The sequence below is a fragment of the Actinocrinis sp. genome, assembly GCF_035653575.1.
Taxonomy (GTDB): domain Bacteria; phylum Actinomycetota; class Actinomycetes; order Streptomycetales; family Catenulisporaceae; genus Actinocrinis.
This window is the reverse complement of sequence record NZ_DASRBQ010000180.1, coordinates 1-57,374: the sequence shown is the minus strand read 5'-3', so window position 1 is coordinate 57,374 and position 57,374 is coordinate 1. Positions and strand designations below refer to the sequence as shown.

The window sequence follows — 57,374 nt, the reverse complement described above, 5'->3', positions numbered from 1 at the left end:
AGCGGGGTGCGCAGCTCGTGCGAGGCGTCGGCGACCAGCTGCCGCTGCCGGTCGGTGGAGTCCTGCACGGCGCTGAGCATCGCGTTGAAGCTGACCGCGAGCCGGCCGAGCTCGTCGCGGTCGGCCCGGTCGCCCGGATCGATCCGGTGCGCCAGGTCGCGGGTCGCGGCCACCCGCTCGGCGGCCTCGGTCAGCTGGCCGATCGGGCGCAGCGCGGTGCGGGTGACCCACCAGCCGAGGCCGCCGGCCAGCAGGATCCCGGCGAGGCCGGCGGCGAGCAGCTCAAGGCCGAGCGAGCTGAGCTGATCCTCGGCGGCGGACAGCGGCAGCGCGACCTCGATCGCGGTGCCCTTACTGAGGGGGGCGGTGACCATGCGCACGTCGGCGCCCTGCAGGTTGATCGTGCGGCGCTGCTCGGGCGCGGTCCCGGCGGCCACGGCGCGGTCGGCGGAAGTCACCGGCAGCAGCACCGACTGGTCGCTGGTCGGCAGCGGATTACCGGTGGCGCGCACGACCTGGACGTAGTCAACTGAGTCGCCGAATCGCTTGCGTGGGGTGGTCGCGATACTCGTGGCGGTGGCCAGGGTGGAGCCGGGCGGCAGCAGCTTGAAGGGCTGTATGCCCTTCGGGTGTGGCTTGGTATCGGAGGCGAGGAACTTCATCGCGTCGACCTGCTTGTCCAGCTGCCGGTCGACGCCGCCGTAGAGTTGCGCGCGCACGGCCAGGTAGGCGAAGGTCACGCCGCCGCCTATCCCGAGCGCGACGGCGAGGGTCGCGGCCAGGGTCATGCGGGTGCGCAGCTTGAGGCGGCGGAAGCGACGCGTCAGCGCCTTGGCACGCGCGAGCGTCGCCGCCATGCTCATGTCCGGCATTCCCTGATGGTGTATCCGACGCCGCGGACGGTGTGGATGACGCGCGGGGCGTCGCCGATCTCGGTCTTGCGCCGCAGGGTGGAGACGAAGACCTCGAGCGAGTTGGACCCGGGGCCGAAGTCGTAGCCCCAGATCCGGTCGATGATCAGCTCCCTGGTGACCACCCGGCCGGCGTTGCGCAGCAGCAGTTCGAGCAGTTCGAACTCGGTCTTGGTCAGGTCGGCGCGGCGCCCTGCGCGGATCACCTGACGGGCCGCCAGGTCCAGGGCCAGGTCGCCGCACTGGAGCATCGGCGGCGGGGGCGGGGTGTGCTGGGTGGCGCGCCGCAGCAGCGCGTTGACCCGGGCCACCAGCTCGACCAGGGCGAACGGCTTGACCAGGTAGTCGTCGGCGCCCGCGTTGAGGCCGAAGACCCGGTCGGCGATCGCGTCGCGGGCGGTGAGCATCAGGATCGGGGTGCGGTCCTCGGCGGCGCGCAGCGCGCGGGCCACGGCGAGACCGTCGATGCCGGGCATGGCGACATCGAGCACGAGCGCGTCCGGCGGGGTGTCGCGCACCGCTTCCAGCGCGGCGGCGCCGTCGGCGGCCAGCGTGACCGAGAAGCCTTCCAGCTTCAGCGCCCGGCCCAGGGCCTCGCGTACCTCGCTGTCGTCGTCGACGACGAGCAGCCGCGCTCCACCGTTGACCATGGCTCACCCCTAGCAGTCTGGACGGGCTCCGCGGCTCGACCGGCACCTCGACGAGTAGGTCGCGGGCCTGGACGAGCCGCCGCCGGCGCCACTGCCGCCGACAGCAGGCCCGTAACGCAAGAGTGGATGAATTTGCTGAAAGCTGCCTTAGAGGGACGGTGACAGATCGGCAACAAAGCCGGTTCGCGGCGACAAGCGCCGCGCAGTGGTCGGATGATCAGCCGGTCGGGGAGCTGCTCGGCCTTGCCCCGGGCGTCGGCAGCAGCGGCGAGCAGATCTTCAGCGCGGCCGCCACCTTCGGGTCGTCCGGGTTCAGGCCGCCGAGGTAGCGAGCCACCCGGCCGGCGCTCGAGGTCGCGGTCGGGAAGGCGGTCGGCCGGGTCGTCGGGATCGTGACGCCCTGCTGCGTCATGCAGTTGCGGAACGCGGCCAGCTGGGTGCCGCCGCGCCCGCCGCCGAAGCCGCCGAAGCCGTTGGTCGGCCGCACCGAGGCGCAGGCCTGCACCGCGGCCTGCATCTGCGGGCTCTGGCTCTGGCCGAAGAACCCGCCGCCACCGCCTCCGAAGCCGCCCGAGGGCCGCACGCCGGAGGGCCGGTCCGTGGGCCGGTTGCGGGAGGGGAAGGCGGTGGGGATGTTGGCGCCGTGCTGCCGCAGGCAGTCGAGATAGACCGCGTTGCCCGATGTGGACGCCGCCGTGGTCGGGGTCGAGGCGGCGGCCGGGGCGGTGCCGTTGCTGCCGCCGCACGCCGCCAGTACGCCGGCTACCGCCGCGGCCACGCCTATCGCGACCGAGGTCTGGATGACGTTCTTTCGCGCGCCGCCGCTGAGGACTCTGCTGCTCATGGTCACTGCCCGCCAGTGCTGTTGGTGCCCGAAGTGGATGAGGTGCCGGCCGCCGTGATCGAGGTGGCGGTCACGTCGCCGCTGTTGTCGTTGCTGCCCGCGATGACCACGGTCTGTCCTGGCTTGAGCTGCGCGAGCGTGCCGGACTTGGTCACGTTGATCACGGTCGATCCGCTGGTGGTGACGGTGTAGACGCTGCCGTCCGCGGCCGTGACATAAAGCTTGTTGCCGCTGACCACGGTCACGGTGCCGGTGATCGCGCCGCCGCCCGCTCCTCCGGCCCCGCCGCGACCGAAGAAGCCGCCTCCCCCGCCGGTGCCTGTGCCGGTTCCGGTCCTGCCGCCCGCGAAGGCCGCGAAGTTGCCGCGCCCGGTCGAGGAGGAGCTGCCGCCGAGGTGCTTTTGCACCAGCACGCCGCCCACGAAGCCGGCGCAGACCAGCGCGGCGGCCGCGAGCGCGACGGTGACCTTGGGCAGCTTCACCCGCGGCGGCCGCGCGGCGAGGGCGGTGCCGAGGTCGTCGGCGCGCGGCGGGATCGCCAGCAGGTCGGCGTCCGCTTCGTCGATCCCGGGACCGTCGAGTCCATCCCTGTCAAGATCCGTACCGTCTAGGTCGGACTCGGCCAGCTCCGCGTCCTCGTACTGGACGAGTTCGGCCGTGCGGATCATGTCTGGATCGGGTTCGCCGGCCGCCGCCGCGGCCCGCCTGGTTTCGAGCTCACTCATGACGTAGCGCCTCAATCGGATGGAGTTTGGCGGCCCGGTTCGCCGGCAGCGAGCCGAAGACCAGGCCGATCACGGCGGACACACCGAACGCGAGCAGGATCGAGGAGGGCACGAGCACCGGCTTGATCCCGTCCACGGTGAACCGGGAGCCGACCACGCCGGCCACCACGCCGAGCGCGCCGCCGACCACCGAGAGCAGCACCGCCTCGATCAGGAACTGGCCGAGGATCGCGCCGCGCGGCGCGCCCAGCGCCTTGCGGATGCCGATCTCGCGGGTCCGCTCGGTGACCGTGACCAGCATGATGTTGGTGACCCCGATCCCGCCGACCAGCAGCGAGATCGCGGCGACCGCGGCCAGCAGCACGGTGAAGGTCTGCGTCGTGCTCGCCGCGGTGGACAGCAGCGTGGCCTCGTTGGTGACCGTGAAGTCCTCGCCGGCCGCGGTCACGTGGTGCGACTCCAGCAGCAGGCTGGTCACCTCGGCCTGGGCGGCGTTCGCCGAGCCGGAGTCCTTGGCCTGCACGGCGATCTCGCTGAGCGAGCCGAAGCCGGTGAGGCTGTCCTGGACCGTGGTCAGCGGCGCGATCGCGACGTTGTCCGGGTCGTTGAAGGTGCTCGCGCCGCCCTTGGCCGCGAGCGTGCCGACCACGGTGTACGGCACGCCGCCGAGCTGGACGGTCTTGCCGATCGGGTCGATGGTGCCGAACAGGTTCGTCACCACGGTCTGCCCGATGACCACCACCTTGCGGTGCTGGTCGACGTCCTGCGCGGTGAAGGAGGAGCCTGACGCGATCGAGTCGTTGGAGATCGGCAGGTAGGCCGGGTAGGTGCCGATGATCTGGTTGATGGTGGTGGTGGCGCCCTCGAAGGTGGCGGTGGCCGAGGTGGAGGCCACCGGCGCCACCACCGACACGTCAGGGTCCTGATCGGAGGTGGCCAGCAGCTGCGCGTCGGCGACGGTCAGGTTCGAGGTCTTGCTCTGCGTGCCGGTGCGGGTGGCGGCGGCCCGGCCGAACCCGCCGGCCTGCCTGGTGACGGTCAGCAGGTTCGAGCCGAGGCTGGAGATGCGGGCCTGCACCGCCGCGCCGCTGCCCTGGCCGACGGCGATCAGCAGGATCACCGCGCCGACGCCGATGAGGATGCCGAGCGTGGTCAGGCCGGAGCGCAGCTTGTTGGCCTTCAGCCCGCGCAGGGCGAAACGGAACACCTCGCGTACCCGCATCAGGCACCTGACCAGGGGGCGTCGAGCGTGGCGGTGGTGGCAGGCGCGCTGGGCAGGGCGGGCTGCGGTCTGGGCGCGGCGTGCCGACCCGCGTCCGCCGTGGCCAGCCGTGGGGGCAGGCCGTCGGCCGGCGCGAGCCGGACGTCTTCGACGATCAGCCCGTCGACCAGGCGGATGAACCGCTTGGCGTGCGCCGCGATGTCCTCCTCGTGGGTAATCAGCACGATGGTGCGGCCAGAGGCGTTGAGCTGGTCGAACAGGCTCATCACCTCGTAGCTTGACCGGGTGTCCAGATTGCCGGTCGGCTCGTCGGCCAGCACCAGCGAGGGCGCGGTGACCAGGGCGCGCGCTACCGCGACGCGCTGCTGCTGGCCGCCGGAGAGCTGGTTCGGGTGGTGGTCGATCCGGTCGCCGAGCCCGACCAGGTGCAGCGCGGCCAGGGCCCGGCGCCGCCGCTCAGGACCGCGCACGCCGCCGTACACCAGCGGCAGCTCCACGTTCTCGAAGGCGGTGGTGCGCGCCAGCAGGTTGAAGGACTGGAACACGAAGCCGATCTTGCGGTTGCGCACCAGCGAGAGCTGCCGCTCGTCGAGGTCGGCGATGGCGATGCCGTCCAGCCGGTACTCCCCGGCGCTGGGCACGTCGAGGCAGCCGACGATGTTCATCAGCGTGGACTTGCCGGAGCCGGACGCGCCCATGACCGCCACGTAGTCGCCGTGCGGGACGTCGAGGTCGATGCCGCGCAGCGCGTGCACCGCCGCGTCGCCCTCGCCGTACACCTTTCGCAGGCCATTGATCCAGACCGCGCTGGGCCGGGGCGGGGCGTAGACCGTGGTCTGCGCGGCGTCGTTCAGAGGCGCGGTGTGAGTCATGTGCGCGGCGTCGTTTATATGCGCGGTGTCGGCGGTATGCGCCTCGGTCATCCCCGGCCTCCGGTGACGGCCGCGCCGCCGCCTGTGCCGAGCCCGCCGCCGAGTCCGGCGCCTCCGCCGAGGCCGCCGAAGCCGCGGCCGGAGGTGGTGCCGGTGGTCGTGGACAGGGTCAGCAGCACGTTCTCGCCCTGCGTCAGACCGCTGGTGATCTGGGTGTTGGTGGTGCCGACGATCCCGGTGGTGACCGGGGTGATGGTCTCCTTGCCGTCCGAGCCGACCACGGTGACCACCGAGCGGCCGCCGGCCGTGGTGATGGCCGAGTTCGGCACGTACAGCGTGTCGCTGGCCTCGCCGGTGACGATGGAGATCGACGCGGACTGGCCGGGGCGCACGCTGGCGGGTACGGCGTCGGTGAGGTTGAGGGTGACCGCGTACTCGACCACGTTGGAGACCACGGTCGAGGTCGGCGAGATGACCTGCACCTGTGCGGGGTACGACTTGCCGGTCGCATTGAGCGTGACGGTCGCGGACTGTCCGGGTTGCACCGAGGAGACGTCGGTCTCGGAGACGTCCGCGGTGACCTGAAGCTGGCTCAGGTCGGCCATCGTGATGAAGGCCCCGGAACTGGCGGACGACGAGGAAGAAGAGGAGGACGACGAAGAGCCGGACGAGCTGCTCGCGCCGGAGCCTGTGGAACCCGTGCCGCTACCGCTCGAACCGCTGGAGGAGCTGGAACCGGTCGGTGCGCCCGTGGTGGTCGACCCGGCGCTGACCGAGGAGCCCACGAGCCCTGCGATGCTGAGGATCGTCCCGTTGCTCGGCGCGGTGATCACGGTGCCCGCGACGGCGCTCTGCGCGCTGTTCACGGCCGCCTTCGCCTGAGTGACCGCCTCCTGGTCCTGCGCGATCGTGCCCGGATCCACGTAGGCGCTGTTCGCCTGTTGCGCCTTGAGCAGCGTCAGGGCGTTCTCGGCGTTGGTGATCTGCTGCGCGTCCTGCGTGCACGTAGGCGACGTAGACGAGGAGGTGCATTTCGCGGCCGAGTAAGCATTCTGTGCGTTCGTGACGGCCTGCTCGTCCTGGGCCAGCTGCGCGTTGTTCAGCGCTACCTGCGTGGAGCTCGGGCCGTTCTGCGCCTTGGCCAGATTGTCCTGGGCGACCGTCAGCTGCTGCTGAGCCTCGGTCAGCTGGAGGTTGGCCTGAGTGGGATCGATCTTGGCGAGCGTCTGGCCGGCGGTGACCGTCTGACCGACCTTCACGTCGATCTCGCTGACCTTGCCGGCGGCGCCGAAGGCGAGCGAGGAGGTCGCGGCGAGCGCGAGGTTGCCCGAGGCGGAGACGGAGGCGATGACCGTACCGCGCTGCACGGCCGAGGTACGCGTGGTGGCGGCCCCGGCGCTGGTGGCCGGGCCGACCGTCGCGTAGGCGACACCCGCGCCGGCCAGCACGAGCGCGGCGAGCGACCCGTTGAGCACGAGTCGGCGGCGGGAGGACTTGAGCGGCGTCATGGCCCGGAGTGTTGGGCGCTAATCTGAAGCGAAGGTGAAGCGCAGAGCTTTTGTACAGGATTCTCAGAATGCGCTCAGCGAACTGTTACTTTCCCATGACACTGTGCCCAACTGGCAGTGTTCCCAATGGTTGCCGGGAGGCCGCCGCGGCCTGAATGGTCAAGGTCATTGCCAGCGGCCGTATCGCGCGAGCCAGGTGATCGCCGCGGCGAGATAGCCGAAGAGCCCGAGAATCGCGATCCCGGCTACGGCCGCGCCGGTCGCCACATCGGTGCGGGTCGCGGCGGTCCAGGCGGCGCCGCGGGCCTGATCGCCGAGAAGGAACGGCGCGGCGATCAACCAGCCGCCGAGCAGTGCGATCAGGAAAAGCCCGGTGAGCGCGGTGACGGGGGCCTTGGGCCGGGGAGCGACCGGCGGAACCGACGGCAGGTCGGCACGGCCTGGCTCGATGCGGTCGCAGCGCTGGGCCGGAACGTTCGCGGACATCGTTCACGGCTCCTGTCGTCGGCCCTGATCGCCATGCTCCTGGCTGCGTAGGTCGGCGGCGAGCGCGGCGACCAGCGGCGTGAGCAAGTCGCGCAGCGCGCTGCTCGAGTTGGGGATGGCGGTGGCAGGGGGTTCGGTGGACTTGGTCTCGGACTCGGGCTCGGGATCCGGGTCGACATCAGGTTCAGCGGATTCAGGTTCGAAAGTCCGGGCTTGTACTGACTGCTCGTCGATTTCGAATTCGGTGACGTCATCCTGCGGGCGTAGCCGGGAAAACAATGCGACGGCGAAGAGAATCGCGGACAACAGCGCGACCGCGACGATCGCCGCGCCGGTTTCCAGATCAACCGCGGCCGCGCGGGGCAGCTTGGCGGCACCGCGTCGAATGTCGAGTGCATAGGGCGCAAGGAGTAACCAGCCGCCGCCTAACGCGCAAAGCACTGAGGTAACCAGTCCGAGGTACGGTGCGAGCACCGGCGCCGGAGCCGGAGCCGGAATCGCGAACCGCGCGGGATCGGCGGCGTGCGCCATCCAGGCCCCGGTCGGCGCGGTCTCCTCCTTGGCCGCTGCGGCTGCGCCGGTCGATTCGGTCCTGGTCGATTCTGTGTCGGTCGATGGTGTGCCGGTCGATGGTGTGCCGGTCGACCCTGCGCTATTCGATCCTGTGCCGGCCGATGCAGCGCTATTCGATGCAGTGCTGGTCGCGGTCATGCGTGCGCCTGCTCGACGAGATCCCACGTGGCCGCGCGGACCAGCGTGGAGAGGGCGAGCGGACGCAGCACCTCGACGGCGGCGCGGCGCGCTCGTTCGGTCAGTCCGGTCCAGCCGCGTCGTCCGCTCGCGTCCCCCATGCCCGCCGCGTCCGGTGGCGCGGTTTCCGGGACCAGGCGGGCTGCTGCGCAGGCCAGGAGCGGATAGGCGAGCGGATCGTGCTCGATGCCCTCGGCCATCGCGGCCAGCATGACGCCGACGAGGGCGAGTTCCTCATCGGGGCGCAACAGGGAGAATTCGGCGCCGAGCCAGGAGTTGAGGGCCTCGTCGAGCGTGCCCGCCAAGGTCGCGCGGCCTGCGCCGGTGCTGGCCATCGGCTCGACGATTTCCGGGACCGCCTCGCCCGAGAGGCGGTCCTTGAGCATGAACGCGGCGATCGAGCCCACCGCGATCGCGGGGACCAACGCGAAGAGCTCCGCGTAGTCGCGGTGCACGAAGGTATCGAAGCCCGTGGCGTCCACTGTGTGAATCTTGCCGACCAGCCCAAGCGGTGTCAGCAGTCTTCATTCCCGGGGGTGACAGGCCGTCACCCGCAAGTGTGCCCTGACCAGTGATCGGACGGCCCGGTCAGTGGTCAGGTCGGCGACGGTCAGAGGAGACCCGCCACCTCGTTGAGCAGACCCGCGACCGTCGACTTGGCCTTGCCGAAGCCGCTGGACAGGTTGCCGGACACGCCGGGCGCGACCTGGTTCAACGTGTTGTCTACCGAGGAGGTGCTCAACTGATCGAGCGGAAGCTGACCAGTGGGGAGCAGGCCGGTTACCGTGCCCAGGCTCCCGCTGCCGGTTCCGCTGCTGCCGGTGTTGCCGCTGCCGCCGCTGGAAGCCGGCGACGCGGTGCTGCTCGACTGAGTCGCGTTGCTCGCGGCGCCCTGCGGCGTTTGATGCCCCGGCATCTTGCCGACGGTCACACCGTGCGCCCAGGTCGGCTCCGGCGCCGCCTGCCTCGGTCGCACCGCCGTCGCCGAACCGGGCAGCAGGCCACCGGTCACAGTGCCGGTTCCGAGCGTCGGGACGGTGCCGAGCGAGAGCGTTCCGGTGCTCAGCCCGCCACTCGGAAGCGCGACCCCGTCCAGCGAACTGACGTCCGCCACCGGCACCGGCGCGCCGAGGCCGCTGGCCGCCAGGTCGACCGGATTGCCGCCCTGTGTTCCGTCCGCCAGGTTCGCCCCGGCCGGGTCGAGCGCAGCAGCGGTCAGGCCCACTCCAGTCAGGGTCGCGCCGACGGCCAGTGTGCCCAGCGCGATGGAACGCACCCGTGTCCGGGGTTTGGCATGGGTTCCCATCAAGAATTCCCTTCTGGCCGAACGCGCGCCGCGCGCCCGGCCGCACAGCCCTCATGGAAGGCGCGGAGCTTCCATTGCATGAGGAGCCACGAAAGGGCGTAGGTCGAATAACAGACAATTCACTCAATGGGGTGAGACATGCGCAGCGGTACAGTGCAGGTAGGAACCCCAGGAGGCAACGATGGCCACCGCAGCACCGCGACAAGACCCCACCGACGAGGGTTTGACCGTCACCGAGGCGAAGGACTGGGCCGCCGGAATCCCCGGCGCCGCCCACTCGCTACGGATCGCGCAGCAGCAGATGGGGGTCAAGCGCACCGCGCTGACGCTGCTGCGGGTCAATCAGGTCGACGGCTTCGACTGTCCCGGCTGCGCCTGGCCCGAGGGCCAGGACCGCGGGCACCTGGAGTTCTGCGAGAACGGCGCGAAGGCGGTCGCCGAGGAGGCGACGCTGCGCCGGGTCACCCGCGAGTTCTTCGCCGAGCACTCCTTGGCGGACCTGGCCGGCAAGTCCGACTACTGGCTCGGCCAGCAGGGCCGGCTGACCGAACCGATGTACAAGGCCCCGGACGCCGACCACTACCGGCCGGTCGGCTGGCCCGAGGCCTTCCGGATCACCGCCGACGCGCTGCGCGTCTGCGCGCCGGACGAGGCGGTGTTCTACACCTCCGGCCGCACCTCGAACGAGGCCGCCTTCCTCTACCAGCTGATGGTGCGTCGCTACGGCACCAACAACCTGCCCGACTGCTCGAACATGTGTCACGAGTCCAGCGGCTCCGCGCTGAGCGAGACGCTCGGCGTCGGCAAAGGCTCGGTCTCGCTCGACGACCTGTACAAGGCCGACCTGATCATCGTGGTCGGCCAGAACCCGGGCACCAACCATCCGAGGATGCTCACCGCCCTGGAGCGGGCCAAGCGCGCGGGCGCGCAGATCGTCGCGGTCAACCCGCTGCCCGAGGCCGGCCTGATCCGGTTCAAGAACCCGCAGACCGTCCGGGGCCTGGTCGGCAGCGGCACGGCGCTGGCGGACGCCTTCCTCCAGATCCGACTCGGCGGCGATCTGGCACTGTTCCGCGCGCTCGGCAGGCTGCTGCTGGAGGCCGAGGACCGCGCGCCAGGGCACGTCCTCGATCAGGCGTTCATCGAGCAGCACACGCACGGCTTCGACGCATATGCGAAGGACGTCCGCGAGACGTCCTGGGACGACGTGCTTGAGGCCACCGGTCTGCCGCGCGAGCAGATCGAGGCGCTGGCCAAGCGGGTACTCGCGGCGCGCAACATCATCGTGTGCTGGGCGATGGGCCTGACGCAGCACAAGCACGCGGTGCCGACCATCCGTGAGATCGTCAACTTCCTGCTGCTGCGCGGCAACGTGGGGCGGCCGGGGGCCGGGGTGTGCCCGGTGCGCGGACACTCCAACGTGCAGGGCGACCGCACGATGGGCATCTACGAGAAGCCCCCGGCCAAGTTCCTGGACGCGCTCGCGGCCGAGTTCGGCTTTGAGCCGCCGCGCGAGCACGGCTACGACACCGTGGACGCGATCCGGGCGATGCGCGACGGCAAGGTCAAGGTGTTCTTCGCGGTCGGCGGGAACTTCGTGAACGCGACCCCGGACACGGCGGTCACCGAGGCGGCGGTGCGCAACTGCGCGCTGACTGTGCAGGTCTCCACGAAGCTCAACCGTTCGCACGCGGTCACCGGCCGCGCCGCGCTGATCCTGCCCACCCTCGGCCGCACCGAGCGGGACGTGCAAGAGGGCGGCGAGCAGTTCGTGACGGTCGAGGACTCGATGTCGATGGTGCACGCCTCGCGCGGTCGGCTTGAGCCGGCGTCGCCGCAGCTGAAGAGCGAGGTCGCCATCGTCGCCGGGCTGGCCAGGGAGCTGTTCGGCGATCGGGTGACGGACGGGGCGGAATCGATCGAGTGGAGCTGGCTTGCCGCCGACTACGACCGGATCAGGGAGCGGGTGGAGCGCGTCGTGCCCGGCTTCGCGGACTTCAACAAGCGGGTGCGCGAACCCGGCGGCTTCCAGTTGCCGCACGGCCCGCGCGACTCGCGTACCTTCCCCACCGCGACCGGCAAGGCGAACTTCACCGTCAACGCGCTCGAGGTGCTGCGCGTGCCGCAAGGGCACCTGCTGTTGCAGACCGTCCGCTCGCACGACCAGTACAACACCACTATCTACGGACTCGATGACCGGTACCGCGGCGTCAAACAAGGGCGCCGGGTGGTGTTCGTGAACCCGGTGGATCTGGCCGGCCTCGGCATCGCGGACGGCGATCGGGTCGACCTCGTCTCCGTGTGGCAGGACGGGGTGGAGCGGCGCGCCGCGGACTTCCGCGTCGTGAGCTACCCGACCGCGCGCGGCTGCGCTGCCTCGTATTTCCCGGAGACGAACGTGCTCGTGCCGCTCGACTCGACGGCGCAGGTATCGAACACGCCGACGTCTAAATCGGTGGTAGTACGCCTGGTTCCGGCCGGGGCGCCGGCCGGAGTCGCGGCCGAAGCGTCGGCAGACGGCTGACAGAACAGGGCAGCTGAGCCTACGAGAGCTGAGGGTCCACCAGATGGCGCAACCGATGCTCCGTCACAAATGCAATCTATCGAGCCATATATAAACTGACGGTATGACACAAGTACGTACCGTTGACGGGCGGATCGCCGGCCGCCGGGGTCAGGCCACCCGCACCCGGCTCCTCGAATGCCTCGGCGAGCTGATCGCGTCCACCTCGTACCGGGACGTGACCGTGATCGACGTGGCCCGGCAGGCCGGAACCTCGCCGGCCACCTTCTACCAGTACTTCCCGGACATCCAGACCGCGGTGGTCGAGCTGGCCAACGAGGTGCTCAAGGAGGCCGGGACGCTCCGGGACCTGGCCGCGGAGCAGAGCTGGAACGGGCGCTCCGGCGCCGTGGCCGCCGCGGCCCTCGTGGACGGCTTCCTGGACTTCTGGCGGCAGCACGACGCGATCCTGCGCGTGGTGGACCTGGCCGCGGCCGAGGGGGACCGGCGGTTCTCCCGGATACGCATGAAGCTGCTCAACTCGGTGGTGCAGGCGCTGACCGAGGCGATCTCGGAACTGCAGCGCGGCGGGAAGCTGGACGCCGACGTGCATCCGGCCGCGACCGCCGGAGCGCTGGTCACCATGCTGGCCGCGAGCGCGTCACACACCAGGGCCTTCGACAGCTGGTCGGTCAAGGACGGCGAGCTGCGCTCTGGCCTGACCCGGCTGGTGGCCTGGGGTGTGACCGGGCGCAAGCCGTCCTGACGCAAGCCGTCCTGACGCAAGCCGTCCTGACGTAAGCCGTCCTGACGCGGGCGGTCGCAAAAGCGGCGGCCCGAGAGCAGCGGCGCCGGACTGTCAGACTCTGAGCGCCATCAGACTCCGGGCGCCGTCAGACGCCGACCGCCGTGCGCCACTGGTTGAAGCGGCGGCGGGCCGAGCGGTCGGACAGCTCGATGCAGGCGATCACGATCACCATCACGAAGGTCGCCAGGCCCAGCGCGAGCAGCCCGAGGCCGGCCAGCGCGGGCTGGAGCGAACCGGCGAACTCCAGTGCGTCGTAGACGGCGTGCGCGAGCACGATCGGCCACAGCAGCCGCCAGCGCCGGTAGACCCAGATGTTGACCACGGTGAAGCAGATCACCGCGAGCGAGGCCCAGCCGTAGTACAGGTGGAACGGGATCCGCAGCGCGATCGCGACCAGGTAGATCACCCAGGCGCGCTTGCCGAAGCCGGCCTGTTCGAGGGCGGTGACCACCATCCCGGTGATCAGCACCTCCTCGCCGAAGCCGGCCGAGAGCGCGACCACGATGCCGACCGGGACCATCCACAGGCTGTGGCCCTGGTCCGGCGCGCCGGTGGACTTGCCGGTGACGTTGACGTAGATCACCACGGCGAGCAGGAACCCGAGCACGCCGGCCATGGACAGGAAGAACGCCCGAGCGAACTGCCAGCTCCGGCCACGCTCGGCGGGCCGGGTCGGCGCGTATGCCATCTGCGGGTAGGGCGTGTAGCCCTGGTAGCCGGGCGGCGCGGGGGCGGAGTACGGCGGCGCGTACAGCTGAGTCTGCGTCGGATACGGGTACTGATACTGCGGCACCGGGTACTGATCGGCCGAGTACTGCCCCGACGGATACGCCGCTCCCGGGTACGCAGCACCTGCGTTCGGAACACCCGGGTACGAGCCGTACGGCGCGTACAGCGCAGGAGGCTTCGGCTTGTTGAAGCGGCCGAAGATCGAGCTGAGCGTGAGACCGCGGCGCAGGCTGAAGTACGCCACACCGAACACCACGGTGCACGCCTGCATGATGTACTGCATCATCTCGCTGCCGGCCTCGATCCAGGAATGGATCTGCTGGTCGGAGCCGAGCGCCGGATCGGTGAGCAGGCCGACCGCGCTGATCACGCCGAGGCCGAACGAGACGAAGTACACCGCGCCGATCTCAGCCAGCGCGCGTAGCGGGGAGATGCGGATGGGCTGGTTCGGCACGACATCCGGCGTGGGCGGAACAGGGGGCGCCGGCGGCGTGACGGAAGACTGGAAGGGCTCAGGAGCGACCGGCTGCGCCCCGGACGACCGCAGCTCGGAAGGCGGTGCGGGAGCGTCGGACGCCCGGCCCTGTTCCTGAGTGTGGTCCACCGGCACTCCAAGTTCCGATCGTCACCGCTTGATGGATGACAAGTACCCCGATTACACGCGAGTCTGCTTTGTATCACGGGAGTCTGTGAATGGGAGCTAAGGGAGATGTGAATTTGATTCCATCCGCTCCCCTGCGCGTCGAGGGCGTTACCGCTGGCTATCGGGGCGTTCCGGTACTTCGCGAAGTGACCTTCGAGGTTGGCGAGGCCCGGGTGCTCGGACTCGTCGGGCCGAACGGCGTCGGCAAGTCGACCCTGCTCGATGTGATCTGCGGGTCGCTGCGGCCGACGGCGGGCCGGGTGTGGCTGTTCGGGCGGGACGTGACGCGGCTGCCGGTGCATCGGCGGGCCCGGCTGGGACTGGGACGCACCTTCCAGCGCCTCGAGCCGTTCAGCTCGCTCAATATCGCGGACAACCTGCTGGTCGCCGCCGAACTGTCGGGAAGAGGGCTGTCCCGCTCGACCGAACCGCGCCAGGACGAGTCGTCCGGCTCAACCGGACGGCGCGCTGACGACCCAGCCGTCATCGTGCGCGACCTGCTGCGCCGCTTCGGTCTGGTCGACTTCGCCGGGCAGCCGCTCGCCGCCGTGCCCACCGGCGTCGCCCGCATCGTGGAGATCGCCCGCGCACTGGCCGCCGGGGCTCGCGTCCTGCTCCTCGACGAGCCTTCCTCCGGCATGAGCGAGCAGCAGGTCGAGGAGTTCGCCGGGACGGTGCGCGCGCTGCGCGGGGACGGTCTCGCGATCGTCCTGGTCGAGCACGACCCCGAACTCATCGACGCGGTGAGCGACGAAGTGCTGGAGTTGGGAGTCAGCCGAGCAGTCGGATCGCGTCCAACGCCCAGTACGTCAGAATGATCGACGCCCCGGCGCGCTTGATCGAGGTCAGCGTCTCCAGGATGGCAGCGTCCCGGTCGATCCAGCCGTTCGCCGCGGCCGCCTCGACCGTCGCCATCTCACCGGAGATCTGATAGGCCGCCACGGGCACGTCCACCTCGTCCGCGACCCGGCGCACGATGTCCAGGTACGACATGGCGGGCTTGACCATCACCAGGTCCGCGCCCTCGGCCAGGTCCAGCCGAACCTCGCGCAGCGCCTCCACGGCGTTCGCCGGGTTCTGCTGGTAGGTCTTGCGGTCGCCCTTAAGCTGCGACTCCACCGCGTCGCGGAAGGGCCCGAAGAAGGCCGAGGAGTACTTCGCGGCGTAGGCCAGTATGCCCGTGTCCTGATATCCGGCCGCGTCCAGCGCCCGGCGCACGAAGCCGACCTGGCCGTCCATCATCCCGCTCGCGCCAAGCAGGTGCGCGCCCGCCTCGGCCTGGGCGACGGCCATCTCGCCGTAGATCTCGAGCGTCGCGTCGTTGTCGACCGTGCCGTCCGCGCGCAGGACACCGCAGTGCCCGTGGTCGGTGAACTCGTCCAGGCACAGGTCGCTCATGATCACGGTCGAGTCGCCGACCTCGTCGGCCACCTCGCGGATCGCCCGCTGCAGGATGCCGTTCGGATCGACCGCGGCGGAGCCGATCGCGTCCCGCTCCTCAGGCACGGCGAACAGCATCAGTCCCCCGACGCCGGCCGTCACGGCCTCGTGCGCCGCCTTGCGCAGGCTGGAGAGGGTGTGCTGGTAGACGCCCGGCATCGAGGCGATGGCCGCCGGCTCGTCCAAGCCCTCCTTCACGAACATGGGCAGCACGAAATCGGCCGGGTGCAGCCGGGTTTCGGCCACCAGCCGGCGCAGCGCGGGCGTCTGCCGCAGCCGCCTCGGCCGCACGGTCGGGAATTGGGATGCCGTCATGAAAACCAGCCTATCCGCCTGGCTCAACCCGGACTTCAGATCCGCCGGATTCGCCGCCGCTGTTCAGAATTCGGTTATGCAACCCCGTCACGCCCGGACGGCGCCTTCCGGTTCACCGCGCGCCGCCTGGCCTTGTCCTGCTACCGGTACCGCTTGTCTGTGCCGCTGCCTTACTTCAACGCCCTGCGTCACTGCTGCCTTACTTCGCGCGCCGGGCCCGCGAGGAGCGTCGCTCCGAAGGCCGCAGCACCGGCTCACCGGCCGCGATCGCGGCCTCGCGCCGGGCCTGTCCGAACGCGGCCAGTGCCTCGGCCAGCACCGCGGCGCTCGGCGACGGCGCGAGCACGTCCACGCGCAGGCCGTGCTCCTCGGCCGTCTTCGCGGTCTGCGGACCGATGCACGCGATCACCGTCGAGGCGTGCGGCTTGCCCGCGATGCCGACCAGGTTCTTGACCGTGGAGGAGGAGGTGAACAGGACCGCGTCGAAGCCGCCGCCCTTGATCGCCTCGCGCACCTCGGCGGGCGGCGGCGCGGCGCGCACCGTGCGGTACGCGGTCACGTCGTCCACCTCCCAGCCCAGCTCGACCAGACCGGCCACCAGCGTCTCGGTGGCGATGTCCGCGCGCGGCAGGAAGACCCGCTCGATGGGGTCGAAAGCCGGATCGTAGGCCGGGAAGTCCTCGAGCAGCCCGGCCGCCGACTGGTCGCCGGAGGGCACCAGGTCCGGCACGACGCCGAAGGCACGCAGCGCCTTGGCGGTCTGCTCGCCGACCGCGGCGACCTTGATCCCGGCGAAGGCACGCGCGTCGAGCCCGTACTCCTCGAACTTCTCAGCCACCGCCTTGACCGCATTGGCCGAGGTGAAGGCCACCCACTCGTACCGTCCGGTGACCAGGCCCTTGACCGCGCGCTCCATCTGCTGCGGGGTGCGCGGCGGCTCCACGGCGATGGTCGGCACCTCGTGCGGCACTGCGCCGTAGGACTGCAACTGCTCGCTGAGCGCCCCAGCCTGCTCCTTGGTGCGCGGGACCAGCACCCGCCAGCCGAACAGCGGCTTGGTCTCGTACCAGGACAGCTCGGAGCGGCGTTCCACCACCGAACCCACGACCACCACGGTATCCGCGGAGAGCGCGGCCGCGGAGGACTTGACCGGCTCGGCCTTGAGCGTGGCAGCGATCCGGTCCAGCGTGCCGGTGACGGTCCGCTGCGAGGTGAGCGAGCCGTCGATGGTCACCGCGACCGGGGTGCTGCCCGGACGGCCGGCGGCCAGCAGCTCCGCGGCCACCTCGTCGATGCGGTCGCCGATGCCGAGCAGCACCAGGGTGGAGCTGGCCGCTCCGGCCTCGCCGAGCTGCCGGTGCCAGTCGGACCAGGCGGTGAAGTCGGCGTTCCCGTCCGGACGCGGGGCGGACAGCAGCCGCACGTCGCCGATCGAGCCCTTGGTCAGCGGGATGCCCGCGAAGACCGGGACGGCGGTCGCGCGGGCGAGCCCGGGCACCACCTCGAACGGCAGGCCGGCCTTGGCGCAGGCCGCGGCCTCGGCCTCGAAGGAGCCGAAGAGGCCGGGGTCGCCGTCGAGCAGGCGGACCACCGACTTGCCCTCGCGCACCGCGGCGGCGACCTCGTCGATGCATGCCAGCGGGTGCGCGCCGGCGCCGATGCCCGGCGCGGCGGCTGCGTCGGCCGGGTCCGGCAGCTCGTCCGCCGGCGTGGCGAGCCCGAGCTCGATGACCTGGACCCGCTCGTGGCAGCGCGGCTCGAAGCGGGCGCGCAGCCGGGAGTCGACGACAAGCACGTCCGCGTCCGCGAGCAGCGCGGCCGCCCGGACCGTCAGCAGATCGGGGTCGCCGGGTCCGGCGCCGACGAAGCTGACCCGGGCGCGGGTCGCGGCGCTCGAGCGCTGCGGTTCGGCCTCGGAGTCCTGATCCACCAGCGCGTCCGCCGCCTCGCCGAGCAGGACGCCACCGACCGAGCCGTTGAGCGGTACGCCGTTCGTCGCGGCACCGGTTGAAACAGAGCCGTTCAACACAGCGAGATCGGAATCTTCGGTGCTGCGCGGTTTGGTGTGCGGTACCGCGGTCTGCGTTGCTACCGACCCGGTCGTGATAGTCACGGCTGCTTCCCCATCAGTCCTGCGGCGCCCTCAGCGAGCATCCGAGCGGCGAGCTCGCGCCCGAGCCGCTCAGCCTCCTGCGGGCTTCCGGTGGCGGACATCCTTATCGACCGTGGTACGCCCGAGGCCACTACCTCGGTCACCGTCCCGGTCAACTGCAGTTCGTGCGCCGAGGCGACGGCATAGCCGCCGACCGGTGCGGAACACCCCGCTTCGAGCGAGGCCAACAGCGCCCGCTCGGCCTTGACCGCGGCCCGGGTGGGCCGGTGGTCCAGCGCGGCGAGCTGTCCGATGAGCTCGCCGTCCGCGGCCCGGCACTCCACCGCGAGGGCTCCCTGTCCGGGAGCCGGCAGCAGCGCGGCCGGGTCGAAGTAGTCGGTCGCCTCGCCGATCCGGCCGAGGCGGTGCAGACCGGCGTAGGCGAGCACGACGGCGTCGAGCTCGCCCTTGGTCACGTAGCCGACGCGCGTGTCCACATTGCCGCGCACCGCGACGATCTCCACGTCCTGGCGCAGCAGCCGCAGCTGGGCGGCCCGGCGCGGCGAACCGGTGCCGATCCGCGCGCCAGCCGGCAGGTCCGCGAACTTGAGCTGGTCGCGGGCGACCAGCACATCCCGCACGTCCTCGCGTTCCGGCACCGCGGCCAGCGCGAGGTCGGCCGGCTCGGCGGTCGGCAGGTCCTTGAGCGAGTGCACCGCGAAGTCGACGCGGCCGTCCAGCAGCGCGTCACGCAGCGCGTTGACGAAGACCCCGGTGCCGCCGATCTGCGTCAGCGCCTCCTTGGAGACGTCGCCGTAGGTGGTGATCTCCACCAGCTCGACCTGACGCCCGGTGGCCTCGGTGACCGCGTGCGCGACCAGTCCGGATTGCGCGAGGGCGAGTTTGGAGCGCCTGGTTCCCAGCCGCAGTGTTCCCACCCGCAGTGGCTGACCGGTCATACGGTGCCTTCTTCTCTAGCCGGGTCCGCGTCGCCGGTCTTGGCCGCTTCATCGGCCAAGACCGGTTCAGCCCGGCTGACCGCGGCGGGCGCGGCCGGGTCGAGGTTGAACAGCTCTCGCAGCGCCACCGCGTACGAGGTGCCGCCGGGGTCCGAGGCCAGCTGCTTGACCCGGACCGTGGGCTCGTGCAGCAGCTTGTCCACGACGCGCCGCACCGTGTTGGCGACCTCGGCGCGCGCCTTGGCGTCGAGCTCGGGCAGCCGGCCGTCGAACCGGGCGAGCTCCGCCTCGACGACGTCGGCGGCCATGCCGCGCAGCGCGGTGACGGTCGGGCCCACGGTCGCGGCGCGCTGGGCCGCGGCGTAAGCGACGACCTCTTCGGCCACGATCCTGCGCACCGCCTCGACGCTGCCCGCCTCGACCCGCGCGGCGCCGTCGCGTTCGGCGTCGGCGATCCGCTCCAGGTCGATCAGGGTCAGTCCGGGCAGCGTGCCGACCTCGGGCGCGACGTCGCGCGGCAGGGCGAGGTCGACGACGACCCGGGGGCGGGTGCCGCCCTGCGCCGCGACCGCGTCACCGGCCGGTCCGAAATCGGCCGGCGAGATGACCGTGTCCACTGCGCCCGTGCACGAGATCACCAGGTCGGCGCCGGCCAGGCTCTCGGTCAGCCGGTCAAGGCCCAGCGCCCGGGCCCCGACCGTCTCGGCGAGCCGGCCGGCCCGGTCGGGCGTGCGGTTGACCACGGTCAGGTCCAGACCCGGGAAGAGCCGGGCGAGCGTGGTCGCGGCGAGCGAGGACATCGAGCCCGCGCCGACCACCACGGCCTTGGCCGGGCGGCCGCCCTCAAGCAGCGGCACCGCGAGGTCGAGCGCCGCGGTGACCAGCGACTGGCCGGCGCGGTCGAGCCCGGTCTCGCTGTGCGCGCGCTTGCCCACCCGCAGCGCGGTCTGGGTCAGGTCATTGACGACCCGTCCCGCCGTACCTTCCGCCTGTCCCGCCGCGAGCGCGCTGCGCAGTTGCCCGAGGATCTGCGGCTCGCCGACCACCATCGAGTCCAAGCCGCAGGCGACGTTGAACAGGTGCTGCACGGCCCGGTTGTCGTAGTGCACGTAGAGGTGCTCGGTCAGCTCCTCGACCGGGATACCGGAGTGCAGGCTGACCAGATCGGAGAGGTCGGCCAGCGCGCCGTGGAAGCGCGTGACGTCGGCGTAGATCTCCAAGCGGTTGCACGTCGCGACCGCTATCGCCTCGGTCACGTGCTCCGTGCCGACGGCATCACCGATCAGCTTCGCGACCCGCTCGGGCGGCAGCGCGGCCTTCTCCAGCAACGGGATCGGGGCGGTGCGATGGGACAGGCCGACCACCAGCAGGCTCATGCCGGCCTCACTTCGTTGAATTCGTCGTAGCTGTAGCGCGGGATCGGCTCGGTGTCCGCGGTCGGGTCCGCATACCCGGTCGCGCTTGCCGAATCGTCGAATTCGCCGGGATTAACGGGATCCTCGCGCAGGCGCCGTACCGCACGCGCACCACGCAGTGTGCCGGGAGCGGCTTGGTTGGCGGTCTTGCGTTGCTCGTGGAACGCGAGGATCTGCAGCTCGATGGACAGGTCCACCTTGCGCAGATCCACCCCCGCCGGCACCGTCACCACGGCGGGGGCGAAGTTCAGGATGGAGGTCACGCCCGCGGCCACCAGCCGGTTCGCCACCTCCTGGGCGGCCTCGGGCGGCACCGCGATCACCGCGATGGAGATGCCGTTGTCGGCGATGACCTCGTCGAGCTCGTCGATGTGCCGGATCACCAGGCCGGCGACCCGGTTGCCGGACAGCCGCGGGTCGGCGTCGAGCAGCGCGGCGATGCGGAAGCCGCGGCTGACGAAGCCGCCGTAGTTGGCCAGGGCGTGCCCGAGGTTGCCGATGCCGATGATGGCGACCGGCCAGTCCTGGGAGAGGCCGAGCTCGCGGGAGATCTGGTAGATGAGGTACTCGACGTCGTAGCCGACGCCTCGGGTTCCGTACGAGCCGAGGTAGGAGAGATCCTTGCGCAGCTTGGCGGAGTTGACTCCGGCGATCGTCGCCAGTTCCTCGGAGGAGGCAGTCGCGGTACCGCGCTCGGCCAGCGCCCGTAGCGCACGCAGGTACACCGGAAGCCGGGCCACGGTCGCCTCCGGAATGGCCGAGGCGCGGCCCGCGGGACCTTCGCCGCCGCGGCCCGTGGGACCTTCGCCCCTGGGGCCTTGGGTACGCAAGGTGGCCATCGTGCTCCTGAAGGCGCTGTCGCGGTGGGACTGTTGCCGGAGCGCGCCACGATTGTGGGTCTGCCTCAGCACCTGTCCGACAGCGTAAGACCTTGTGAACGCGCGCACAAAGTGCGTTCCCGAATTGCCCGAAAAGTCTACTATCGTCCGACTTGCCCGCTGACCTGTACACTGACCAGGTCAGACGGACCGGCTCCAGGGCCGCGCCAGCGCGGGATGCGACTGAAGTCACAGCGGCTTTAGCGCTGTTCTAGGCGAAACACCAGCTCACTGCCGGACGATGCGCGACAAGGATTTATCACGCTGTCTGATTCAACGCAGTGCGGCGCGCAGCCGCGCCTCGTCCACCCGCCAGTAGTCGTGTCGGCGGCCGTCCACCAGCGTCACCGGGATCTGCTCCCAGTACTGCTCGGCGAGAGACTTGTCCCGGGTGATGTCGAGTTCGGTCCAGCCCACGCCCAGCTCCTCGGCGACGCGGGCGACCACGGCACGGGCGTCGTCGCACAGGTGACAACCGGGCTTGCCGATCAGGGTGATCCGAGGGGACTGGGACTCCATACCCTCGCACAGTAGTCGCAAGGCCGTAACCAAGCAGGCATCAAAGCCGAACGTGGAGTTACCGTGTTGCGAGTATGGTCTACAAGCATGGCAACCGGCCTCGACGCACCCGCGCTCGCCGAATTCAAGCTGCTTCGGCCCGCTCCGGGTGACGCGAATCCGTCCGATCCGCCCGGCCACGGCCCGCGCACCGCGGCCTTCTTCGACCTGGACAACACGCTGATTCAGGGCGCCTCGCTGTTCCACCTGGCCCGCGGCCTTGCCGCGCACCGGCTGCTGAACGGCCGGGACATCGCCAGGTTCGGCTGGGGCCAGCTGACCTTCCGGGTCCGCGGCGAGCGCCACGAGCAGGTCGAGTCCACCCGGGAGCGGGCACTGTCCTTCGTCGCCGGGCGCACCGCGGACGAGATGACCGACATCTGCCACCGGATCTTCGACGACTACCTCGAGCGCAAGATCTGGCCGGGCACCCGCGCGCTGGCGCAGGCGCACCTGAACCGCGGCGAGCCGGTCTGGCTGCTGACGGCGGCCCCGTTCGAGCTGGCGAACATCGTCGCGATCCGGCTCGGCTTCACCGGGGCGCTGGGCACCGTGGCCGAGACCGTCGACGGCGTCTACTCCGGACGCATCTGCGGAGACGTGCTGCACGGTCCGGCCAAGGGCGAGGCGATGCGGGCGCTGGCCGAGCGCGAGGGCTACCCGCTAGCCTCCTGCCACGCGTACTCGGACTCGGCGAACGACCTGCCGATGCTCAACTCCGTCGGCCACCCACACGCGGTCAACCCCGACCACAAGCTGCGGCACTACGCACAGGAGCAGGGCTGGCCGGTCATCGATTACCGCACTGGGGTGCGCCTGATGCGCATCGGCTTGCCGGGCTCCGCCGCCGTCGGTGCGACGGCAGGGGTCGTGGCGGCCGGCGCCGCGCTGCGCCGCGCCGGGCGTCGCCGCGAAGCGACCGACACGATCGCGGGATGAACCGCCGAACTACTGAACCGCTGAACCACCGTCAGTTGACGGTTCGTTCATAAATCGTCTGCGTGGCGGATGACACGCCATCAGTCGCTCAGCCAAGCTTGAGACGTGCGCCTTCCTACGCTCCGTACACGTGCAGTAACTTCATGGACACGAAGCGGTATTCTCGTGTCGCGCTCGGTCGATCCGGGCCGGTCGTGCCAAACCCACACACGAGGGGAGTGATTTTCCCTACGATGTGGGAACGGCCCACGAGCGGTGATCGCCTCCGCACGCTCGGTCATGATCGGCTTCGCCGAACGCGACCGGCGGTCCGCAGCCCACGCGGACCGGTGCTGCGGCGCCACACCGCCTGCCCCGTCCGGCGCGGCGGGGTGGCCGTTGGTTAGGCAGTTCCGCACGAGGGGAACCGAAGCGGCATCCTCGCGCGCCGGACTGATGCAGCCCCCGAACAGCTGGAGTCCCGTGCATCGAGACGTCAGGGCCGACGCCGTCGGCTTGTCCGGCCTACGGTCGGCCGTGGCCGCGATGACGGCCTCGGCGGTCCCGTATCGGCCGGGAGCCGCCGCGCGCTCGCTCGAACCCCCTGCTTCGCCGCCTGGAGAACTGCCGGCGCCGCAGCCCGGCCCGGATGCCGCGGACCGATCGCCCGCGCACTCGCCGGCCGGGCAGGAGCAGGCCCGTCCGGAGCACGGTCACTCGCGCGCCCGCACGCCGCGGCAGCGGGGCGCCGACCACAACGGCTACGACGAGCGCGGCCAGGACGCCGAGTCGCTGCGGATGCTGGCCCTCGTCGAGCTGGCCCAGGAAGGCGACGGCGAGGCGTTCGGGCAGCTCTACGACGCCTACTCGGACACCGTCTACCGGTACATCTACTACCGGGTCAGCAACAAGCCGCTGGCCGAGGACCTGACCAGCGAGACCTTCCTGCGCGCGCTGCGCCGCATCGGCACCTTCACCTGGCAGGGCCGCGACTTCGGCGCCTGGCTGGTGACCATCGCCCGCAACCTGGTGGCCGACCACTTCAAGTCCAGCCGCTACCGGCTCGAGGTGCCGACCGGCGAAATGCTCGACTCGGACGACACCGTTGCTTCGCCGGAGGACAGCGTCCTGGCGTACTTGTCCAACAAGGCGCTGCTCGACGCCGTCTGCCAGCTCAACTCCCAGCAGCAGGAGTGCGTGACGCTGCGCTTCCTGCACGGCCTCTCGGTCGCCGAGACGGCGAAGATCATGGGAAAGAACGACGGCGCGATCAAAACCCTCCAATATCGGGCGATCCGCACCCTGGCCCGGCTGCTACCGGTGGAATCGCTGCGGTGACCGCGAGTAGTACCGGCTCTACCGACGAACGTGTGATGGCGCGCCGCGCGCGGCGCCCCCTGGAGGGCTTCACTCGCGTAACTCGGCGCGTATCGCGGTCGTTGCGCGGGGTAACCGGTCCGACACGCGGAAACACCGGATGTGCAGGAGCAATTGCACGATCCACTCGTCCGGGTGAAATTGCTCCGCGATGGCGTCCGGGATGCCGACCAGGGCACAACCTTGCCCAGTCGGGGCGAGTCAAACTGGCGTCGGCGGCCACGGGCAACCGGCCCTCGGCGGTGGCCCGGCCGTCTTGGAAGGCTTAAGGAGGTGGCAGGCGAATGGCACAGCACTGGGGCAGCGCTCGGCAGTCGGGATCCGGCGAGCGCCGACTCGCGGAGGAGTTCGACCTCGCGCTGAGCGGCGCGCGATCCGGCGGCTCCCGCGGCGCGGGGACGCGGCGCGCTCACGCGAACGCCGCGGCTTCGGCGTACGACTCCGCGTCAGACGGTCCCGGATCCGCGCCCGCCGCCCAGCTGGCGACCTTGGTCGCGGTGGCCCAGCGGGTCGAGCGGGCCAACGCGGCCCTGCCCGGCATGGACGAGGCGTTCCGCGCCCAGCTGCGCGAGCGGCTGGTGCGGCTCACCCCCGAGCTGGCCACCGGACCGGCCAAGGCCCAGGTGCCCGCCCAGCGCGGCGGCCGGCACGCGGGACTGCGCCGGCCGGTCTCAGCCCGCCCCTCGCACACCGGCATCTCGGCGGCCTGGCGGCGGCGGCTGCTGGCCGCGGGCGTTGGCGTGGCGGTCGCGACCGGCTCGGTCGGCGGCATCGCCATCGCCTCCGCCGGCGCGGTGCCCGGCGACCCGCTGTACAGCGCTAAGAAGATGTTCGAGAACATCCAGCTCTCGCTGTCCGGCTCGCCCACCGACCGCGGCGGCCAGTACCTGCACCTCGCGGACATCCGGCTGTCCGAGATCGACGCGCTGCTCTCCCGCCGCGACGCCGACGTGCCGGGCTCGCCGACCGCGGCGTACCTGGACCAGGCGCTGACGGATCTTCAGACGATGATCGGCGACGGCGGCCAGCTGCTGCTGGACCAGGTGCGCCAGCACGGCGACGAGCAGGCCCTGCACGCGCTGTCCGACTTCCTGCTCACCGAGCGGCAGCGGGTGGTGGACCTGACCTGGCAGCTGCCGCTGACCCTGCAGAAGCGCCCGGCGCAGATCGTGGCGCTGATGGACGACCTCTACCGGCAGCTCCAGCAGGCGGCGGCCGCGATGCCGCATCCGGGAGCGGCGCCGACGCCGAGTTCCGGCATCGAGCCCGGCGGCGGCACCGGGGGCGGCCCGGGCGCCGCGCACGGCTCGCCTTCGCACGCGGGCCAGTCGTCGGCTGCGCACAGCCCCAGCGCCATGCCGTCTGGCGAGGCGTCGAGCAGCCCTGGCGCGAGCCCCAGTGCGCAGCCCTCCGCCTCGGCGACGCCGACGATAGGGGTTCAGCTTCCGCTGCCGATACTGCCGTCCACGGGCATCAACCTGCCCCCGCTGCTGCCTGGTCTGCCCGGCATCGATCTCGGCCTGGGCGGCTCCGGCTCCACCGCGTCGCCGACCGACTGACGCCTCCACGGCAAGGGCGCTGCCGAAAGGCAGCGCCCTGAGGAGAGCGTCGCTGTTGGAAGACCGCCGCTGTAGAGGAACCCTGCTCTAGAAGAACACCGCTTTAGAAGAACACCGCTCTAGAAAAACACCGAGCGGCGCTGGAGCAGTAGCCGGTACAGCGTGTCCTGGATCGTCTCGCGCACCTGGTCGGTCAGGTTGAACACCAGCATCGGGTCGTCCGCGGCGCCCGGGTCGTAGCCGGAGGTCTCGATCGGCTCGCCGAACGCGATGTACCACTTCGACGGCAGCGGGATCATCCCGAGCGGCCCCAGCCACGGGAAGGTGGGGGTAACCGGGATGTACGGCAGGTTCAGCAACCGCGCCAAGGGCTTGATATCGCCGATCTTCGGGTAGATCTCCTCGGCGCCGACGATCGCGGTCGGGATGATCGGGGTGCCGGTGCGCAGCGCCGCCGAGACGAAGCCGCCGCGGCCGAAGCGCTGCAGCCGGTACCGGTCGGCGAAGGGCTTGCCGATGCCCTTGAAGCCCTCCGGCCACACGCCCACCACCTCGCCGCTGCACAGCAGCCGTTCGGCGTCCGGGTTGCAGGCGAGGGTGTGCCCGGCCTTGCGGGCCAGCTCACCGATGAACGGCATCGTGAAGACCACGTCGGCGGCCAGCATCCGCAGGTGCCGGTGTGCCGGATGGTGGTCGGCCAGCGCGACCTGGGTCATGACCGCGTCCAGCGGGAGCGTGCCGGAGTGGTTGGCGACGATCAGCACGCCGCCCTTGTCCGGCACGTGGTCAAGCCCCCGGGTCTCCACCCGGAAGTAACGCTCGTACAGCGGCCGGAACGCGCCCAGCAGCACGTTCTCCGTCAGTTCGGCGTCGAAGCCGAACTCGTCGACCTCGTAGTCCCCGGTGATCCGCCGGCGCAGGAAAGCCAGGCCGCGCGCCGCGCGCCGCTCCCAGTCCGGACCGCCGATCAATCGGCCGACCGAGTCGATCACGTCCGTCGGCGGGCGGCCGGCGGCGCGCTGCTGTGTCGTCTGCTCGCTCACCCGTCCTCCCTCCAGTCGGCCGCGTCGTCCTGCCGCGGCACGTCCTCGGCGTAGCCCCGGCCGTTGTTGTCGTCGGCCAAGTCAACGTCATCCTCGCTCAGCAGCCGGCTCTCCCGGCGCACGGCGCGCCCGGCCAGCAGCGCGGTGAGCCGCTGCTCGACCGCCGCGACCGACCGCCGCGAGATCAGCGGGCGCAGCCCGGCCGCCTCGGCGTGCGCGGACACCGCCTCCGCGGTCGAGTACTGCGGTTTGAAGCCGAGCCGCGCGACCATCCGCTCGGTGTCGAGCACCCGGCCGTACGTCAACAGGCTGAGTTGGTCGCCGGTGAAATCGGCCACCCCGGCGCGCTTGAGCAGCGCCCCGAAGGTGGACGTTGCGAACGCGGGGATCGGCACGGTCGGCTTGCCGAGGCGGCGCGCGATCTGCGAGATCGTCAGCAGGCCGGAACCGGCGATGTTGTACGTGCCCGGATGGGTGTCCCCGGCGGCGATGCGAACCGCCTGCACGACATCGTCGATGTGCACGAACTGCAGCCGCGGATCGAAGCCGAGCACGGTCGGCAGCACCGGCAGCGACAGGTAGTCGACGAACGCGGTCTGCACGTCCGGGCCGAGGAAGTTGGCGAACCGCAGGATGGTGACCGCGACGTCGGGACGGCGCCGCGAGAATCCGCGCACGTAGCCCTCGACCTCGGTCACGTCCTTGCCGTAGCCCGCGCGCGGCGGCCGGTGCGGCTGGGTGTCCTCGGTGAACAGCGCGGGATCGCGCGGTGCGCAGCCGTAGACCGCCGCCGAGGACTTGATCACGAGGCGGCGCACGCTCGGTGCCTTCTGGCAGGCGGCGAGCAACTGCATCGTGCCGATGACGTTGCGTTCCTTCATCACCGTGCGGCCGCCAGCCTGTGACGGCGCGGCCAGCACGTCCAGATGCAGCACGGTGTGCGGGCGCACCCGGGCGATGAGGGAGGCGATTTCGGGCGTGCGCAGATCGGCGGCGACCGTCTCGACGCCCTCGACCCGGTCCTCCGGCAACGGTTCGCGCAGGTCCACCGCGACGATCCGGTCGACCGGCGGGTCTCCCGGCACGCCTTGGCGCAGCAGGTCCCGCAACACGGCCGCGCCGAGCCGCCGGGCCGCGCCCGTCACCAGGATGGTCCCGGAACCGCTCAACCGCGCCACCGCCTCCTGAGCCGCTGCGTGAAATCCGCCGGAGGTGCTGCGAGATCCGCGGCACGGCCGTTCAGCTGCTGTCCGCCTGACGGTAACGCCGCGCCATAAGGCCGGGGTAGGGCCGAACCGGCGGCGATTTCACCGCCGCCGGACACCAAGACCGCGGCCGCTCGCCTCATGACAGATGCGCCGCCGCGGCTTACTTCTTGTTACGACGCTGGATGCGCGTCTTCTTCAGCAGCTTGCGGTGCTTCTTCTTGGCCATGCGCTTGCGGCGCTTCTTGATGACCGAGCCCACTTGGAACCCTCGCTCACTTCTTCACGGTTGTGACGACAGGGATCCAGGGTACCCGCCCGCGGCAGCGCCCGATAACGCCGCGGGAATGTCGTGGTGAAGGCGGACTCGAACCGGTCTCGCGGCGCGCCGCCTGAACGTGTCAGACGTCGGGTTCGCGATCGGTTCGAGCCCGCCTTCACCGTCGACTTACTCGGTGCCCACGTAGGCGCCGGACAGATACTCGCGGACCGCCTTGGCCGGCACCCGGAACGAGCGTCCGACCCGCACCGCGCTCAGCTCTCCGGAATGGACCATCCGGTAGACGGTCATCTTGGAGACCCGCATCACCCCGGCGACCTCGGCCACCGTGAGGAAGCTCACGTCCTCTAACGCCGTCCCGTCACCGAACAGCTGCGGCGCCTTTGGGGCGTCAGCGGCCGACTCCGGCCCGGACGACTGGGCATTGGGCATCTGGGTCATCCACCTTTCGCGCAGGCGCGTTGACACCGGCATCCCCTCCGTCCGATAGTCCATACGCGTGTGCGTCTCGTCTCCCACAGTAGTTGCCGCTGGTGCGAATGGGGAGAGCGATTCCGAATTATGGGGATATCCCTACTTCGTCATTACGCTGCCAAAGTGAAACTTGCGCCGGTTTGCGCCGGTGGCGGCGAGGGGTACTCAATCTTGATCGGCACGACCCGGTCGAACGCGTGAGCGGCGCACCCGCGCCTTGCCGTCCTCCAACCGCCCTGGCCAGACTCTAGCCCTGCGCGACGAGTTGCGCTCGCGCGAGCACGTAGTCGCCGAGCAGGTCGTACTGCTCCGCGTCGAGCCCGTCGTCCAAGGGCACCGCCACCTGCACGGTTCCCTCGTCCTCGCCGACGAAGAGGGCCGGGTCATTGCAGTCCGCGAAGCCGATCGCGTCCACCCCGGCCTGCGCCGCGCCGCCGCACCAGCCGTGGTCGGCCAGCACCAGATCGGGCAGCGGCTCGCGGTGCGCGGCCAGCTCGGCGAGCACCGCGCGGATCGGCCGGGCGGCGTGGCTGTGGACCGGCCCACCGGGATCTTCGACCATTGCGACGCCGAGGTCGTACCTGATCTCCAGCCGCTTGCGGCCGTAGTGCGTCGCGGCGTCGTAGGACCACCCCTGCGCCGCCTCCACCACGGTCCCCCCGGCCTCCCGAAGCCGGGCGGCGAAGCGCTGGTAGAGCGGGCCGAGGTTGCGCGGATGCCCGGTGGCGAACAGCACCCGCTGCCGATCGCGCAGCGCGACGCCGAAGCGCGCGGCGTACCGGTCCAGCGCGTCGGCGGTGCGGTCCGGGTCGATGGTGTCCTGCCCAGAGCGGTGGTTCAGCAGAGGGCTGACGCCGACCTTGCGGACCATCAGTTCAAGCACCGAGTCACGAGTCCAGTGCGCGGAGGGGTCGAGGCCGAGCAGGTAGTACGGATCGCGGTCGGCCAGCAGCCGATAGTGCAGCAGGTTGTTCTCCCGCGGGGTGGCGACCCGGCCCGCCATCCCGGTCGCCGTCAGATGCTCGACCAGGGCCGCACGGGTCGGGTCGAGCTGTTCTGCGAGGACCGGAACCAGAGCGCTCATATCGTCGAGGGTAACCGGCCGCCGGGCGCCAGGGCGCGGATTTGGATCAATTTGATCGTTTGGCACTGCTTCAGTCCGTCCGCCGCTTAATCGGTGCGCAAGGCGACGACCGGGTCGAGCCGACCGGCGCGGCGGGCCGGGACCACGCCGAAGATCACGCCGACGGCGACCGAGACCGCGAAGGCCATGGCCGGAGACCACCAGGCGATCGCCGTGGGCAGCGGGCTGAACGCGCCGACCGCGGCGGAGACGCCGACGCCGATCAGGATGCCGATCGTGCCACCGACCGCGGTGAGGAGCACCGCCTCGATGAGGAACTGGAGGATCACATCGCGCTGCCGGGCGCCGAGCGCCTTGCGCAGCCCGATCTCGCGTGTTCGTTCCCTGACTCCGACGAGCATGATGTTCGACACCCCGACCCCGCCGACCAGCAGCGAGATCCCGGCGATCGCGGCCAGCACCAGGGTGAGCAGGGAGAGGATCTTGCCGATGGTGCCGAGGATCTGATCCTGGGTCACCGCGGAGAACTGCTCGCCGGGGTACTTGGCGGACAGCGCGGCGACCAGCTGGTCCGACAGCGGGCCGATCCGGTCCGGCGTCGGCGCCTTGACCGCCAGGTCCTGGATCGCGGAGACGCCGAACAGCCGCTGCGCCGCGGTGATCGGAATGTCTACCTGCGAATCCTGACTTACTCCGAACGCCGAGCCGCGCCGTACCGCGACGCCGACGACTCGGAAGCGCACGCCCGCGATGGTCACCGGCCGGCCGACCGGATCCTCGCCCGGGAAGAGGGTCGAGGCCACGTCGGCGCCGAGGACGACGACCCGAGCGCCGGTGTCCACGTCGGCCTTGGTCAGGTATGCGCCCTCTGCGATAGGCCGGTTGAACACCTCCGGCACGGTCTGGGTGAGGCCCTGCACGGTGGAGAAGTAGTTCAGCGACCCGGCGCGCACCTCCTCGCCGGAGGTGATGCTCGCGGTCACGTCGTCGGGCGAGCCGACGATCCGCGAGGCGAGATCGATGTCTGAGAACTGCAGCCGGGAGACCGAGGGCGCGGTCCCGAAGGCGAACTTTCCGGGCACTATCAGGATGATGTTCGAGCCGAGGCCCTCGACCTCGTTCTCCACCATGTTCTTCGCGCCGCCGCCGATGGCCACGAGCACCACCACGGCCGCGACGCCGATGATCACGCCGATCATGGTCAGCAGCGAGCGCAGCCGGTTGGCGGCGAGCGATTCGCCCGCCACGCGGAGGGATTCCAGCGGATTCACGGCTGTGCCACCTTCACGGCTGTGCCACCTTCACACCTGTCCCGTCGCCCGGTCGCGCTCCAGCGAAAGGTTCTCGGTGATCGCGACGCCGTCCACGAGAGTGTCATCGAGCCCTGGTTCACCCTGCGCCGTCGCGACGCCGGACTGGCGTTCCTCCGCGGCGGTCGCAGTGTCCTCCACGACCACGCCGTCGCGGATCCGGATCAACCTGCGGGCCCGCTTCGCGATCTCAGCCTCGTGAGTCACCAGCACCACCGCGACGCCGCGTTCCCGGTTCAGCCGCTCCAGGATCGCCATGACCTCTTCGCCGTTGGCAGTGTCCAGGTTGCCGGTCGGTTCGTCGGCCAGCAGCACCCGCGGCTCGCCGACGAGCGCCCGCGCGATCGCCACGCGCTGCTGCTCGCCGCCGGAGAGCTGGGTCGGCCGATGTCCAAGCCGGTGGCCGAGGTGCACCGCCTCCAGCGCCGCCTTCGCCCGGCGCCGCCGCTCGCCGCGTCCGACGCCCCGGTAGATCAGCGGCAGCGCCACGTTGTCGAGGGCCGAGGTACGCGCGAGGAGTTGGAAGGCCTGGAAGACGAAGCCGATCTCCTCGTTGCGCACCTGCGCCAGGTCGGCGTCGCCGAGCTTGGCGATGTCGCGGCCGCCGATCAGTAGCGTGCCCGAGGTCGGCCGGTCCAGGCAGCCGAGCAGGTGCATGAGCGTGGACTTGCCGGAGCCGGAAGGACCGGTGATCGCTACGTATTCGCCCTCGTCGATGCGCAGCGAGACTCCGCGCAGCGCGGCCACCTCGACGCCGTCGAGCTTGTAGACCCGGCGAACATCGCGCGCTTCGATCGCGGCGCCGGCTCCCGTGGCCAGGTCCGCGTTGCCCGCCTCGTCAGCCAACGTGGTCACCGTCGGCGACCTTGTCGGCCCCCGCGATCACGATCCGGTCGCCCTCGCTGAGCCCGCCGAGGACCTGCACGGTCTTGTCGCCCTGCGCGCCGAGCCGGATCGCCTGCTTGTGCGCGACGCCGCCTTCGACGATCCACACGCTGGTCACGTTGCCGTCCGTGACCAGCGCGGCGGAGGGCACCGAGAGCGCGTGCTGGATGGTCAGCACGTCGAGGTCCGCGATGGCGCTCATGCCCGGCAGCGGTGTCGGCGCGGTCGAGCCGTCGGAGAGCTTCCCGGTGCCGAGGCTGATTCGCACGGTGTAGGTGACGCCGCCCTGGGTCGAGGTCGTGGAGTTCGGATCGACGGCCGTGACCGTGCCCGGGTAGTCCGCGCCGGGCACCGCGTTGAGCTGGATGTGCGCGCTGACCCCGGGCTTGACGGTGAGCACGTCGGTCTCGTCGACCTGCGCGGTGACCGACAAACTCGACGCGTCGGTGATCGTGAACAGCGCCCCGCCCGAGGACACCGGGCTGCCCGCGCTGATCACCGAGCCGCCGGAGGCCGATCCGCCCGAGCCCGAGCCGCCGCCCGTCGCCGAGCCGAGCGCCGCGGCCCCTGATCCGGAGCCGCCGGAACCGGAGGCCACACCGGACAACAGTTGGCTGAGTGAACCGAGCCCGGCGCTGCCCGCGCTCGCCTGGCCGGTGCCGAGCGTCACCACGCCGGAGATCGGTGCGGTGATGGTCAGCGCGTCCACGGTCCGCTGGGCGACGTCCACGGCCGCCTGCGCCTGCGTCTGCTGCGCCTGGCCGAGCGCCGCGAGCACCTGCGAGGCCGAGGCGAGGCCCTGCTGGAACTCGGTGATCGTCTCGCCGACCGCGCTGATCGCGGCATCATAAGAGCTCTGTGTCGCGGAGATCTGATCCAGCAGCGCCTTGCGCAGCGCCGGATCGGTGATCTGCTTCGCCGCCGTCCTGGCCTGGCTAAAGGCGCGATCCGCGTTGCTGCGCGCGGTGTTCTCGGCCCGGGTGAAGCCGGCGCCGGTGGTCTGGATGCCTGAGCCGCCCGCGGCAGAAGCCTGATCCCGCGCCTTCTTCGCCTCGGCGAGCTGCTGCTGCGCGGCCGGGGAGGAGACGACGCCGAGCAGTTGACCGGCCGTCACCCGCTGGCCGTCCTGGACGGCGAGCGAGGCGACCGACCCGTCCGCCGGGGCGCTGAGGTTGACCTGCGCTTTGGGCACGATGTTCGCGGGCGCCTGGACCACTTGGGCGACCGTGCCGTAGCCGACCGCGGCCACCTTGACCTGCGAATCAGTGTTCGAGGTGCAGCCGGCGAGGGTGGCGGCCGCCGTGGCCAGCGTCAGCAAGAGGCCGGTCCCGACCCATAGTCTGCTCACGCGATACATCGTAAGCAGCGCATCGCTCGGACGATGGAACCGGGGTGTTCGGAGAAGACCGCGGGAAGATCGGGGACTTCATCGCCGTCCCACCGGAGCGTCCAGCGCGTCCGGTGGGACGGTGGTGGGCTCAGACTAAGCCGCGAGTCGATCACGCGGAAGCGTCGTGCTCTAACCGTGATCAGCCGGTAATGACCCGAAAAGGGTTGACGTGCGCCGCGCCGCGTCCGCACTCAGCCCTGCGCGAGCTCCCGGGAGCGGTCCCGCGCCGCCTCCAGCGCCGCCAGCAGCGCCGCGCGCACGCTGTGCCGCTCAAGCTCCCGGATCGCCGAGATGGTCGTCCCGGCCGGCGAGGTCACCGCCTCGCGCAGCTTCACCGGGTGCTCTCCCGAGTCGCGCAGCATGACCGCCGCGCCGATCGCCGACTGCACGATCAGCTCGTGCGCGGTGGCCCGCGGCAGGCCGAGCAGGATGCCGGCGTCGATCATCGCCTCGACCAGGTAGTAGAAGTAGGCCGGACCGGAGCCGGAGAGCGCGGTGACCGCGTCCTGCTGCGACTCGGGCACCCGGACCGTCTTGCCGACCGGCCGGAAGATCTCCTCGGTGCGGCGCAGGTGCTCGTCGGTGGCGTGCGAACCCGGTGAGATCGCCGACATCGCCTCGTCGACGAGCACCGGCGTGTTCGTCATCACCCGGACCACCGGCAACCCGGGCACGCCGATCCGCTCGGCGACGAACGAGGTCGTGATGCCCGCGGCGCCGGAGATGACCAGCCGGTCGGAGGGCACGTGCGGCGCGAGCTCTGCCAGCAAGGTGGCCATGTCCTGCGGCTTCACCGTGAGGATGAGTGTGTCGGCGCTCTTGGCCGCCTCGGCGTTGGAGACCGCGGCCACGCCGTAGCGCTCGGCCAGCTCGGCGGCCCGGCCGGCGCGGCGCGCGGTGACCAGCACGTCGGCGGCGGGCTTTCCGGCCCGCAGCACGCCGGAGACCAGCGCCTCGCCCATCTTGCCCGCGCCGAGCACGGCGATCCGCTGGTGCCCACCGCCCCGCACCTCGGTCTGCGCCATCTGACTCACCACGCGCCCTTCGCTCGTTGGGTCACTTGTTGCGGGTCACTTGTTCCGGGTCACTTGTTCACCGGCTGGTCGGCGACCTGCGCCGCACTGTCCTCGTCCGCCGCTCCGATCTGCGGAGCCTCGGGCGCCGCTGACACCGCCGCGGCCCCGGCCAGGTGCCGGCGGGCGAACAGCAGCGCCTCGTGCAGGTCTACGTCCCGGCCGTCCTGGTCCAGCGCGCGGCGGGTGTTGACCTCGAGCACGATGTTGCCGTCGAAGTTGTTGCGGCCGAGCAGCCCGAGGATCTGCGCGCACGGCTGGTTTCCGCGCCCCGGCACCAGGTGCTCGTCGGCGTTCGAGCCGCTGCCGTCGGCCAGGTGCAGGTGCGCGAGCCGGCTGCCCATCCGCTCCAGCATCGCCAGGGTGTCAGTGCGCGAGGTCGCGGTGTGCGAGAGGTCCAGGGTGAAGTGCGGGTACTCCTGCTCGGTCGGATCCCAGCCCGGGGCGTACGCCTCGACACCGCGCTCGCGCACGATCCGGTTGCGCGGCGTACGCCAGGGATACATGTTCTCGACGGCGAACCGCACGTCCGTCTCATCCTGCATCCGCTTGATCCCGGCCACGAATTCGGCCGCGTATTTGGTCTGCCACACGAACGGCGGGTGCACGACCACGGTCTTCGCACCGAGCGCGTCCGCGGCCTCGCGCGCCTTCACCAGCTTCGCCCACGGCTCGGCGCCCCACACGCGTTGCAGGTTCAGCCAGAACAGGCAGGGCGCGTGGATGGCCAGGATCGGCAGGTCGAGCCCGTCACGCAGCCGCCGCAGCGAATCGATCGACTGGCTCACCGGATCGTTGGTGACCATCACCTCGACCCCGTCGTAACCGAGGCGCGCGGCGGTGGCGAAGCCGGTGGCGGTGTTCTCCGGGTAGACCGAGATGGTCGAAAGGGCGACCTTGGGCACGGTCACCATCGCCGCCTCGCCGCTGCTGCCGACTGCCCATGTCACGTGACCGAGACTACCTGGGCCCGGGACCTGTTTTGGAACTCGCGCGACCGTTCTGGGCCCTGGCCTAGAGCCACTCGTCGGGCAGGCCGTCGAGCCGCCGCAGGATCACGCCTTCTCGCAGCGCCCACGGGCAGATGTCCACGTGGTCCGTCTCGAACAGGTCCATCGCGGCATCGGCGACGATCGCCCCGGCCAGCAGCTGCCGGGCGCGGCCCTGGGACACGCCCGGCAGTTCGGCGCGTTCCGCCGCGGTCATCCGGGCCAGCTTCGGCAGCCAATCGAGCAGGTCCGCGCGCGTGAGGCTGCGCGGCGTGTAGACGCCCTCCGCGCTCGGCGCCGCGCCGGCGACCCTGGCCAGCTGCCGGAACGTCTTCGAGGTGGCCACGACGCGGTCGGGCCGGCCGTAGCGCACCAGGTCGCCGACGACGCGGGCGATCCCGCCGCGCACGTGCTTGCGCAGCTTCCGCACCGACTCCTCGTCGGGCGGATCGCCGGGCAGCCAGTCCTTGGTCAGCCGCGCCGCGCCGAACGGAGCGGAGCGGGCCACCTCGGGCATCTCGTCGAAGCCGGAGGCCATTTCCAGCGAGCCGCCGCCGATGTCGAGCACCAGCAGCCGCCCGGAGGACCAGCCGAACCAGCGGCGCACCGCGAGGAAGGTGAGCTGCGCCTCGGCCTGTCCGTCGAGCACGGCCAAGTCGAGGCCGGTGCGCTCGCGGATCTCGCGCAGGATCTGCTCGCCGTTGGCCGCTTCCCGGATCGCCGAGGTGGCGAACCCGATGAACTCCTCCACGCCCTTGTCCTCGGCGATGCCGACGCACTCGGCGACGAAGGACTCCAGCCGTTGCGCCCCCTCCTGCGTGATCCCGCCGTCCGGACCGAGCAGCTCCACCAGGTGCAACTCGATCTTGTGCGAGAAGGCCGGCAGCGGGCGCGCGCCCTGGTGGGCGTCCACCACCAGCAGATGCACCGTGTTCGATCCGACGTCCAGAACCCCTAGCCGCATACCTAAGACGCTAGTGGACGGCGGGCCCACCCGCTGCCACCTGCGCGGAAAAATGCCGTGTCCGCATCCACAGGCTGTGGATGCGGACACGGCTCCGGCCGGCGGCGATGATCAGTTGAGCAGCACGGTGACCGGTAGCGCCGCGGTCGGCGAGTTCCCGATCTGGATGTTGTCGGCGTTGGCCACCGGGTGCACGAGCGAGACGTCGATCGAGGCGGTCCCGTCCGACAGGTGGTACGGCCCGGACAGCTTGTTCGCGGAAGCCGGATCGAGCTGGACCCGGAAGGTGAACGTCACGCTCTGTCCGGCGTCGAGATCGAACGGGGGCACCGGGACGGCCGACAGGCTCAGCAGGTAGTCCATGCCCGTGCCCTCCGCGTCGTAGAACACGGTCTTCCAGGCCCCTGTGGACGGATCGCGGAGCTGTAGTTGGCCCGCGGGCATCATCGAGACCGGCGTGTTCGAGCAGGTGCAGTGCCCGAGCGACACGATCGGCGCGATGTCCCGAAGCGTGTCATCGCTGTTGTTGCTGACCGTGACGGTGAATTCGATCGGGCTGCCGCCAAGGTGCAGCGCCGTCGATCCGTTCGCCGTGATGCTGGCCGTGAGCGGATGCTTCGTCGGCGGGCACTGGCCGCCGTACACGCACAGGTTGCTCTCCAGGGCGGCGAGGAACGTCAGGTCGTTGCTCTGCCGGTCCACGGTCGTGTCGCCACCGAACCAAACCAGTTCCACTACGCTGCCGCGCTGGACGAAGAACTCGTGGTTGTCCGACGCGAGGTTCGCCGGATCGCCGGGCGCGCCCTGGGCGGTGCGGAAGGTGTGCAACCAGGCGTAGCCGCCGTCCAACTGCTCGGTCTGCTGCACGGTTCCGGTCATCGGCACGCCATTGACGCCGACGGACTGCTCAGGACAGTGTGCGTAATCGCTACGGATGGTCCCCAGCGCCTGCTGCGCCGCAGCCGTGGAGGGGAAGAAGAACAAGACCTGATCGGCCGAGAAGACCGTGCCGGAGGACGTCGGCTTGTACGTCATCTCCTGATAGCCGTTCGAACCGAGATGCGTGAGCGTGCCTGTGGTGCATGAGTAGAACCACTGGCGGTCGGCGGTATTGATCGAAGGCTTGGTCATGTTCGCCGTCCAGCCGCCGGGATTGATCGCGAACTGGCTCTGCGGTGTCCACGCGCCCGGCACGATCGTGTTGAGGTCCCCGGTGCCGCCAGGCGCGGTCGCGCTCGGGCTCGACGAGTTGGAGGGGCTCGGGCTGGTGCTCGGCGGGGCCGGGGTGTTGCTCACGGTAGGCGTCGGAGTTCCCGAGTTTGTGATCGGCTTGGGCGCGCCGCCCTGGTTACCGGCGAGGGCCAACGCCAAGCCGGCCGAAGCACCGATCAGTGCGACGGCCATAACGCCTGCCGCGAATTGCTTACGCACCGTGCGCTGCCGCCCCCTGCGGCGGGCCGCGTCAGCACCGGCCGGATTGGTCGACGTGGACGCGGACTGTGCGATATCGGACAGCAGATCCTGGAAGCTCTCGGGCATCGTCTTACTCCTCTCCGGCTTCGATGTGGTGGATGGGCCGCGTATGACCAGCCCCGGATGGCGCCTCGGCGAACTCGGACACGTGCGGCGCCATGGCTTTACGCCCTCGAGCCAGCCACCCCTTGACGGTTCCGGTCGGGGCGGCGGTCTCGTCCGCGATCTCGTCGACCGAGAGGCCGACCAGGTAGTGCAGCACGATCGCCCGGCGCTGATCGGCGGAGATCCGGCGCAGCGCGGCCATCAGCGCCAGGTGATCGGGATTGAGCCCGGGCAGCTGTGCCCGGCCCGCCTCCTCGTGGCGGTGCGCCAGCAAGCGGTTCTTCGCCTTGCGCCCCGCGGACACCGCGATCCGGTAGGCCACCGTCCTGATCCAGGCCTCGGGCGCGCCGTACTCGCCCACTTTGTCCCAGCGCTGCCAGGCCCGCGCATACGCCTCTTGGACCGCATCTTCCGCATCAGTCAGGCTCCCCGTCATCGCATAGAGCTGACCGACCAGCCTTCGGAACGATGCGGCGTAGAACTCGTCGAATCCGAGCTCGCCCCCCATCGTGCGTCCCTCCCCCATCCGCTCGTCGCTCCCCGGTGACCGTGGCACCGTCTGTATGTGGCACCGCCTGCCCGTGACACCCGCAGTCCGTGACACGGTCACGACGCTCACGCCTGGAGTCGCGTCCCGGTTGCACCCGGTATCGAGAATTTTCCGGCGCGGCGGATGGTCGGGTCCGGCGAAGCGCTCTTAGGCTTTGCTCGTGCCTGAAGTACCGCTGGATTTCCCCCGAGCCTGGGTCGAGTTTCCCGATCCGGACAATTCCGAGCAGGTGTACCGCGCGGACCTGACCTGGCTGTGCTCCCGCTGGCAGTGCATCTGGGGTTCGGGCTGCCAGGGTATCCACGCCGGGCGGCCCGCGGACGGCTGCTGCACCCTCGGCGCGCACTACTCGGACTCGGCCGACGAGAAGCGGGTGAAGGAGGCGGCGCGCCGGCTGACCGCGGAGACGTGGCAGTTCCACGGCGAGGCGGCCAAGCGCGGCGGTCGGCTGGCGATCACCGAGACCGATCCGGAGGGTGACCGGCAGACGCGCGTGCACGACGGCGCGTGCATCTTCCTCAACCGGCCCGGGTTCGAGGGCGGCGCGGGCTGTGCGCTGCACGGCCTGGCGCTGCGGGAAGGGCGCCATCCGCTGGAGACGAAGCCGGATGTGTGCTGGCAGCTGCCGATCCGCCGCACCTACGACTGGGTGGACCGGCCGGACGACAGCAAGGTGCTGATGATCACCATCGGCGAGTACGACCGGCGCGGCTGGGGTCCCGGCGGCCACGATCTGAACTGGTGGTGCACCGGCAACACGGAGGCGCACACCGCGGCGGAGCCGGTGTACGTCTCGTACGCGGCCGAGCTCGCCGAGCTGATGGGCCGGGCCGCGTACGACTTGCTCGTCGAGTTCTGCGAGACGCACCTCGCGAGCAAGGTGCCGGTCGCCCGGCACCCGGCCTCACCCGAGTGATCGCAGCGGGCTGATAACCGCCTAACCGCCGCCGGAGTCGGCGGCGGTGCCAGCGCGCGGGGCGCCTAGCGGGAGCCCGCAGCGTGCCGTGGGGAGTGCGGCGCGGGCGTCGTTGTCGAGGGCGTCGCGCTGGTGCCGCTGGAGGGTCCGGAAGCGGGCGCGGACGGCTGCGTACTCTGCGATACCGGCGACGATGGGGACGCGCTGGCAGTCCCGCCTCCGCCGGCCGGCGCGCTGCGTGTCGGGCGCACTGCGGACGGGCCGACGCCACCGGCCGAGGAACTCGGCGTAGGTGTCGGGGGCGGAGTCGACCCGCCTGACGGGCTGCTGGGCGGCGTCGAGCCGGACGATCCGCCGGACGCGGGCGGGCTCGAAGGCGTGCCGGAAGGGTTGGCGGAGCCGCCGTGCAGCGTGACCACCGCGCCGCCCGGCGAGAACGTGATCGTGCTCGTCCACTGCCCGGCGGGGGCTTCGTTCGTCGCGGTCGCGACGATGGCCTGGGATTGACCGCCGGCAAGCGTGCCAGAGTACTGACTCAGCGTGATCCACGTGTCGTGCGCCGCGGCCTTCCAGGCGATCGGCGCGCTGCCGGAGTTCCGCAGCACGATCGTCACGCTGTTCGGGTCGGCATCGCGCTGGTTGATGCTGACGTGGAAATCGGCGGCGTTGGTACCCGGTCCGGCGCCGGAGCCGGAGCCGGATGCGGGGCCGGACGGCGTGCGCACGGTGCCGCCGATTCCCATGGCTGGCGCGCTGTTCTTGCCCACGCCTCGCGAGTCGGAGGAACGGGCGCTCGACGACGCGAGCGGGACCGGCGGCGTGCTCACTGAGACGGACAGGCCGCCACCGCCCGCGCTGACCGGGTCCTGCGATGGCATTGAGTCAATGAGCTGCGACGAGTGACTGTCCGAGGTGACACCGAGCAGCGCCGCGGTGGCCGCCGCCGCGGCACCGACCGCGCCGAGTGTGACGGCCGAGAAGACCACCTGCCGCATCGGGCGAGAGCGGTGCTGCGGTCGAGGCTTGCCGTCCGGGCCGCGCGGTGCTTCGGGTGCCGGTGCGACGAAGCGGGGCAGACGGGCGGTACCGCTGTTCGTGCGAGTGCGGAGGCCAGGGCCGGTACCGGACGCGGCACCGGATTCGGCCCGCAAAGCAGCACCGGCGGCAGGACCAGACCCGGCACGACCGCCAGCGCCGGCAACCGATCCGGCGCGCGTAGCCGCGTTCGTGCTCACGCCTGCCATGCCCTCGATGTACGCCGACTCGGTGTACGGCTGTCGCGTGCGCGTCCTCTCGGCGGCGGATCCGACAGGAGCGCGGTTGGCGAAACGCCCGGACGGAGTCGAGATGAATCCGTCGCCGCTGTCGCCGCTTTGCGGTCCGGTAAGGAGCTTGGGCCGCGGACCGCCACCGGCCATCGGCCGCCAGTCGGTCTCGGAGTCCGGCGGCAGTACCCGAGCAGCCCAGCTTCCCGGCGTGCGATAGACGCCCGCGAAATCAGTTTCCTCACTCGCGCGGCGCGATTCACCGCGGGCGGCAGGAGCAGCAGTAGCGGCGTCGCGCTCACCGCTTGGCCGTCGAGCGTCAACGCGCGGCCGGCTCACGCCCGGAACCCTGCGCGGCAAAGCGTCCTGCGCGACGGGAGCCTTCGGCGCGCGCTCAACAGAGGGCTGATCCATGGCGACAAGAGAATCAGGGTTCTGGTTCTTTGGCTCTGCGTCAGTCGAGGTCCGTACTGCGGCGCGCTTCGATTCCGGCCCGGTGGCCCGCTTCGGCGCCGCGCGACGTCCGCCACGCCGACGAACCGGCGACGGCTCGTCCGCCATCGGGAAGCCATCGGGCGTGAAGTGCTGGATCCGCCTCGCGATGGCGTCGTGGTCGACACCGAGGCGCAGGGCAAGTTCGGGGTCGCGCAGTTCGCTCAGCACGATCTCGCGCAGGGCGCGCGGTGCCGCGACGAACGGCAGGATGGTCGGTGCCGCCGGAGTGCCGATGACAGTGTGCAGATAGTGCTGACAACGCGTGCAACCGTCGACGTGATCGGTCAGCGGCGCGCGCAGTGTGGCGTTCAGGCGCCCTGACCAGCCGAAGGTCAGCTCGGCCAGTTGTGCGCAGTGTTCGGTCGATGCCTTTGCGACCGCGACTGCCGCGAGTGACCGCTCCAGCTCCCGCCAGGCGTCGGCGAGCACGCCGAAGCCTTGAGCTCCGATGGACCCGATCGGCGCGTCGCCGCCGCGCCCGAACCGGCCGGACTGCCCGGAGCGCGCGGACTGCCCGAGCCCGAGCACCAGGCCGAGGCCGTGGCTGTCGAGTCCGTGGCGGATCGTCAGCTCAAGGATCTCCCGGTGCGCGGGGGCGAGGCCCTCAGACTCGGGCCATTCCAGCGAGTGGAACTCGGCCCGCCGCAGGTTCCGCTCCAGCGAGGCCAGCGAGCCGCCCGGGTCGGCCGCCCCGGCCGGTGGCCGCAACCGACCGGCGACCGGGCTCGGTGAATCCATCGAAGGAGAGATCGAAAAAGCGCCAGAATCCGAAGACACCGAAGCATCCGGAGCCCCACTGAACGCCGTGGCCTCATCTGTCGACCCTGACGGCAGCGACACTGACGACAGCGACGGCACTCCGCGCAGCGAGCACTCGCGCCGCAGGATCGCGTAAAGCCACGGCTGGATGTACTCAGGCTGCCGGAGCTGCCTCACGTTGCGATCGGCGATGACGAACGCACAGTAGAGCGCGTCAACAGCTGCATCGTGGTCACGCAGCGACCAGATCGCGTATGTGTGCAGGCCGTCTGCGTATGCGTCGTACGCTGCAGCTCGGCCCCAGCCGTCGCCCGCGTCACCGGTCGGCCGGATCGGCTCGGTGCGCAGCGGTCGATCGAGTAGGGCGGGCGCACCGGAGGCCGTCGCGGCCGCAGCAGTGGTGTGCCCCCCGCCGCTTGAAGAGTCAGCGTTCACACGGCCGAAGGTAGGCGGCGCCGCGCTCAGGCGTCCCGGAGACGCCTGCCTATCGCCCGAGTGAGTGACAACGTATGACCGTATGTCCACTCATACGAGTGAGCTTTCGGAAACTCGCGTCAGCCGGTACCAGCGCCCGCGCCGGGACTCGTCGAGGCCGAGGGAGACGCCGAGGGCGTAGGCGATGCTGAAGGCGTCGAAGACGTCGGGTGCGACGACGGACTTGACCGCGGCGTCGTCCTCGTCGGCGTCGGAGACTTGCTTGTAGCAGCCCTCGCGGTGGTCATCTGCGCGGCGGGAGTCGATGCCGACGCAGACACCGAGGCCGATCCACTCGAGGACGGCGTCGCCGCCACCATCAAGTCCAGCGGGCTCGAACTATCCGTCGGCGACGCGGTCGAACTCGACAGTCCGCCCGTCGAGTTCGCGGCTGGACTGGTTGCCGGCGCGTGCGTGCCCAGCATCACGTACAGCAGCACGCCGACCGCGGCCGCAGCCGCCGCGAAGCCCGCCGGGAGCACCCACTTGCGCCCCGAACTCCCCCCGCCTCGCTTGCCTCCCGTCGGGAAGCCGTTCTCGTCGAAGCGGCCCGCACGCTCCGCGATCCGCGTCGCGAAGGCCGCGCCGGCCGGGTCGCGCAGGCTCTCCAGCACCCGCGACCGGACGCCCGGCGGCATGAACGAGTGCGACAACTCCTCGAACAGGCGCAGCGGCCTGCGGTTCCTCACCGTGGCGTTGCAGATCGTGCACTTCTCGATGTGCTTCGTCGCCGACTGCACCCAGGCGTCGACCCCGCGACCGTCGAGCTGGTCGAACCTGCGGCCCAGTTCCGCCGCGTCCGGGCACTTCGGGTCGCCAGTGCGCGCCGCGAGCACGACGAGCAGCGCGTGTTCCAAGTCCGCCTGTGCCGCGCCGACCAACTCCGACGCATGCTCCTCGGTCACCCCGAGGACCCGCGCGAGGTCCGCGTCGACAAGACGATGCCGGAACGCGAGATCGAGAACCTCACGCGTCTCCGGCGCCAGCATCGCGTAGCAGTCGAGCGTCAGGCGGGCCAGCCGATCCCCGCGCGCGGCGTCGCCGGCGTCGGACGGGATCTCCTCGCTGATGCCGACACGCTCACACTCGGCGCGCGTCAAGGCGTAGAGCCAGGCGCCAAGCTCGTCGGGTTGGCGCAGCTCACGGATGCGGTTGACCGCGACGATGAACGCGTCGCGCAGCGCGTCCCCAGCCGCCTTGTGATCGCCCAAAAGTTCGTGACAGTACGCGTACAGTCGCGTTCCGTATATGTCGTAGATCTGGCCGGCCGCGAGCCGGTCGCCAGCCCGCAGTGCGGTAACCAATTCGCGGTCAGTCACGGAAGGCAAGGTAAGCCATCGGGTGATATGACTTCCACTGAGACGCCGAAACTCCGTGCGAAGACACCGGATAAAACGGATAAATCCCCTCTCCAGCCCCTCCTTTCCCAAGTTATCCACAGCTTTGCCGTCTCAGCAGCCGTACTGTCCCCCCGACCCGCTACCGTCGTTGCCCATGGGGACCACCACAAGATCTGCTCGCTCCGCCGCGCCGCGCGACGGTTTCCGCTGCGGCGAGTGCGGCGCGACGACCGTCAAGTGGGTCGGCCGCTGCCCCGAATGCCAGGCCTGGGGCACGGTCGAGGAGATCGGCGTCCCCAAGCCGCGCACCGTGAAGGCCGGGCCGGTCACCGCGCCGGCGCGGCCCATCGACCAGGTCAACGCCGCCACCGCCAAGGCCCGCTCCACCGGTGTGCCGGAGCTTGACCGGGTGCTCGGCGGCGGCATCGTGCCCGGCGCCGTGATCCTGCTGGCGGGTGAGCCGGGGGTCGGCAAGTCCACGCTGCTGCTTGAGGTCGCCGCCGCCGGAGCCACGGCCGAGCGGCCGGTGCTCGTCGTCACCGGGGAGGAGTCGACGGCCCAGGTGCGGCTACGGGCGGACCGGATCGGCGCCCTCGCCCCGGACCTGTACCTCGCCGCCGAGACCGACCTGGCCGCCGTCCTCGGCCACATCGAGCAGGTGCAGCCGAGCCTGCTCGTCCTCGACTCGGTGCAGACGGTGGCGTCGGCCGAGGTCGACGGCGTGCCCGGCGGCGTGACGCAGGTTCGCGAGGTCAGTGCGGCCCTGATCCGGGTCGCGAAGGAACGCGACCTCGCCGTGATCCTCGTCGGGCACGTCACCAAGGACGGCTCGATCGCCGGCCCCCGGGTGCTCGAGCACCTGGTCGACGTGGTCCTCCAGTTCGAGGGCGACCGGCACTCGCCGCTTCGGCTGGTGCGGGCCGTGAAGAACCGGTACGGCCCGACCGACGAGATCGGCTGCTTTGAGATGCACGACTCCGGTATCAGGGGCCTGGCCGACCCCTCCGGCCTGTTCCTCTCCCGGCGCTCCGAGCCGGTGCCCGGAACCTGCGTGACCGTGACGCTGGAAGGCCGGCGCCCGCTGGTGTGCGAGGTCCAGGCGCTGGTCGCCCCGTCGAATCTGCCGCAGCCGCGCCGCGCCACCTCCGGCCTCGACTCCTCGCGGGTCTCGATGGTGATGGCGGTGCTCGAACGCCGCGGGCGCGTCCCGCTCGGCAAGCACGACGTGTTCGCGGCGACGGTCGGCGGCGTGCGCCTGATCGACCCGGCCGCGGACCTCGCCGTCGCGCTGGCCATGACCACCGGAACGGTGGACAGTCCGCTGCCGGCCACCGTCGTCGCGTTCGGCGAGGTCGGGCTGGCCGGCGAGGTGCGGCCGGTCACCGGGCTGGGCCGGCGGCTGTCCGAGGCCGCGCGGCTCGGTTTCCGTACCGCGCTGGTTCCCCGGGTCGCCGACGGCGAAGAGGCGCCGAAGGTACCCGGCGGAATGCGGATCGTCGAGGTCGCAGACATCGCGGACGCGCTCGCGACCCTTCATCAAATGATCAACCGGTAAACTTGACCATAACCGACTGCAAGTCCTACCACCGCCCACCGAGCACCGACCCCGTGACGACCGTCCCCGCAGCAGACTGACCCTCGACCAGGAGCGCCATGGCTGTCCCCGAACGCGCCGCGGACCAGGCGCAGCGCGCCACCTTGGCTGCGCTCGCCCCCGGAACGCCGCTGCGTGACGGCCTCGAGCGGATTCTGCGCGGCAACACCGGCGCCCTGATCGTGCTCGGCTTCGACAAGACGGTCGAGAGCATCTGCACCGGCGGCTTCGTGCTCGACGTGGAGTTCTCCGCGACCAGGCTGCGCGAGCTGTGCAAGATGGACGGCGGCGTGGTCCTGGACCGCGACTGCGCGCGCATCGTGCGTGCCGGAGTCCAGTTCGTGCCGGACCCGGCCATCCCGACCGTGGAGACCGGTACCCGTCACCGCACCGCCGAACGGGTCAACCGGCAGACCGGCTTCCCGGTCGTCTCGGTAAGTCAGTCGATGCGCCTCATCGCGCTCTACCACGATGAGAAGCGGACGGTCCTGGAGGACTCCGGGGTCATCCTGTCCAAGGCGAACCAGGCCCTGGCCACCCTTGAGCGCTACAAGCTGCGGCTCGACGAGGTGGCCGGCACGCTCTCCGCGCTGGAGATCGAGGACCTGGTCACCGCACGCGACGTGGCCCAGGTCGCGCAGCGGCTTGAGATGGTCCGCCGGATCGCCGTCGAGATCGAGGGTTACGTCGTTCAGCTCGGGGTCGACGGCCGGCTGCTGGAACTGCAACTCGACGAGCTGGTCGCCGGGGTCGAGCCGGAGCGGGAGCTGGTCGCGCGGGACTATCTGCCCGAGCGCGGCGGCCGCCGCAGCCGGACGGTCGAGGACACGCTGCACGACCTCGACGCGCTCAGCCGCGCGGAGTTGCTGGAGCTGGCCACGGTAGCCAAGGCCCTCGGCTTCACCGGCGGCGCGGAGAGCCTAGACGCGGCCGCTTCGCCGCGTGGATACCGGCTGCTCGCGAAGGTCCCACGGCTGCCCGGCACGGTGATCGACCGGCTCGTTGAGCACTTCGGCGGTCTGCAGAAGCTGCTCGCGGCGTCCGTCGCAGACCTGCAGGCTGTTGAGGGCGTCGGCGAGACCAGGGCGCGTACCGTCCGCGAGGGCCTCTCCCGCCTCGCCGAGTCGTCGATCCTGGAGCGCTACGTCTAGCGCTGCCCAGCGCTTAACAGGTGGTGCTGGTGCTTGCGGCCGCTACTACTGAAGCCCGAACTGCACTGACGCCGCGTTGACGCCGCTCACCATCGCTGTCACCGCGTACGAGCCCGAGCCGACCGCCGGCGGATTGGCCGGGCAGCCCGTGACCGACTTCTCGCGGTCCCACTTCACCGGCTCGGTGAAGCCATCACCCGGCCCCAGCACGCGCAAGTCCTGGTTGCCCGCGCAGGTGGCACTCGTCCAGGCCGTCGAACTGTCCGCCACCGACGACACCGTGACGACAACACCCTTGCCCGACACGTCGATGCGACAGTTCCCCGAGCCGGTGTTTCGCAGTATCACGTTGAAGACCGGATTCTGCCCGGCCGAGTAAACCGGCGGTCCGCTCGACGACGTCTTGTCCAGCTGCACCTGAACGGACAACACGCAGCCGGTCGAGCCCACGGGCACGCCGCCGACCGAGCTGCCCGCCCCACCATTGCCGTTGCTGCCACTGCCGCTGTCGCCGGTTGTACCGCCGCCACCGACCCCGCCCACTCCACCGTTGACTCCGCCTGCCGTCGAAGTCGGCGCGCCCGAGCCGGTCGGACCGGTAACAGGATACGAATTAATGGGCGGCAGCGATCCGGTCGGCACCGGACCAGGTGTGATTATCGCGGAGCTGCTACTCGGGCTGGCGCCCGCGCCGTTCTTCCCGCCGTTGCCACCGCCGGACCCGGAACACGCATACGCGGTGAACCCGATCAAGACCAGAGGAATCCCGAGCACCAGAATCCGACGCCGCCAGTACACCGCGGGCGGCTGGGGGCCGACAGGGCGGAGGAAGGATCCCACGGGACGCCACCTTATGGCATGCGAGACACCGTCAGTCGCATTGGCACCAGCGCGTGTTTGACAATGCGACCATAGGACCGATGCCCAGTCAGCCAGCCACTGCCGCCGTCTCAGCGCCCACGCTCGTTGCCGTGTCGGCCCCTTCGGCCAAGCCCGACGCCCAAGCCGCGCCCGACGCGGACTCCAACATCGACGTGGGCGCCGGGGTCCAGGCCGTGACCAGCACCAGTGCCGAGGTCAGCCCGGCTACCAGCGCTAGTGCCGGTCCGAGCGCCCGCCCCGGCGCTGTCACCGCCACAGCGGACTCCGCCGCCACCGACCCCAGCCCCGCCACCGCGGCGACCTTCGACGCTGCCATTGCCGATGAGGTTACCGAGCGCACCCGTGCCTGGTTCGCGATTCATCGCAGGGACTTGCCGTGGCGCGCCAAGGAAGCCGGGCCCTGGGCGGTCATGGTCAGCGAGTTTATGCTCCAGCAGACGCCGGTCTCCCGCGTGCTCCCGGTGTACGAGTCCTGGATCGCGCGGTGGCCCGTCCCGTCCGCGCTCGCCGCCGAGGAGCCCGGCGAGGCCGTGCGAGCCTGGGGTCGCCTCGGCTATCCGCGCCGCGCCCTGCGCCTGCACGCCGCCGCCACCGCGATCGTCGAACGCCACGGCGGCGACGTACCGGATGACTACAACGCCTTACGCGCGTTGCCGGGCGTCGGCGAATACACCGCTGGGGCCATCGCATCATTCGCATTCGGGCGCCGTGCTGCGGTACTCGACACGAACGTGCGCCGCGTTCTCGCCCGCGCCTTCTCAGGCGTCGAGTTCCCAGCCGACTCGCTTACCGCCGCCGAGCGTGCGTTAGCTGAGATGGTGCTTCCCCAGGCAGAGCAGGACGCTGCGAGTTGGGCCGCCGCATCGATGGAACTCGGGGCTTTGGTCTGCACCGCGAAGGCGCCCAAGTGCAGCCAGTGCCCGCTTGTCGAACTCTGCGTCTGGCGCGCGCTCGGCCAGCCCCCGCACGATGGCCCGCCGCGCCGCGGGCAGACGTACGCAGGCACCGACCGTCAGGCGCGCGGAAGGCTACTCGCCGTGCTGCGTGACGCGACCGTTCCCGTCGACAAGTCAGCGTTCGAACCGGTATGGCATATGGCTGAGCAACGCGAACGCGCACTCGCCGGTCTGCTCGCGGACGGCCTCGCGGTCAGGCTGCCTGATGGACGGTATCGGCTGCCCTAACCTCACCCTCGCGTCGACCGCCAAGGACCGCGTGCGCACCGAGCGCCGCCACGCCCATCATCGCCACCACCAGCGCCATCGGCAGCGTCTCGGCCATCAGCGAAGCACCGCGTGGCCCGGTCAGCGGGGCTACGACTCCGCCGATGAGGAACTGAGTGACGCCGAGGAACGCCGACGCCGTTCCGGCGTTGCCGCCGTGGTCGGCCAAGGCCAGCGCCGTCGCGTTCGGCGTGACGAGGCCGATCGAGGCGACCACGAACCACAGGCACACCGCGGTCGGCCAGAAACCCAGCCCCAGCAAGGTCACCACCAGCAGAGCGGCGCCTCCGGCCGCGCACTGGATCAGCCCGGCGCGCAAAAGCACGATCGTGCGCACCCGCCCGACGAGCCGGCCGTTGAGCTGGCCGAACAGGATCAAGCCGAGCGCGTTCGCGCCGAACATGAACGAAAACTCCTGCGGGCTGAGCCGGTAGACCTGCTCGACCACGAACGGCGAGCCCGAGATGTAGGCGAACATCGCCGCAAAGCTCAGCCCGGCGGCAAGCGCGTAGCCGACGAAGCGTCGGTCGGCCGCCAGCCGCCGGAAGGTGCGCAACGTGTCGCCGAGGCTCGCGGCGCGGCGCGCACTCGCCGGAAGGGACTCCGGCAGGCCGAAGAACACCGCGGCCAGCAGCACCGCTCCGATCGCCGCCAGCACGCCGAACAGCCCCTGCCACGCCGTCACCTTCAGCAGTTGCCCGCCGACGATCGGAGCGAGCACCGGCGCCAGGCCGTTGACCAGCATGAGTGCCGAGAAGAACCGGACCATGGCGGTGCCCGAGTAGAGGTCGCGCACTACGGCGCGGGCGATCACTATGCCCGCAGCGCCTGCGAAGCCCTGAATAAGCCGCCCGGCCGTTAGCGCACCGACCGACGGTGCAAACGCACACAGCAACGACGCCAGGGCGTACGCCGCGACACCGATCAGCAGCGGCTTGCGTCGTCCGAGCGAATCTGAGAGCGGCCCGGCGAGCGCCTGCCCGACCGCGAGCCCGACCAAGCAGGCGGTCAGCGTGAGCTGCACGTTGTCCGCGGCGGCGTGGAAATGCGACTGGAGAGAGGGCAGCGCAGGCAGGTAGAGGTCGATCGACAGTGGTCCGAACGCCGACAGCGCACCGAGGATGAGCAGCGACTTCACCCGCGCGGAACCGGTCGTCAGCGCGTGATTCGACGAGTCGGCTGTGGCATCGATCGGCGCGGCATGCGGCATCGGCGCTCCTGCGAGTGGTGAGGGCAGACGTTCGGCTCAGGTCCCGCAAGGCGCACTGCTGCGGGAAGTTTCCTGACTAGGCAACCAATTCCCGGCGGCGGGCATTCCCGGACCGGGCCGTCTGCGGCTTTGCCGCGAAGTTATCCACAGCCGCTTGAATCGGGAACGTAGAGATCTACCCAAACCGCTAACCTGGTATACGTGAGCATTCGACTGTACGACACCGCCACACGCAGCGTGCGTGACTTTGTCCCGACTCATCCGGGCAAGGTCTCGATGTACCTGTGTGGCGCTACCGTGCAGTCCCCGCCGCACATCGGCCACATCCGGTCCGGGGTGAACTTCGACATCCTCAGCCGCTGGCTGACGTATCGCGGCTTCGAGGTCACTTTCGTCCGCAACGTCACCGACATCGACGACAAGATCCTTAAGAAGGCCGCCGAGCAGGGCGTCGAGTTCTGGCGGGTGGCGCAGGCCAACGAGCGCGCGTTCACCGCCGCCTACGACGGCCTCGGCTGCCTTCCGCCGACGGTCGAGCCGCGGGCCACCGGCCACATCCCCGAGATGATCGAGCTCATGCAGGACCTGATCCTCGACGGTCACGCCTACGCGGCCGGCGGCGACGTCTACTTCGACGTGCGCAGCTTCCCCGGATACGGCGCGCTGTCGAACCAGCGGGTCGAGGACATGCTGAGCGCGGACGACGCCGACCCGAAGAACGCCAAGCGCGACCCGCAGGACTTCACGCTGTGGAAGGGCGCCAAGGCGGGCGAGCCGTACTGGAACACGCCCTGGGGCCCCGGCCGGCCCGGCTGGCACCTGGAGTGCTCCGCGATGGCGCGCAAGTACCTCGGCGAGCGCTTCGACATCCACGGCGGCGGCATCGATCTGATCTTCCCGCACCACGAGAACGAGATCGCCCAGTCCAAGGCCCGCGGCGACGCGTTCGCCCAGTACTGGATGCACAACGCCTGGGTGACCATGGCGGACGAGAAGATGTCGAAGTCCCTCGGCAACTCGGTACTCGTCGCGGACATGGTGCGGCGCTACCGGCCGATCGTGCTGCGGTACTACCTCGGCACGCCGCACTACCGCTCGATGATCGAGTACTCCGAGGCGGCGCTCGAAGAGTCCGCGGCCGCGTTCGGCCGCATCGAGCAGTTCATCACCCGCGCGATGGAGCTGGTCGGCACGACCGAGCCGACGACGGTGCCGGACGACTTCGCCGCGGCGCTGGATGACGACCTCGGCGTGCCCGGAGCCGTCGCCGTGCTGCACCAGACCGTGCGCGCCGGCAACACCGCGCTCGCCGCGAGCGATAAGGAAAGCGCCAAGACCCGGCTCGGCGAGGTGCGCGCGATGCTCGGCGTGCTGGGCATGGACCCGCTGGCCGAGCCGTGGGCCGGCTCCGGCGGCGGGGATGCGGCAGGCCTGCGCGGAGTCGTGGACAGCCTCGTCGCGGTGGCGCTCGAGCAGCGGCAGGCGGCCCGCGCGCGTAAGGACTACGCCGCGGCCGACGAGATCCGCGACCGGCTGACCGCGATCGGCATCGCCGTCGAGGACACCCCGGCCGGTCCACGCTGGACCCTGGCCTGAGCCGACGCACCAGACCCCATCCGCACCCACCGACCCGAACCGAAGCGAATCGATCTGACCGCCTGACGGCGCGTCACGCAAGCACCCCGCGCCCCGGCACCGACAGCCGGGGCGCGGATAAGACTCGAACACTCTGGAGCGATCAACCATGGCAGGCGGCAAGGGCGGCGGAGTGGGCGGGCGCGGTAACAAGCCGGGGTCCTCGCGCAAGGGCGCGCAGATGGGCTCGGGCGGTCAGCGGCGTAAGTCGCTGGAGGGCAAGGGCCCGACTCCCCGCGCCGAGATGCGCAAGGGGCATCCGGCTCAGCGCCGTGCCGAGGCCGCCGCGAAGCGCGCGCAGGGCCCGCGCGCCGGGTCGGGAAATCAGCGCACGCCCGCGAAGGTTCCGTACAAGGCGAACCGCCAGATCTCCGAGCTGATCGCCGGCCGCAATTCGGTCGTCGAAGCTCTGCGTGGCGACGTGCCGGGCACGGCGCTCTTCATCGCGCAGAACATCGACGCGGACGACCGGGTGCGTGAGGCCGTCACGCTGGCGAACAACCGCGGTATCCCGCTCATGGAGGTCACTCGTCAGGAGGTCGACCGGCTGACCGACGGCGCGATCCACCAGGGCATCGCGCTGCAGATCCCGCCGTACGAGTACGCGCACCCGGACGACCTGCTCACGCGAGCGCTCGACGCGTCCGAGACCCCGCTGATCGTGGCGCTCGACGGCGTGACCGATCCCCGCAACCTCGGCGCGATCATCCGTTCCGCCGCGGCTTTCGGCGCACACGGCGTCGTGGTCCCGGAGCGTCGCTCGGCCGGGATGACCGCAGGCGCCTGGAAGACCTCTGCCGGCGCCGCCGCGCGTCTCCCTGTCGCACAGGCCGGCAACCTCGCCCGCACGTTGGAGGCGTACCGCAAGCAAGGCCTTATCGTCGCCGGGCTGAGCGCGCGCGGCACCATGGATCTGTCCGACTTGGAAGCGGCGGCCGACCCGCTCGTGCTGGTCGTCGGCTCGGAGGGCAAGGGCCTGGGCAGGCTGGTGGAGCAGACCTGCGACGTGACGGTGCGCATTCCGATCGCGGCCGCGACCGAGTCGCTTAACGCCGGCGTCGCGACGAGCATCGCGCTGTACCAGGTCGCCCAGCGCCGCTCTAAGTCCACCCGCCTCTAGCTCCCCAGCGCGCCCCGCCTTACCCGAACCTGTCCCTACCCCTCCTTCTGCATTCGCCGCTCCCTAACCGGAGCCTGCCTCCCCATGGGCGTAAGCTACCCACATCCAACGGCTCGTCTGACGTGGAGTGCAGAGTGCGCATCGGATACACCATCGCTCGCTTCGACTGGCCGGGCGGCCCCGCCGCGATCCGGCCCAACCTGCTCAAGCTGGCGCGGACCGCGGAGGACGGCGGTCTGTACAGCCTCTGGGTGATGGACCACTTCTGGCAGATCTCGGTCAACGGTCCGGCCGAGGACCCCATGCTCGAGGGCTACACCGCCCTCGGCTTCCTCGCCGCCGCCACCGAGCGCGTGACGCTCGGCACGATGGTCACCGGCGTGACGTACCGCAACCCGGCCATTCTCGCCAAGACCGCGACGACCCTCGACGTGCTGTCCGGCGGCCGAGCGTACTTCGGCATCGGGGCGGCCTGGTTCCAGGAGGAGCACGAAGGCTTCGGCGTGCCCTTCCCGCCGGTCAAGGAGCGCTTCGAGCGGCTCGAAGAGGCGATTCAGATCGCCAACGGCATGTGGTCCGACTCCGACGCCGGCTACCAGGGCAAGTACTACACCCCAGGACGCCTGCTCAACGTCCCCGCCGCCATCTCCTCCCCCCGCCCCAAGCTGCTCATCGGCGGCGGTGGCGAGCAGAAGACCCTCCGGTTCGTCGCCCGTTACGCCGATGCCTGCAACCTGTTCGACGGGGGCGACGAGTTCGTCGCGCACAAGCTCGACGTCCTGCGCGGGCACTGCGAGGCCGAGGGCCGCGACTTCGACACGATCGAGAAGACGATCATCTCCCGCCTCGGCCCGGACAGCACCGTGAAGGATGTCGTCAGCCGCATCGAGCGGCTGCGCGAGCTGGGCTTGACGCACGTGATCTTCGGCGCGCCCGAGGCCGCGAACGACCGCTACCTCGGCTTGGTAACAGAAATCGCCTCCCAAACCGCCGACCTCTAACCCCGCCCCACACCCTCCATACCGCCCCACCCCACACAACACAACGGTCCCGTCCCCGGAACCCTCCGGGTGCGGGACCGCCGCTTAACGCCTATCTGCTAGACCTATCGTCGACCTACTCCGACAGCCGCTCGCCGCTCACCGTCGAGAAGATGTGCGTCTCGCCCGGCTTCGGCAGGAAGTGCAGGGTCTCGCCCTTGGCCGGCGTGTTGCGGGCGTCCACGCGGACGATGATGTCCACGTCGTTCCCGTCGACCTTCGCGGTGCCGTACGCGAACGCGTCGGCGCCCAGCTCCTCGACGACGTTCACGATGACTGCGATGCCGGTGCCGTCGGCCGAGAGGTCGAAGGACTCGGGCCGCACGCCCAGCGTGACGCTGCGCTCGCCGCGGCCGGTCGCCTTCGCCAGCGAGTCGCGGTCCACCGGAACTACGGCGCCGTCGAACGCCACGCCGCCGTCGGTGATCGGGGCCTCGATGAGGTTCATCGCCGGCGAGCCGATGAAGCCCGCGACGAAGACGTTGGCCGGCTTCTCGTACATCCGGCGCGGGGTGTCGCACTGCTGCAGCAGGCCGTCCTTGAGCACCGCGACGCGGTCACCCATCGTCATGGCCTCGACCTGGTCGTGCGTCACGTACACGGTCGTGATGCCCAGGCGGCGCTGGAGCGAGGCGATCTGCGTACGGGTCTGCACACGCAGCTTCGCGTCGAGGTTCGACAGCGGCTCGTCCATGAGGAAGACCTTCGGCTCGCGCACGATCGCGCGACCCATCGCGACACGCTGACGCTGACCACCGGACAGCGCCTTCGGCTTACGCCCGAGGTACTCGGTCAGCTCGAGCAGCTTCGCGGCGTCCTCGACCTTCTGCCGGATCTCCGGCTTCGGCACGCCCGCGATCTTCAGGGCGAAGCCCATGTTCTCCGCCACGGTCATGTGCGGGTACAGCGCGTAGTTCTGGAACACCATCGCGATGTCCCGGTCCTTCGGCGGCAGGTGAGTGACATCGCGCTCGCCGATCCGGATGGCGCCCGCGGTCACCTCCTCCAGACCCGCGAGCATCCGCAGCGAGGTGGACTTCCCGCAACCCGACGGCCCGACTAGGACCAGGAACTCGCCGTCCTGGATGTCCAGGTTCAGCTTGTCGACGGCGGGACGCTCAGCGCCCGGGTAGACGCACGTAGCGTCCTCGTAAATGACACCAGTCATCGGTGTTGCCTATCCCTTCAACCGGCAGGAACGTGCCGGACGATCCGAGTTGGAAGGTGACCGCGAAACGGCCTTTGCTGACCGTATCTTCCGACAAGCGTCTTGTCACTATCAGCCACGCGACTGTGCGGAACCCCACGTCCACAGGCACCAAGCCGTTCACTCACCGCAGCCCCGCACCGCACGCCCCTGAGCGCACCCACAACTCGGTGGGCGGTACCCCACCGGCCCGCTACGATTGCACCGGAGGCGCGCATTCGGGCACCAACCCGCCTGCCGCCCATCCACCGCTGGTGTGGCGCAATTGGCAGCGCACCTGTCTTGTAAACAGGTGGTTAGGGGTTCGAGTCCCCTCACCAGCTCACAGCTCCGCCACAGGTCAGAGCACCAGTAAGCACGAAGGAACCCCAGGACTTGATACCGACCCAGGGTTCCCGTGCCCGCAACGTGCCCGATCATCCTTCAGCCTCTCGCGTGTGGTCCGCGATCAAGTCGTCGAGTGCGCGAGCGATCCGCTGGTCTCGACCAGGTGCAGCGTGCTGGTAGATCATCGCGGCCCGTACTGTCGAGTGGCCCATGCGCTGCATCAGTTCCTTGAGTGTCGCTCCGGTCTGGGACGCGAGCGTGTTGCCCGTGTGCCGAAGGTCGTGCACGTGCACGTCCGGTAGTCCGGCCGACTCGCGCGCCTCAGCCCAGATCTTCTGGAAGTTGGCCCGACGAAGCACGGTGCCCTCCCAGCTGGAGAAGACCAGCGACTCAGGTTCAGCAGGCACGTAGACGGCGAGGTGCTGCTCCAGGTCGGCCCGCAGTGCTTCGGGGAAGGAGACGACGCGGCGGCCGGCCTCGGACTTGGTAGGCCCGACGAACACCCGACCGTCATCCAGCTCGACCACCTGACGCCGGACCCGAATTGTGCAGGTCGAAAGGTCGAAGTCCCGACGCTCCAACGCCACCAGCTCACCCCATCGCAGACTCGCGAAGGTCGCGATCAAGACGAGCATGCGGAACCGCAGCGGCACCTCCCCCGCCACGTGGAACACCTCAGCAACCGTCAGCGTCGGACGTTCAGGTGTCTCATTCACCGCGCCGCCCTTGATCCGACACGGGTTGCGCCGGATCAGATCGTCCTCAACCGCCGTGTTGAAGATGGACTTCAGCAGTTGGTATGCACGCGCGACAGTCGCTTCCCCGACGCCAGCGTCGAGCAGCTGCTTACGCCACCGCCGGATGTGCGGGTCCTTCACCTCGTTGACCGCCAGGTAACCGAGATGCGGCTCGATGTGCCGGGCCAGCAGCCCGCCGTAGAGATGCACTGTCTTGGGCCTCAGCTTCGGCCGCTCAGCGATCCAGGCACGCCCGTAGTCTGCTACCGAGATACGGCCAGAGTCAGGGTTGATCCAGTCATCTCGGTTGATCTCAGCTTCCTTATCAACCAGCCACTTCTCTGCCTCGGTCTTGGTGCGGAAGGTCTCCGGCGCGGGCCGATCGATGCCGTCCGGACCGAGGTAGCGGGCCTGGTATCTGCCGGAAGGCAGCTTGCGGATACGCCCGAAACGCCTCTTGCCCGGCATCACGACACCACCCGCAGGTGACGCCCAGCAGGCCGAGCTGAGACCGGCTGGACCATTCCGGCCTGGATGAACTCGACGACGGCCGAGCGCGGGATACGGACGTGGCGACCGAGCCGGACGACGACGATCCGCCGTTCAGCGACCAGGCGACGCACGAAGCGCGGAGTCGTGTTGAACAGCTCAGCGGCTTGTTCGACTGTCAACAGCGTGTCCATAAGTTGCCCCCTCCAGGTCAGGTGAGTGATCAGCAGGCAGAAGTGAGCGGCGCTCGTCACGTCCCGCATAAGACCAGTGGTTGATGACAAGCACATCCGGGGATTCGGCGAGCGCGAGTGTGTACGGGTCTTGTCCTGCTTGGAAGTCGGCGCGTTCCTGGCGCAGCGCGCCGAAGGTGGTGGAGTAGGCGCGGGACTTGGTGGCGAAGTGGCCGCCGAAGCCGAGCATGTGCGCCCACTTGCGCAGCCGCAGGGGCTCGAGTTCGGGGATGCCGCCGAGCTGCCAACAGGTCTCGATCAGTCGCCGGGCATGCGGTGACAGCTCCCAGGCGTCCAGGTCGATCGTGCGGCCGAGGCCCGCGCAGCTGCGGCAGGGCAGCAGCACATCATCGCGGTCAGGCGTACGCACCAGCGTGCGGCCCGAGCCCGAGCAGGCGCGGCACGCGAGCGGGGGCAGTTCGACACCGGCCGACTCTGCGGACTTGGTGGCGTACTTGGCGATGTACCGCGCGACTGCCGTATCGGTCAGGCCCGAGGGAGCGTCGAACTCGGCCGAGGCGACCGGGCGGATATCAAGCTGCTGCCCCCAACCGACCAGCGGAGCGCCGAGGGCTCGCGACTCGGGGACCTCCACGGTGACGCGCGCCACGGCATCCCGAATTGCCGACTCCAGCAGCTGCGCGGTCACCCAGGAGGGAGGAGGCGAGAGCGCCCCGTCCGGCCCGTCGAGCCGTGCGACGCCGTGGAAGTGCACGACACCGCGCGCCTGATATTCGGCCACCTTCGCGAAGTTGACACGCACCAGGCGCTCACTGGCGCGACGCGACATGCCGAGCAGCCGCGCGAGGGAGCGGCGGATCTCGTTGGCGGTCTGTGACCACAGCTTGCCCGCCATGGCGTTGAACAGGACATGACCCTGATAGTCGTAGCCGGACGGATCGATCGGAGTGCCGATCAGCGGGTCGCCCGCACGGTGCCAGGCCATGCAGCCGGAGCCGTCGCGGCGTGGCTTGCAAGCTCGCA

52 protein-coding genes and 1 tRNA gene (1 of these 53 running past the window's edge) are annotated in these 57,374 nt (G+C 70.4%); 14 read left to right on the top strand and 39 right to left on the bottom strand.

Annotation, left to right across the window (positions count from 1 at the left end; translation table 11 throughout):
• From VFA06_RS24410 to VFA06_RS24360, 11 genes are all read right to left on the bottom strand, one after another.
• Positions 1–872, bottom strand: the 5' portion of a protein-coding gene (locus VFA06_RS24410) for a HAMP domain-containing sensor histidine kinase (protein WP_324843046.1). It extends 595 nt beyond the left edge of the window; the window shows 872 of its 1,467 coding nt (coding positions 1–872); its start codon is at positions 870–872; its stop codon lies off the left edge, out of view.
• A complete protein-coding gene (locus tag VFA06_RS24405) occupies positions 860–1,561 on the bottom strand; it encodes a response regulator transcription factor (protein ID WP_324843045.1) in 702 nt (233 codons plus the stop codon). Before VFA06_RS24405 ends, VFA06_RS24410 begins: the two co-directional genes overlap by 13 nt.
• A 217-nt stretch (positions 1,562–1,778) precedes the next feature.
• On the bottom strand, positions 1,779–2,405 hold the full coding sequence (locus VFA06_RS24400) for a hypothetical protein (RefSeq protein WP_324843044.1): 627 nt from the start codon (positions 2,403–2,405) through the stop codon (positions 1,779–1,781).
• 2 nt (positions 2,406–2,407) lie between these two features.
• Positions 2,408–3,130 carry a hypothetical protein gene (locus tag VFA06_RS24395; protein ID WP_324843043.1) on the bottom strand — a complete coding sequence of 241 codons (723 nt, stop codon included), beginning with the start codon at positions 3,128–3,130 and terminating at the stop codon, positions 2,408–2,410.
• Positions 3,123–4,352, bottom strand: a complete 1,230-nt coding sequence (locus VFA06_RS24390) for an ABC transporter permease (RefSeq protein WP_324843042.1) — start codon at positions 4,350–4,352, stop codon at positions 3,123–3,125. The genes VFA06_RS24395 and VFA06_RS24390 overlap by 8 nt, the downstream gene beginning before the upstream one ends.
• Complete coding sequence (locus tag VFA06_RS24385; RefSeq protein WP_324843041.1) at positions 4,352–5,275, bottom strand: ABC transporter ATP-binding protein; 924 nt, start codon at positions 5,273–5,275, stop codon at positions 4,352–4,354. Before VFA06_RS24385 ends, VFA06_RS24390 begins: the two co-directional genes overlap by 1 nt.
• Positions 5,272–6,732 carry an efflux RND transporter periplasmic adaptor subunit gene (locus VFA06_RS24380; protein ID WP_324843040.1) on the bottom strand — a complete coding sequence of 487 codons (1,461 nt, stop codon included), beginning with the start codon at positions 6,730–6,732 and terminating at the stop codon, positions 5,272–5,274. The genes VFA06_RS24385 and VFA06_RS24380 overlap by 4 nt, the downstream gene beginning before the upstream one ends.
• A gap of 165 nt (positions 6,733–6,897) precedes the next feature.
• The gene (locus VFA06_RS24375) at positions 6,898–7,218 is read right to left on the bottom strand and encodes a hypothetical protein (RefSeq protein ID WP_324843039.1); all 321 of its coding nucleotides are present in this window, start codon (positions 7,216–7,218) and stop codon (positions 6,898–6,900) included.
• Positions 7,219–7,221: 3 nt separating this feature from the next.
• On the bottom strand, positions 7,222–7,929 hold the full coding sequence (locus VFA06_RS24370; protein ID WP_324843038.1) for a hypothetical protein: 708 nt from the start codon (positions 7,927–7,929) through the stop codon (positions 7,222–7,224).
• Entirely contained in the window at positions 7,926–8,450 is a 525-nt protein-coding gene (locus VFA06_RS24365) for a hypothetical protein (RefSeq protein ID WP_324843037.1), read from the bottom strand. Before VFA06_RS24365 ends, VFA06_RS24370 begins: the two co-directional genes overlap by 4 nt.
• 128 nt (positions 8,451–8,578) lie before the next feature.
• Positions 8,579–9,274, bottom strand: a complete 696-nt coding sequence (locus VFA06_RS24360) for a hypothetical protein (protein WP_324843036.1) — start codon at positions 9,272–9,274, stop codon at positions 8,579–8,581.
• Between the two features lie 181 nt (positions 9,275–9,455).
• Here VFA06_RS24360 and VFA06_RS24355 point away from each other — a divergent pair, with 181 nt between their 5' ends.
• Together VFA06_RS24355 and VFA06_RS24350 are read left to right on the top strand one after the other, a co-directional pair.
• A complete protein-coding gene (locus VFA06_RS24355) occupies positions 9,456–11,798 on the top strand; it encodes an FdhF/YdeP family oxidoreductase (RefSeq protein WP_324843035.1) in 2,343 nt (780 codons plus the stop codon).
• A 103-nt stretch (positions 11,799–11,901) separates the two neighbouring features.
• Positions 11,902–12,543, top strand: a complete 642-nt coding sequence (locus VFA06_RS24350; RefSeq protein ID WP_324843034.1) for a TetR family transcriptional regulator — start codon at positions 11,902–11,904, stop codon at positions 12,541–12,543.
• Positions 12,544–12,670: 127 nt separating this feature from the next.
• Here VFA06_RS24350 and VFA06_RS24345 read toward each other — a convergent pair whose 3' ends face one another.
• On the bottom strand, positions 12,671–13,768 hold the full coding sequence (locus tag VFA06_RS24345) for a CPBP family intramembrane glutamic endopeptidase (protein ID WP_324843033.1): 1,098 nt from the start codon (positions 13,766–13,768) through the stop codon (positions 12,671–12,673).
• A 335-nt stretch (positions 13,769–14,103) separates the two neighbouring features.
• On the opposite strand from VFA06_RS24345, the gene VFA06_RS24340 reads away from it, so the two are divergent.
• Positions 14,104–14,775 carry an ATP-binding cassette domain-containing protein gene (locus VFA06_RS24340; RefSeq protein ID WP_324843032.1) on the top strand — a complete coding sequence of 224 codons (672 nt, stop codon included), beginning with the start codon at positions 14,104–14,106 and terminating at the stop codon, positions 14,773–14,775.
• Here VFA06_RS24340 and hemB read toward each other — a convergent pair.
• The 6 genes from hemB to VFA06_RS24310 all read right to left on the bottom strand — a co-directional run bounded on the left by hemB (position 14,729) and on the right by VFA06_RS24310 (position 21,575).
• Positions 14,729–15,712 (bottom strand): porphobilinogen synthase, encoded by a 984-nt coding sequence (gene hemB / locus VFA06_RS24335; RefSeq protein ID WP_324843031.1) that lies wholly within the window; start codon positions 15,710–15,712, stop codon positions 14,729–14,731. The genes VFA06_RS24340 and hemB overlap by 47 nt on opposite strands.
• A 199-nt stretch (positions 15,713–15,911) precedes the next feature.
• Positions 15,912–17,642: a bifunctional uroporphyrinogen-III C-methyltransferase/uroporphyrinogen-III synthase gene (locus VFA06_RS24330; protein WP_349260334.1), complete on the bottom strand. Its 1,731-nt coding sequence runs from the start codon at positions 17,640–17,642 to the stop codon at positions 15,912–15,914.
• A gap of 179 nt (positions 17,643–17,821) precedes the next feature.
• Entirely contained in the window at positions 17,822–18,763 is a 942-nt protein-coding gene (hemC, locus tag VFA06_RS24325; RefSeq protein WP_324843029.1) for a hydroxymethylbilane synthase, read from the bottom strand.
• Positions 18,760–20,139 (bottom strand): glutamyl-tRNA reductase, encoded by a 1,380-nt coding sequence (locus VFA06_RS24320; RefSeq protein WP_324843028.1) that lies wholly within the window; start codon positions 20,137–20,139, stop codon positions 18,760–18,762. Before VFA06_RS24320 ends, hemC begins: the two co-directional genes overlap by 4 nt.
• The gene (locus VFA06_RS24315; protein ID WP_324843027.1) at positions 20,136–21,017 is read right to left on the bottom strand and encodes a redox-sensing transcriptional repressor Rex; all 882 of its coding nucleotides are present in this window, start codon (positions 21,015–21,017) and stop codon (positions 20,136–20,138) included. The genes VFA06_RS24320 and VFA06_RS24315 overlap by 4 nt, the downstream gene beginning before the upstream one ends.
• A gap of 312 nt (positions 21,018–21,329) precedes the next feature.
• Positions 21,330–21,575 carry a glutaredoxin family protein gene (locus VFA06_RS24310; protein ID WP_324843026.1) on the bottom strand — a complete coding sequence of 82 codons (246 nt, stop codon included), beginning with the start codon at positions 21,573–21,575 and terminating at the stop codon, positions 21,330–21,332.
• An 87-nt stretch (positions 21,576–21,662) separates the two neighbouring features.
• On the opposite strand from VFA06_RS24310, the gene VFA06_RS24305 reads away from it, so the two are divergent.
• The 3 genes from VFA06_RS24305 (at position 21,663) to VFA06_RS24295 (ending at position 25,468) form a co-directional block, all read left to right on the top strand.
• Positions 21,663–22,553 carry an HAD-IB family hydrolase gene (locus tag VFA06_RS24305; RefSeq protein WP_324843025.1) on the top strand — a complete coding sequence of 297 codons (891 nt, stop codon included), beginning with the start codon at positions 21,663–21,665 and terminating at the stop codon, positions 22,551–22,553.
• Between the two features lie 462 nt (positions 22,554–23,015).
• Positions 23,016–23,870, top strand: a complete 855-nt coding sequence (locus tag VFA06_RS24300) for an ECF subfamily RNA polymerase sigma factor, BldN family (protein WP_414639956.1) — start codon at positions 23,016–23,018, stop codon at positions 23,868–23,870.
• Positions 23,871–24,193: 323 nt separating this feature from the next.
• The gene (locus VFA06_RS24295) at positions 24,194–25,468 is read left to right on the top strand and encodes a DUF5667 domain-containing protein (protein WP_324843023.1); all 1,275 of its coding nucleotides are present in this window, start codon (positions 24,194–24,196) and stop codon (positions 25,466–25,468) included.
• Positions 25,469–25,587: 119 nt separating this feature from the next.
• On the opposite strand, the gene VFA06_RS24290 is transcribed toward VFA06_RS24295, so the two are convergent.
• From VFA06_RS24290 to VFA06_RS24230, 13 genes are all read right to left on the bottom strand, one after another.
• On the bottom strand, positions 25,588–26,460 hold the full coding sequence (locus VFA06_RS24290) for a lysophospholipid acyltransferase family protein (RefSeq protein WP_349260333.1): 873 nt from the start codon (positions 26,458–26,460) through the stop codon (positions 25,588–25,590).
• Positions 26,461–26,507: 47 nt separating this feature from the next.
• Positions 26,508–27,680 carry an NAD-dependent epimerase/dehydratase family protein gene (locus tag VFA06_RS24285; RefSeq protein WP_324843021.1) on the bottom strand — a complete coding sequence of 391 codons (1,173 nt, stop codon included), beginning with the start codon at positions 27,678–27,680 and terminating at the stop codon, positions 26,508–26,510.
• A gap of 199 nt (positions 27,681–27,879) precedes the next feature.
• Entirely contained in the window at positions 27,880–27,978 is a 99-nt protein-coding gene (locus tag VFA06_RS24280) for a 30S ribosomal protein bS22 (protein WP_018654693.1), read from the bottom strand.
• 186 nt (positions 27,979–28,164) lie between these two features.
• Positions 28,165–28,428 carry a helix-turn-helix domain-containing protein gene (locus tag VFA06_RS24275; RefSeq protein WP_324843020.1) on the bottom strand — a complete coding sequence of 88 codons (264 nt, stop codon included), beginning with the start codon at positions 28,426–28,428 and terminating at the stop codon, positions 28,165–28,167.
• Positions 28,429–28,717: 289 nt separating this feature from the next.
• Positions 28,718–29,554, bottom strand: a complete 837-nt coding sequence (locus tag VFA06_RS24270; protein WP_324843019.1) for a phosphatase — start codon at positions 29,552–29,554, stop codon at positions 28,718–28,720.
• A gap of 86 nt (positions 29,555–29,640) precedes the next feature.
• Positions 29,641–30,825, bottom strand: coding sequence for an ABC transporter permease (locus tag VFA06_RS24265; protein ID WP_324843018.1), 1,185 nt, complete (start codon positions 30,823–30,825; stop codon positions 29,641–29,643).
• Positions 30,826–30,855: 30 nt separating this feature from the next.
• Entirely contained in the window at positions 30,856–31,710 is an 855-nt protein-coding gene (locus VFA06_RS24260) for an ABC transporter ATP-binding protein (protein ID WP_349260331.1), read from the bottom strand.
• A complete protein-coding gene (locus VFA06_RS24255) occupies positions 31,703–33,097 on the bottom strand; it encodes an efflux RND transporter periplasmic adaptor subunit (protein WP_324843016.1) in 1,395 nt (464 codons plus the stop codon). The genes VFA06_RS24260 and VFA06_RS24255 overlap by 8 nt, the downstream gene beginning before the upstream one ends.
• Positions 33,098–33,330: 233 nt before the next feature.
• Positions 33,331–34,164 carry a pyrroline-5-carboxylate reductase gene (gene proC / locus VFA06_RS24250; RefSeq protein ID WP_324843015.1) on the bottom strand — a complete coding sequence of 278 codons (834 nt, stop codon included), beginning with the start codon at positions 34,162–34,164 and terminating at the stop codon, positions 33,331–33,333.
• Between the two features lie 59 nt (positions 34,165–34,223).
• Complete coding sequence (locus VFA06_RS24245) at positions 34,224–35,126, bottom strand: sugar phosphate isomerase/epimerase (protein ID WP_349260330.1); 903 nt, start codon at positions 35,124–35,126, stop codon at positions 34,224–34,226.
• Between the two features lie 100 nt (positions 35,127–35,226).
• Entirely contained in the window at positions 35,227–36,165 is a 939-nt protein-coding gene (locus VFA06_RS24240; protein ID WP_324843013.1) for a Ppx/GppA phosphatase family protein, read from the bottom strand.
• A gap of 111 nt (positions 36,166–36,276) precedes the next feature.
• Complete coding sequence (locus VFA06_RS24235; protein WP_324843012.1) at positions 36,277–37,704, bottom strand: hypothetical protein; 1,428 nt, start codon at positions 37,702–37,704, stop codon at positions 36,277–36,279.
• A 4-nt stretch (positions 37,705–37,708) separates the two neighbouring features.
• The gene (locus VFA06_RS24230; RefSeq protein ID WP_324843011.1) at positions 37,709–38,251 is read right to left on the bottom strand and encodes a SigE family RNA polymerase sigma factor; all 543 of its coding nucleotides are present in this window, start codon (positions 38,249–38,251) and stop codon (positions 37,709–37,711) included.
• Between the two features lie 202 nt (positions 38,252–38,453).
• Between VFA06_RS24230 and VFA06_RS24225 the strand changes: the two genes are divergently transcribed.
• Positions 38,454–39,209 (top strand): hypothetical protein, encoded by a 756-nt coding sequence (locus tag VFA06_RS24225; protein ID WP_324843010.1) that lies wholly within the window; start codon positions 38,454–38,456, stop codon positions 39,207–39,209.
• A 65-nt stretch (positions 39,210–39,274) separates the two neighbouring features.
• Here VFA06_RS24225 and VFA06_RS24220 read toward each other — a convergent pair whose 3' ends face one another.
• Both VFA06_RS24220 and VFA06_RS24215 read right to left on the bottom strand, forming a co-directional pair.
• Positions 39,275–42,163: a BACON domain-containing protein gene (locus VFA06_RS24220; protein WP_324843009.1), complete on the bottom strand. Its 2,889-nt coding sequence runs from the start codon at positions 42,161–42,163 to the stop codon at positions 39,275–39,277.
• Positions 42,164–42,282: 119 nt separating this feature from the next.
• Positions 42,283–43,521 (bottom strand): sigma-70 family RNA polymerase sigma factor, encoded by a 1,239-nt coding sequence (locus VFA06_RS24215; RefSeq protein WP_324843008.1) that lies wholly within the window; start codon positions 43,519–43,521, stop codon positions 42,283–42,285.
• A 175-nt stretch (positions 43,522–43,696) separates the two neighbouring features.
• Here VFA06_RS24215 and radA point away from each other — a divergent pair, with 175 nt between their 5' ends.
• Both radA and disA read left to right on the top strand, forming a co-directional pair.
• The gene (gene radA, locus VFA06_RS24210) at positions 43,697–45,097 is read left to right on the top strand and encodes a DNA repair protein RadA (RefSeq protein ID WP_324843007.1); all 1,401 of its coding nucleotides are present in this window, start codon (positions 43,697–43,699) and stop codon (positions 45,095–45,097) included.
• A 98-nt stretch (positions 45,098–45,195) separates the two neighbouring features.
• Positions 45,196–46,287 (top strand): DNA integrity scanning diadenylate cyclase DisA, encoded by a 1,092-nt coding sequence (gene disA / locus VFA06_RS24205; protein WP_324843006.1) that lies wholly within the window; start codon positions 45,196–45,198, stop codon positions 46,285–46,287.
• Positions 46,288–46,332: 45 nt separating this feature from the next.
• Here the strand turns inward: disA and VFA06_RS24200 are convergent, their stop codons facing one another.
• Positions 46,333–46,929, bottom strand: coding sequence for a hypothetical protein (locus tag VFA06_RS24200; RefSeq protein ID WP_324843005.1), 597 nt, complete (start codon positions 46,927–46,929; stop codon positions 46,333–46,335).
• A gap of 329 nt (positions 46,930–47,258) precedes the next feature.
• On the opposite strand from VFA06_RS24200, the gene VFA06_RS24195 reads away from it, so the two are divergent.
• Positions 47,259–48,353: an A/G-specific adenine glycosylase gene (locus tag VFA06_RS24195; protein WP_324843004.1), complete on the top strand. Its 1,095-nt coding sequence runs from the start codon at positions 47,259–47,261 to the stop codon at positions 48,351–48,353.
• Here VFA06_RS24195 and VFA06_RS24190 read toward each other — a convergent pair.
• Entirely contained in the window at positions 48,319–49,602 is a 1,284-nt protein-coding gene (locus tag VFA06_RS24190) for a Bcr/CflA family multidrug efflux MFS transporter (protein ID WP_324843003.1), read from the bottom strand. The two genes, VFA06_RS24195 and VFA06_RS24190, sit on opposite strands and share 35 nt — an antisense overlap.
• Positions 49,603–49,803: 201 nt before the next feature.
• On the opposite strand from VFA06_RS24190, the gene cysS reads away from it, so the two are divergent.
• From cysS to VFA06_RS24175, 3 genes are all read left to right on the top strand, one after another.
• Positions 49,804–51,198, top strand: coding sequence for a cysteine--tRNA ligase (gene cysS, locus VFA06_RS24185; RefSeq protein ID WP_324843002.1), 1,395 nt, complete (start codon positions 49,804–49,806; stop codon positions 51,196–51,198).
• 148 nt (positions 51,199–51,346) lie between these two features.
• The gene (rlmB, locus tag VFA06_RS24180; protein WP_324843001.1) at positions 51,347–52,357 is read left to right on the top strand and encodes a 23S rRNA (guanosine(2251)-2'-O)-methyltransferase RlmB; all 1,011 of its coding nucleotides are present in this window, start codon (positions 51,347–51,349) and stop codon (positions 52,355–52,357) included.
• A 134-nt stretch (positions 52,358–52,491) separates the two neighbouring features.
• Positions 52,492–53,358, top strand: coding sequence for an LLM class F420-dependent oxidoreductase (locus tag VFA06_RS24175; protein WP_324843000.1), 867 nt, complete (start codon positions 52,492–52,494; stop codon positions 53,356–53,358).
• Between the two features lie 115 nt (positions 53,359–53,473).
• Here the strand turns inward: VFA06_RS24175 and VFA06_RS24170 are convergent, their stop codons facing one another.
• Positions 53,474–54,565, bottom strand: coding sequence for a sn-glycerol-3-phosphate ABC transporter ATP-binding protein UgpC (locus VFA06_RS24170; RefSeq protein ID WP_324842999.1), 1,092 nt, complete (start codon positions 54,563–54,565; stop codon positions 53,474–53,476).
• A gap of 289 nt (positions 54,566–54,854) precedes the next feature.
• Here VFA06_RS24170 and VFA06_RS24165 point away from each other — a divergent pair.
• Positions 54,855–54,927: transfer RNA gene (locus tag VFA06_RS24165), tRNA-Thr, on the top strand.
• A 93-nt stretch (positions 54,928–55,020) separates the two neighbouring features.
• Here VFA06_RS24165 and VFA06_RS24160 read toward each other — a convergent pair.
• The 3 genes from VFA06_RS24160 to VFA06_RS24150 form a co-directional block, all read right to left on the bottom strand.
• Positions 55,021–56,136: a tyrosine-type recombinase/integrase gene (locus tag VFA06_RS24160; RefSeq protein WP_324842998.1), complete on the bottom strand. Its 1,116-nt coding sequence runs from the start codon at positions 56,134–56,136 to the stop codon at positions 55,021–55,023.
• Entirely contained in the window at positions 56,136–56,351 is a 216-nt protein-coding gene (locus VFA06_RS24155) for a helix-turn-helix domain-containing protein (protein ID WP_349260328.1), read from the bottom strand. The genes VFA06_RS24160 and VFA06_RS24155 overlap by 1 nt, the downstream gene beginning before the upstream one ends.
• The coding region (locus tag VFA06_RS24150; protein WP_324842996.1) for a replication initiator at positions 56,317–57,374 on the bottom strand (1,058 nt) is incomplete at its 5' end. The genes VFA06_RS24155 and VFA06_RS24150, both read right to left, overlap by 35 nt.

Coding starts and splice junctions, on each gene's coding strand:
- VFA06_RS24405 (WP_324843045.1), bottom strand. CDS start 1,561: ATGGTCAACGGTGGAGCGCGGCTGCTCGTCGTCGACGACGACAGCGAG.
- VFA06_RS24400 (WP_324843044.1), bottom strand. CDS start 2,405: ATGAGCAGCAGAGTCCTCAGCGGCGGCGCGCGAAAGAACGTCATCCAG.
- VFA06_RS24395 (WP_324843043.1), bottom strand. CDS start 3,130: ATGAGTGAGCTCGAAACCAGGCGGGCCGCGGCGGCGGCCGGCGAACCC.
- VFA06_RS24390 (WP_324843042.1), bottom strand. CDS start 4,352: ATGCGGGTACGCGAGGTGTTCCGTTTCGCCCTGCGCGGGCTGAAGGCC.
- VFA06_RS24385 (WP_324843041.1), bottom strand. CDS start 5,275: ATGACCGAGGCGCATACCGCCGACACCGCGCATATAAACGACGCCGCG.
- VFA06_RS24380 (WP_324843040.1), bottom strand. CDS start 6,732: ATGACGCCGCTCAAGTCCTCCCGCCGCCGACTCGTGCTCAACGGGTCG.
- VFA06_RS24375 (WP_324843039.1), bottom strand. CDS start 7,218: ATGTCCGCGAACGTTCCGGCCCAGCGCTGCGACCGCATCGAGCCAGGC.
- VFA06_RS24370 (WP_324843038.1), bottom strand. CDS start 7,929: ATGACCGCGACCAGCACTGCATCGAATAGCGCTGCATCGGCCGGCACA.
- VFA06_RS24360 (WP_324843036.1), bottom strand. CDS start 9,274: ATGGGAACCCATGCCAAACCCCGGACACGGGTGCGTTCCATCGCGCTG.
- VFA06_RS24355 (WP_324843035.1), top strand. CDS start 9,456: ATGGCCACCGCAGCACCGCGACAAGACCCCACCGACGAGGGTTTGACC.
- VFA06_RS24350 (WP_324843034.1), top strand. CDS start 11,902: ATGACACAAGTACGTACCGTTGACGGGCGGATCGCCGGCCGCCGGGGT.
- hemB (WP_324843031.1), bottom strand. CDS start 15,712: ATGACGGCATCCCAATTCCCGACCGTGCGGCCGAGGCGGCTGCGGCAG.
- hemC (WP_324843029.1), bottom strand. CDS start 18,763: ATGACCGGTCAGCCACTGCGGGTGGGAACACTGCGGCTGGGAACCAGG.
- VFA06_RS24320 (WP_324843028.1), bottom strand. CDS start 20,139: ATGAGCCTGCTGGTGGTCGGCCTGTCCCATCGCACCGCCCCGATCCCG.
- VFA06_RS24315 (WP_324843027.1), bottom strand. CDS start 21,017: ATGGCCACCTTGCGTACCCAAGGCCCCAGGGGCGAAGGTCCCACGGGC.
- VFA06_RS24310 (WP_324843026.1), bottom strand. CDS start 21,575: ATGGAGTCCCAGTCCCCTCGGATCACCCTGATCGGCAAGCCCGGTTGT.
- VFA06_RS24305 (WP_324843025.1), top strand. CDS start 21,663: ATGGCAACCGGCCTCGACGCACCCGCGCTCGCCGAATTCAAGCTGCTT.
- VFA06_RS24295 (WP_324843023.1), top strand. CDS start 24,194: ATGGCACAGCACTGGGGCAGCGCTCGGCAGTCGGGATCCGGCGAGCGC.
- VFA06_RS24275 (WP_324843020.1), bottom strand. CDS start 28,428: ATGCCCAATGCCCAGTCGTCCGGGCCGGAGTCGGCCGCTGACGCCCCA.
- VFA06_RS24270 (WP_324843019.1), bottom strand. CDS start 29,554: ATGAGCGCTCTGGTTCCGGTCCTCGCAGAACAGCTCGACCCGACCCGT.
- proC (WP_324843015.1), bottom strand. CDS start 34,164: ATGGCGCAGACCGAGGTGCGGGGCGGTGGGCACCAGCGGATCGCCGTG.
- VFA06_RS24245 (WP_349260330.1), bottom strand. CDS start 35,126: ATGGTGACCGTGCCCAAGGTCGCCCTTTCGACCATCTCGGTCTACCCG.
- VFA06_RS24240 (WP_324843013.1), bottom strand. CDS start 36,165: ATGCGGCTAGGGGTTCTGGACGTCGGATCGAACACGGTGCATCTGCTG.
- VFA06_RS24235 (WP_324843012.1), bottom strand. CDS start 37,704: ATGCCCGAGAGCTTCCAGGATCTGCTGTCCGATATCGCACAGTCCGCG.
- VFA06_RS24230 (WP_324843011.1), bottom strand. CDS start 38,251: ATGGGGGGCGAGCTCGGATTCGACGAGTTCTACGCCGCATCGTTCCGA.
- radA (WP_324843007.1), top strand. CDS start 43,697: ATGGGGACCACCACAAGATCTGCTCGCTCCGCCGCGCCGCGCGACGGT.
- disA (WP_324843006.1), top strand. CDS start 45,196: ATGGCTGTCCCCGAACGCGCCGCGGACCAGGCGCAGCGCGCCACCTTG.
- VFA06_RS24190 (WP_324843003.1), bottom strand. CDS start 49,602: ATGCCGCATGCCGCGCCGATCGATGCCACAGCCGACTCGTCGAATCAC.
- rlmB (WP_324843001.1), top strand. CDS start 51,347: ATGGCAGGCGGCAAGGGCGGCGGAGTGGGCGGGCGCGGTAACAAGCCG.
- VFA06_RS24170 (WP_324842999.1), bottom strand. CDS start 54,565: ATGACTGGTGTCATTTACGAGGACGCTACGTGCGTCTACCCGGGCGCT.
- VFA06_RS24160 (WP_324842998.1), bottom strand. CDS start 56,136: ATGCCGGGCAAGAGGCGTTTCGGGCGTATCCGCAAGCTGCCTTCCGGC.
- VFA06_RS24155 (WP_349260328.1), bottom strand. CDS start 56,351: ATGGACACGCTGTTGACAGTCGAACAAGCCGCTGAGCTGTTCAACACG.